This is a genomic window from Vogesella sp. (assembly GCF_046297735.1).
In the GTDB taxonomy this organism is placed as follows: Bacteria; Pseudomonadota; Gammaproteobacteria; order Burkholderiales; family Chromobacteriaceae; genus Vogesella; species Vogesella urethralis.
The window spans coordinates 1-57402 of the sequence record NZ_JBKBHK010000011.1 but is presented as its reverse complement, the minus strand read 5'-3'; the positions used below and the strand labels follow the sequence as shown (position 1 = coordinate 57402).

The following is a 57402-nucleotide window of genomic DNA, read 5'->3' as shown; positions in this document are numbered from 1 at the left end:
GATCCTGTTCTTCATTACCTTTGTCGTGCTGTCCTGCTCCAAGCTGCTGCTGCTGCAGCTGAAGAAGCAGGAAGGCCGCTCTTCCTGACCGGAGACTTGGCATGAGCACCAGTCAAGTGATCGGTACCGAGAAAGCGAGTAAGGCTATGTCCACCCCTACCCAACGCAACAATGCCATTTATGCCCGTCGCCGCGTGGTCAACGCTGCCAGCATGCTGACCGCGAGCCTGGCGATGGCTTTCGGCCTGTTCTGGCTGCTCTGGATTCTGTGGACCCTGATCCAGCACGGCCTATCCGGCCTGTCGTTTGAAATCTTTACCGAAATCACGCCGCCGCCAGGTTCCGCTGGCGGCTTGGCCAACGCCATTGTGGGCTCCCTGCAGATGACCTTCTTCGGCGTGCTGTTCGGCACCCCGATCGGCATTCTGGCCGGTGTCTATCTGGCTGAGTATGGCGAACGCGGCTGGCTGGCACCCGCTACCCGCTTCATCAACGATATCCTGCTGTCGGCGCCGTCGATCGTAATCGGCCTGTTCATCTACGAAGTGTATGTCATCACCGTCGGTCACTTCTCGGGCTGGGCTGGTTCCTTCGCGCTGGCTTTGCTGGTGATTCCGGTGGTAGTACGCACTACCGAGAACATGCTGCGCCTGGTACCCAACAGCCTGCGCGAGGCGGCGATTGCGCTGGGCGCCCCGCAGTGGAAAGTCATCATGTTTGTCACGCTGCGCGCGGCCAAGGCCGGCGTGGTTACCGGCATCCTGCTGGCCGTAGCGCGCATCTCTGGTGAAACTGCACCGCTGCTGTTTACTGCGCTGAACAACCAGTTCTGGAGCAATATGAACCAGCCGCTGGCCAACTTGCCGATCGTGATCTTCCAGTTCGCCATGAGCCCGTACGAAGACTGGCATGCGCTGGCCTGGGCAGGTGCGTTGCTGATTACCTTCAGCGTACTGACCCTGAATATCGTTGCCCGCTGGCTTGCCAGCAAGAACAACCAATCTCACTAAGGCTTGAGAATCATGACCTCCAACGCTATCAAGCTCCAGGTTAAAAACCTGAACTTCTACTACGGCAAGTTCCATGCGCTGAAGAACATCAATATGGACATTCCGGCCGGCCAGGTTACCGCCTTCATCGGCCCGTCCGGCTGCGGCAAGTCCACCCTGCTGCGTACCTTCAACCGCATGTTCGAGCTGTACCCGGGCATGCGCGCCGAAGGCGAGATCCTGCTGGACAACCAGAACCTGCTGGCCAAGAGCGTGGACGTGAACATGCTGCGCGCCAAGGTAGGCATGGTGTTCCAGAAGCCTACCCCGTTCCCGATGTCGATCTACGACAACATCACCTTTGGCGTGAAGCTGTACGAGAACCTGTCCAAAGCGGAAACCGACGACCGCGTGGAGTGGGCGCTGCGCAAGGCTGCGCTGTGGAACGAGGTAAAGGACAAGCTGAAGCAAAGCGGCAACTCGCTGTCTGGCGGCCAGCAACAGCGTCTGTGCATTGCCCGTGCCGTGGCTACCCGCCCGGAAGTGTTGCTGCTGGACGAGCCCACTTCGGCGCTGGACCCGATCTCCACCGGCCACATCGAAGAGCTGATTCACGAGCTGAAAGAGGACTACACCATCGCCATCGTCACCCACAACATGCAGCAGGCCGCACGCGTGTCGGACTACACCGCCTACATGTACCTGGGCGAGCTGATGGAGTTCGGTGAAACCGACGGCATTTTCACCGCGCCCAAGCGCAAGGAAACCGAAGACTACATCACCGGCAAGTTCGGCTAAGACACTGAATTAAAAAGCTTAATTGAACCGGCTTCCCCGCCAAGGGACAGCCGGTTTTTTGTTTTCCGGGCAAGCAAATTCAAGTGTCAAGACAACATCCCGCAACACGCAAAACCGTGCTTTTTTTACATCGACGTGTCAAAATTATGAACTTTATTTTTTATAGGTTTGTACCGTGGATCTGGAACACATCAACGGAATCGAAAAGGCTGCCAAGCGCAGCAATGCCGAGTTCCTGCGGCTGGGTATAGGCGTTCTTTTTGTCTTGGCAGTATTGTTTTACAGCTCAACCACGCCTCACGCCAGCGCCGTCCTGATTGTTGCAGCCGGCATCGGGGCCTACATGGCCATGAACATCGGCGCCAACGACGTCGCCAATAATGTCGGTCCGGCCGTCGGCTCCAAAGCACTGACGATGGGTGGTGCACTGCTGATAGCCGCTGTTTTTGAAGCAGCAGGCGCCATCATTGCAGGTGGTGAAGTCGTAGGTACCATCCGCAACGGCATCATCAACCCGGCATTGATAGCGGACCAGGCAACATTCATCTGGCTGATGATGGCCGCCCTGCTGGCCGCAGCCCTGTGGCTGAATATCGCTACTGCTGTCGGTGCGCCGGTTTCAACCACCCACTCCATCGTGGGCGCCATTCTGGGTGCAGGCGTTGCTGCCGGTGGTATGGGTATTGCTGATTGGGGCAAGGTCGCCACCATTGCTGCCAGCTGGGTCGTTTCCCCCCTGCTGGGTGCCGGCATTGCGGCAATGTTCTTGTACTTCATCAAACGCAATATCACTTACCAGAGTGACATGCTGGCAGCTGCACGCCGTATGGTACCTGTACTGGTAGCTTTGATGGCGTGGACATTCAGCAGCTACCTTATGCTCAAGGGCCTGAACCGCATTATCGAGATCAGTTTTGTCCATGCCATTCTGGGCGGTGCTGTCATTGGCGCTGTAACCTATGCGGTGCTGAAGCCGCTTGTCACGCGCAAAACCAGCCAACTGGACAACAACAAACAAGCCATCAACAGCTTCTTTACCCTACCACTGATTTTTGCTGCCGCACTGCTAAGCTTTGCGCATGGTTCCAATGATGTGGCCAACGCTATCGGCCCGCTGGCCGCTATTGTGGACGCACTTACCCATATGGGAAGTGGCGAGGTAGCGCAAAAAGCCAGTATTCCGCTCTGGGTAATGGGTATCGGCGCGCTTGGCATTTCCATTGGTCTGGCGCTTTATGGCCCGAAAGTGATTCGTACCGTGGGTAGCGAAATTACCGAACTGGATCAGATGCGGGCTTACTGCATTGCCATGTCGGCTACCCTGACTGTCATTGTTGCCAGCCAGCTCGGTCTGCCGGTTAGCTCTACACACATCGCGGTAGGCGGTGTATTTGGTGTGGGTTTCCTGCGGGAATACCTGAAAAACCGCTACGAGATGATGGTTCAGGAAATCAAGGCGCACCACCCAGAAGGTGATCAGGCAGCTATCGATGCCTTCCTTAGCAAGTTCAAAGAGGCAGATATCGATGAAAAAGGCGCCATGCTGAAAGACTTGAAAATTCGTGCCAAACAGCAACTGGACCCGGCCCACTTTTCCAAAATCGAACGCAAAAACCTGAAAAAGGTGTACCGCAAGGAGTTGGTCAAACGTGAGCAGATTCTGAAGATCGCTGCCGCGTGGGTCATCACGGTACCGGCGTCTGCCGTTATGGCTGCAGGCATTTTCTTTATGATTCGTGGCATCAGTATCTGATTCAGGCTCTGATTGCACGACTACCCAATGCCAGCCAGGCTCCCTGGCTGGCATTTTTACATCATGCTTTCAGGAAGTGCGCCCTGCCCGCCAGCCAGCGGTTAAGGTGCGCCTGCGCGTACTGCGGCCAACGTTGCAGCAGCTGCGGCGCCAGCTCGCGGGCGGCTTCCAGCAGCGCGATATCGGCTTCCAGATCGGCAAAACGCAGCATCGGCAGGCCGCTCTGGCGTGCGCCCAGAAACTCGCCGGGGCCACGGATGTTCAAGTCCTGGCGGGCAATCTCGAAACCGTCGGTGTGTTCGTAGATCACCTTCAGCCGCGCCTTGGCCAGCTCCGACAGCGGCGTCTCGAACAGCAGCACACAGGTGGACTTGGCGGCGCCGCGCCCTACCCGGCCGCGCAGCTGGTGCAGCTGGGCCAAGCCCATGCGCTCGGCGTGCTCGATCACCATCAGGCTGGCATTGGGTACGTCCACACCCACCTCGATGACGGTGGTCGCCACCAGCAGCTGCAGTTCGTTGCGGATGAACTTGCCCATCACCTCGGCCTTCTCCGCCGGCTTCATGCGGCCGTGCACCAGGCCGACACCCCACTGCGGCAAGTCCTGTTGTAGTACCACATGGGTATCCACCGCGGTCTGCAGCTGCAGGGTTTCCGACTCTTCGATCAGCGGGCATACCCAGTACACCTGGTTGCCCTCACGGCAGGCTTTATCCACAAAGCGCACCACCTCGTCGCGACGCTCGGCGCTGATCAGCTTGGTGACGATGGGGGTACGCCCCGGTGGCAGCTCGTCGATCACCGATACGTCCAGGTCGGCGTAGAAGCTCATCGCCAGCGTGCGCGGAATCGGGGTGGCAGACATCATCAGCTGGTGCGGCTCGGCGCCTTTCTGCTGCAACGCCAGCCGCTGCCCTACGCCGAAGCGGTGCTGCTCATCGACAATCACCAGACCCAGCTGCTCAAACGCCACGTCATCCTGAAACAGCGCATGCGTGCCCACCGCCAGCCGCGCTTCACCGCTGGCGATCTTGGCCGCCATCTCGCCGCGCGCCTTCTTGCGCAGGCTGCCGGATAGCCAGGCCACCTCGATGCCCAGCGGCGCCAGCCAGGCGGCCAACTTCACGTAATGCTGCTCGGCCAGGATCTCGGTGGGCGCCATCAGTGCCACCTGGAAACCGGCTTCGATAGCGGCGAGCGCGGCCATGGCGGCGACGATGGTTTTGCCGCTGCCCACGTCCCCCTGCAGCAGGCGGTTCATCGGGTGCGGCTGCGCCAGGTCGGCCACAATCTCGGCCAGTACCTTTTGCTGCGCGCCGGTCAGCGCAAACGGCAAGTTGGCCGCCAGCCGCGTGCGCAGGCTGCCATCCCCTTCGATAACCGGCGCACTTCCCTCGCGACGGGCGCGGTAGGCCAGCCGCATCGACAGCTGCTGCGCCAGCAGTTCGTCAAATTTCAGCCGCTGCCAGGCCGGCAAGTTGCCGTCGGTAAGCTGTGTAGCGGAATACTCCGGCCCAGGGCGGTGCAGCAGGTGCACGGCATCGGCCAACGGCATCAGCCCCAGGCGGCGGCGTACCTCGTCGGGCAGGGTTTCCGGTATGGCCTGCGCCTTCAGCTCGGCATGGATCAGCCGGCGCAGTACCGGCTGCGACAGGCCATTAACCGTGGGGTAGACCGGGGTCAGGCTATCGGCCAGCGGGTCGCCCTCGTGCACCTCGCGCAGCTTGGGGTGCACCATCTCGTCGCCAAAAAAGCCGCGCCGTACTTCACCCAGCGCGCGCACGCGACGGCCTTTGGCCAAGGCCTGCTGCGTATTGGGGTAAAAATGGATGAAGCGCAACACCAGTTTGCCGCTTTTGTCTTCGATCTGCGCCACCAGTTGGCGGCGCGGCCGGAACTGCACCTCGCAGTTGGTGACTTCGCCTTCCACCAGCACCGCCTGGCCATACGGCGCCTGCTGAATGGGGTAAAGATGGGTTTCGTCCTCGTAACGCAAAGGCAGGTGCAGCACCAGGTCAAAGCGACGGGTCAGGCCCAGCTTTTCCAGCTTCTTGGCGGTAGCGGCCGCCGCCACGATGGGCTGGCTGGCGATGTCGATGGTAGCGTTCATGCCGAGATTGTACCGAATGCAAAACGGGATGGCACAAGCCATCCCGCTTCGATAAACACGCCAGCCTTGTCAGCCCGTCACACTGCACGGGCTGGGCAGGCAAGGCTTACTGGCGTTCCCAAGTCTGGGTACGGCCCAGCAGCGCTACACCCAGAAAGCCGCGCACCTCGAGCTTCTTGCCGCCGTCGGTCAGCTTGGCTTTGGCGCTGTAGACCTTGCCCGATTTCGGGTCCAGGATCTTGCCACCTTCCCAGCCGTCACCGCCTTTTTTCAGGCCGGTAAGGATGGTCATGCCCACTACCGGTTTACCTTTCTGCGCACCTTCGCATTTGTCGCACACCGCATCCGGATTGGTGAACAGCTTGGTAATCTTGCCGGTCAGCTCGCCGTTGGCCGCTTCGGTAATTTCCACCAACGCCTTGGCCTGCTTGGTTTCGTCGTCAATAGTCTTCCAGGTACCGCCAGCACCATTGGCCAGCGCCAAGCTGCTGCACAGGGTCAGGGCGGTTATGGTGGCCAGTTTTGCAAATATCTTCATCAGTACTCCCTCGTCTTGTGTTTTGGGCGTCCGGCACCCCTCATGCCATCAAACGCCTGTTTCGAGCTACGGCTCTAGCCGTAGCGCAGAAAACTATCAGCGTGCTGCGATAGCGTCAATGGCCGGGCGGATACGCCCGGCTGGCAGCGGGCGTATCCGCAACGCCACCGCGACAAACCTGCATGAAAAAAGGCAGCTCGCGCTGCCTTCATTCTGGGAAAGGGTTGGCGCTAGGGCAAGGTAAATACCCCCTCGGCGACCGCTTGTACCTTGCCGCCTACCTGCACACTGCCGTTTGCGGCCACATCCAGATACAACACGTTGGGGCGCTGGATGGCTTCGCCCTGCTCGATGCGCCACGACAGCGGTGCCACACCGTTCAGCGCACACCAGCCACCCAGGTTGGCGCAGGCGCTGCCGGTGCCCAGGTCTTCGATGACGCTGCCCTGCTGCTCGAAGAACAGCCGCACCGTGGCCACCCCGTCGGCCTGGTACCACAGGTAGGCCACACTGCGGCCGGGGCGCAAGGTGGCGTGGCGGGTGAACAGGGCATGCACCGGCCGCGCGCGCAGCACCGCTTCACGGCTGGCCAGGCGGATCAGCAGCTGTTCGCTGCCGGCATTCACCCACACCGGCGCCAGCGCGATGTCTGCCTCGTCCAGCCCCAGCATGGCCGCCGCGTCGGCGCAGCCAACGTTGGCCGCACGCTGCGTCGCGGCCACGGCCGTCAGACGGAACACGCCATCGTTGAGCGTGATCGGTATCAGCCCGGCCTGCGTACGGAGCGTAAAGGCATTACCCGGCTGCCGCAGCGCGTGCAGCACCGCCGCGCTACCAATCGTGGGGTGGCCGGCAAATGGCAGCTCGAAGCTGGGGGTGAAAATGCGCAAGCTGGCCAGCGCGGCGTCGTCGCCCGGGTGGATGAAGACCGTCTCCGACAGGTTGAACTGGCGCGCGATCAGCTGCATGTCGGCGTCGGACAGGCCAGCGGCGTCGGTAAACACCGCCAGCGGGTTACCGCCGAAGCGGCTTTCGGCAAACACATTGACGATACGGTAGGAATAAGACTGGCTCATACGGGCTCCCTGGGGTTGGCGGAACAGGTTTTGCAGAACGCGATGACTGCGCGACCAAGCATGGCAGCAGGGCCCATCGCCACGGCCATTGGGCCACGACTGCGACCTGACAATAAAGCAGCGGCCAGTAAACAGATTGTTTTTGCAGTGCAGATAATGGTGACAGTTTGCAGCTTTTGGATACAGGATTCTGTCACCAATAAAAATTTGCTACACTGCGCCCCGCTGTTGCTTGTATGGCGGTACCCGTTTGATTGTTCTGCAGTTTTGAATCGTCTTGGAGGTTGGCCGCAAGCCAGCCGGCACGCCTGCAGGCATGCCAGATACCTATAACGACAGAACCGTGGAACCCCTATGCAGCAGAACCCTACTCTGATCCACCGCATCATGAACGGCAGCATCGTGCTGCAGATTCTGATCGGTTTGCTGGCCGGTATTGCCGTGGCCAGCGTCGCCCCCGATACCGCCAAGTCGCTGACCTTCCTGGGCAGCCTGTTCGTCAAAGGCCTGAAGGCCGTGGCCCCGGTGCTGGTTTTCGTACTGGTCGCCAGCGCCATTGCCAACAAAAAACACGGCGTACAAACCAAAATGCGCCCGGTACTCACCCTGTATCTGCTGGGTACCTTCCTGGCCGCACTCACGGGCGTACTGGCCAGCTTTGCCTTCCCCACCACGCTGCAGCTGGTCGCAGCCGCCACCGGCACCACCCCGCCCAGCGGTATTGGCCAGGTGCTGAATAACCTGGTGTTCCAGATTGTGGACAACCCGATCAACGCCATCGCTACCGGCAACTACATCGGTATCCTCACCTGGGCAGTAGCGCTGGGCATGGCCCTGCACCACGCCAGCGACAGCACCAAAACCCTGCTGAACGAGCTGGCAGAAGGCGTGTCGCGCATCGTCGGCGTCATCATCCGCTTTGCCCCGATCGGCGTATTCGGCCTGGTGGCCGAAGCGGTGGCCACCACCGGCCTGTCGGCACTGCTGGGCTACAGCAAGCTGCTGCTGGTACTGGTGGGCGCCATGCTGTTCATCGCGCTGGTGGTGAACCCGCTGATCGTCGGCCTCACCATCCGTCGCAACCCGTTCCCGCTGGTCTTCACCTGCCTGCGTGAAAGCGGTGTGACCGCCTTCTTTACCCGCAGCTCGGCGGCCAACATCCCGGTAAACATGAACCTGTGCAAGAAGCTGGGCCTGAATGAAGACACCTACGCCGTGTCCATCCCGCTGGGTGCCACCATCAATATGGCCGGCGCCGCCATCACCATCTCGGTGCTGAGCCTGGCTGCAGTGCATACGCTGGGTATTGCAGTCGACCTGCCCACAGCACTGCTGCTGTCGGTACTGGCATCGGTTGCTGCTTGCGGCGCGTCCGGCGTGGCCGGCGGCTCGCTGCTGCTGATCCCGATGGCGTGCAGCCTGTTCGGCATCAGCAACGACGTGGCCATGCAAGTGGTTGCCGTCGGCTTCATCATCGGCGTGGTACAGGATTCGGCGGAAACCGCGCTGAACAGCTCCACCGACGTGCTGTTCACCGCCGCCGCCTGCATCGCCAGCGGCGACGTGCACGAAGATGCGCCGCAACTGGCGCGCCAGAACGGCTGATCGTTTTTATTGGCCACACGGCCAGCAAGCCAAAGCCCGCTCGGATGAGCGGGCTTTTTTGTGGCGAGCGGGGTAAGCGGTGCCAGGTTGGCCGCATTTAATTTTGTCGTGCGACAACATGAAAGGTCTTGAATCCGCTTCGCGGATAATAATTACAGCCGGTTCCGCCCGGCTGACGGGAAGGGGGCGGATCGCTGCCCCCTTTCATCCCCCCTCGCCCCCGCGGTCCGCGAAACCCCGGTAAAAAGCCCACCGCAAGGCGCTGTCGAACTCGCCCTACGCTAACGGCTCCGGGCTCAAACAAATCGGCTGCTTAAAACCTTGCGGTGGGCCTTTTACCGGCGCTCCCCAAGGGAGCATGGGTCGCAGTACAAAGTTGGCCGCAGTAAAGCAAATGTTTACGGCCAAGCTTTTAAGACTACAAAAGCATTCAAGGCCCAAAGCACACAAACTAGTCAATTAATAGAACCGCACCGATGCCACCCTGCCCCGTTGGCGCGAGCCGGGCCAAACGGTTTGCCCCAGGTTTTAAGACGCCGATTTGTTTGAGTCCCGAGCCGTTAGCGAGGGACGAGTTCGGCGGCGCCTGGGGCGGGCCTTTTGGCACGGGGTTTCGAGCAGCCCCGGGTCGCCTTTTCTTTGGGTACTTTCTTTTGGCGACGCAAAAGAAAGTACCCCGCCGCCGCGCGGAAAGCGGCATGTTCATCTGCCGCGCAGCGGCACACAAAACAAAAGGTTGGCCGCAATACCGTGAAGGCATAAGGTTAGCCGCGACACCGCAGTGGCATTCGGCCAACGCTGCGGCGGCGCGGTAAACGTTGGGCTTCATTTCATTCAGCCCAACCTACGAGCTGGCATCGGTTGCTGCTTGCTGCGCGTCCGGCGTGGCCGGCGGCTCGCTGCTGCTGATCCCGATGGCGTGCAGCCTGTTCGGCATCAGCAACGACGTGGCCATGCAAGTGGCTGCCGTCGGCTTCATCATCGGCGTGGTACAGGATTCGGCCGAAACCGCGCTGAACAGCTCCACCGACGTGCTGTTCACCGCCGCCGCCTGCATCGCCGCCGGCGACGTGCACGAAGATGCGCCGCAACTGGCGCGCCAGAACGGCTGACCGTTTTTATTGGCCAGATGGCCAACAAGGCAAAGCCCGCTCGGATGAGCGGGCTTTTTTGTGGGCAAGGGGAGCAAGCGGCTTAAAGTTGGCCGCAATAACGTAAATGTTTGCGGCCAACTTTACGGGATGCATTCGGGTTTGGATCATAGCCCGGACAAGGCACAGCCGCATCCGGGGAGTCGTCTGGTGTGCGCGTTCGAGATAAAGGTCTTACCCCCGATGCGCCGCCGGCTTATCCGGCAACGTTGCAGCCAAACAAAAAGCGGCCCGCAGGCCGCTTTGCTTGTTGCTACCAGGTGGCAGCTTACTCGCCCAGCACCATCACGGCGTCGGCTTCTACCTGTACGCCTTTGGGCAGGCTGGCCACGCCGATGGCGGCGCGGGCCGGGAACGGCTGGCTGAAGTACTGGCCCATGATTTCGTTGAAGGTGCCAAAGTTGGACAGGTCGGTCAGGAAGGCATTCAGCTTCACGATCTGGTCCAGGCTGCCGCCGGCGGCTTCGCACACGGCTTGCAGGTTCTTGAACATCTGGTGGGTTTCAGCAGCAAAACCGCCTTCCACCACGGTCATGGTGGCCGGGTCCAGCGGAATCTGGCCGGACAGGTACACGGTGTTGCCAGCCTTGACGGCTTGCGAGTAGGCGCCGATTGCGGCCGGGGCTTTGTCGGTATGGATGATTTCTTTAGCCATCAGGCTTCTCCTTCTTCGTGCAGGAACAGGGTTAACAGTTCGTTCAGGAAGCGCTGGCCCTTCAGCGTGGGGCGGATGTGGGTGAGGTCCTGTTCGATCAGGCCCTCGGCCAGTGCTTGCTGCAATTGTGATTGGATACAGGATACCGGCAAACCGGTGCGCTCGGTGAACAGTCTGCTTTCAAAGCCGCCGGTAAGGCGCAGCAGGTTCATCATGAACTCGAACGGCAGGTCTTTGCGGCCAACCTTGTTACGGGTGTGCACCGGCTGGCCGTCGGCTACCGCCTGCATATAGGCAGCCGGCTGCTTGTAGCGCATCTCGCGCACGATGCCGTCGTGGGCGCTGATCTTGCCGTGGGCACCGGCGCCGATGCCGACGTAGTCGCCAAACTGCCAGTAGTTGACGTTGTGGCGCGCAAAGCGGCCGGGCTTGCCGAAGGCCGAGGTTTCGTAGTGCACGTAGCCGGCGGCCTCCAGCCGTGCCTCGATGGCTTCCTGCATGTCGGCCGACAGGTCGTCGTCCGGCAGGTTGGCCGGTAGCTGCACGGCAAACAGCGTGTTGGGCTCGATGGTGAGGTGGTAGGCCGAGATGTGGCTGACGCCGTAGGCGATGGCGGTATCGATGTCGGCCAGCGCTTGCGACAGCGTTTGCTGCGGCAGCGCGTACATCAGGTCCAGGTTGACGTTGTCGAAATGCGTCAGCGCGATCTCTACCGCGCGGTGCGCTTCGTCGCCGTCGTGGATGCGACCCAGCGCTTTCAGGTGGCCGGGGTCAAAGCTCTGGATACCGATGGACAGGCGATTGATGCCCGCCTCGCGGTAACCGGCAAAGCGTTCCAGCTCGAAAGTGCCGGGGTTGGCCTCCATGGTGATTTCGGCGTCCGGGTGGATGCGCGCGCGCGCGCGCAGGCCGGCCAATAGCGCGTCCATCGCCTGCGGGCTGAACAGGCTGGGGGTGCCGCCACCCATGAAGATGGTGGTGATGGGGCGGCCCCAGATGGCGGGCAGGCTTAGCTCGAAGTCGCGCAGCAGCGTGTCCACGTAGGCCATCTCGTCAAAGCCCTGCCCCACGCCGTTGCGGCCAACGTTGGCCGCGTCATGGATCGCAATGCTGCCGGCCTGCGGCTTGAACTCGTGCGAGTTGAAGTCGCAGTACGGGCACTTTTTCACGCACCAGGGGAAGTGGATGTACAGCGACAGCGGCGGCAGCTCTTTTAGCCCGCTTAGCCCGGAAAGCGATATCTTTGTCACCTGCACGTCGCGGCTCCTCGCTGTACGGTATGTACTATCTCGTCGCCGCGCGTTGGGTTTCGCGATCTCGCGTCCCGTGCGTTGCGGGCGTTTTTCAATGCAGACAGGTCAATCACGCTCATGCCAGTTGCGCCTGCAGCTTGGCCAGCAGCGCCTGCATAGCCTGGCCACGGTGGCTGATGGCGTTCTTGGCGTCGGCCGGCAGGTCGGCCACGGTGCAGCCGTGCGACGGCAGCCAGAAGTGCGGGTCGTAGCCAAAGCCGCCGTTGCCGGACGGGGTGTCCACCACCTCGCCGTACCAGGCGCCGTCTACCACTAGCGGCTGCGGGTCGTCGGCGTGGCGTACCAACACCAGCACGCAGTAGTAGTAGGCGCGACGGTTGTCTTTACCCTGCAGTTTTTCTACCAGTTTGGCGTTATTGCGCTCGTCCGATTTGGGCTCGCCGGCGTAGCGTGCCGACAGCACGCCGGGCTTGCCGCCCAGCGCTTCCACGCAGATGCCGCTGTCGTCGGCCAGCGCCGGCAGGCCGGTAACGTGGCTGGCGTGGCGGGCTTTTTCCAGCGCGTTTTCCAGGAAGGTGTAGTGCGGCTCGGGGCATTCGGGCACGTTCAGACGGCCCTGCGGGATGACCTCGATGCCCAGCGGGGCCAGCAGGGCGGCGAATTCCTTGAGCTTGCCGGCATTATTGCTGGCCAGTACCAGTTTATTAATCATGCTTTGCTCCGTGGCAGGTACCGCGGCCAACCTTGCTGCCGGCAGGGGTACTCGCCATAAAACCCAATAGCCCGGCAAGCCGGGCGCAGATTGATGCCCACCCTGCTTGCCAGGCAAACAAGGTGGGCTTGTAAACAGGAAGGCTGCGGACTCAGGTACGTATGCGGTGCGGCCCGGCTGTGCCGGGCCCGGTAACACCGGGATTGGCACCTTGGCAGCAGCCTGGGCCCGGCGAACCGGGCGTGGGATGACGTGGCTATCTTACAAGGACTGCGTGACAGTTCAACCGTGCGTGGCCAGCAGCGCGCGGATGAACAGGCTCTCGTCGGCGTCTTTCAGCTCTTTGGCGTCGGACAGCATGCGGCGCCATTGGCGGCCGCCGTGCTCGCCGTGGAACAGGCCCAGCACGTGGCGGGCGATGTGGCGCACGCTGCTGCCGTCCTGCAGACGGTCGGCCACGTAGGGCAGCAAGGCTTCCACTACCTTGCCGCGCGACGGCACGTCGTGGTTATCGCCATAGAACTGCGCATCCCAAGCCGCCATCAGATAGGGGTTGTGGTAGGCCTCGCGGCCCACCATCACGCCGTCTACATGCTGCAGGTGGCCGGCGATCTCGGCATTGGTCTTGATGCCGCCGTTGATCAGGATCTCCAGATCGGGGCGTTCCTGCTTCAGGCGGTACACGTAGTCGTATTTCAGCGGCGGAATCTCGCGGTTTTCCTTGGGGCTAAGGCCCTTCAGGATGGCGTTGCGCGCGTGCACGATGAAGGTGCGGCAACCGGCGTCGGCCACGGTATCCACAAACGCCCGCATCACGTCGTAGCTGTCCACATCATCGATACCGATACGGTGCTTGACGGTAACGTCGATATCCACCGCGTCGCGCATCGCCTTCACGCAGTCGGCCACCAGCTGCGGCTCGGCCATCAGGCAGGCACCAAACGCCCCCTTCTGCACCCGCTCCGACGGGCAGCCCACGTTCAGGTTCACTTCGTCGTAACCCCACTCCTGCGCCAGACGGGCGCAACGCGCCAGCTCGTCCGGCTCGCTGCCGCCCAGTTGCAGCGCGATCGGGTGCTCGGCCTCGTGGTAGCGCAGGTGGCGGCCAACGTCGCCGTACAGCAGCGCGCCAGTGGTGACCATCTCGGTGTACAGCCAGGTATGGCGGGTGATGAGACGGGCGAAGTAGCGGTAGTGACGATCGGTCCAGTCCAGCATCGGGGCAACGGACAGGGTACGCGGGGGCAAGGCTTTGGGTGCTGCGGTCATCAATAGGGCGGCGGAGCCGTAAGCATTTGAAAAGAGTGCGGATTATCCGGTGCGTACCGGGCAAGGTCAACCGCAGGTGGCTGGCAGTACTGCCGCCGAGCCGCAGCAGCAACATCTTGCTACAGGCTGGTCGGCGCAGGCAGCTTGCCGCCATGGAAAGCGCGGTGGATACTCTGGCGTTTTACTGCAGTTGCCCTAGCCCATGAAACATACCGTGCTTTTTGTCGAAGACGACGCCGAGCTGGCCGCCCTGATGCGCGACTTTCTGGCGCGCCACGATCTGGATGTGATCATCGAGCCGCGTGGGGATACCGCGCTGGAAGCGGTGGCACGGGTACAGCCAGCGCTGATCCTGCTGGACATCATGCTGCCGGGTAAGGATGGCCTGACGCTGTGCCGCGAGTTGCGGCCAACTTTTAGCGGCCCCATCGTGATGCTGACCTCGCTGGACAGCGACATGAACCATATTCTGGGCTTGGAGCTGGGTGCCAACGATTACATCCTGAAAAACACGCCACCAGCGGTAGTGGCAGCGCGGCTAAGGGCGCAATTGCGCCAGCATCAGCCAGCCGCTCACGCTGTGACAGCGCCTAACCCGCAACGCCTGGTGTTTGGCAAACTGTTTATTGACGAGCTTTGCCGGGAAGTGACGCTGGATGGCGAGCGTATTGCGCTGTCGACCGCCGACTTTGACCTGCTATGGCAACTGGCCAGCCACGCCGGCGAGGTGCAAGACCGCGATACCCTGCTGCGGGTGATGCGGGGCCTCAGCTACGACGGGCTGGACCGCAGCATCGACATCGCCGTGTCGCGGCTGCGCAAGAAGCTGGGCGACGACCCTGTAGCGCCGTTCCGCATCAAGACGGTACGCAACAAGGGCTACCTGTTCTCGCCGGCGGGCTGGTAAGCCATGCGCAAGCTGTTTATCCAGTTTTACCTGCTGCTGATTTTCAGCTTTCTGGTGGCCGTCTCGCTGGCCGGCATGGTGTACAAAGAGGTTGCCGAAAAAGCCGGCGACCGCGCCTTAGCCGACCTGCTGCAAACCACCCTGACCCTGATCGAACACACGCTGGACGACGTGCCACAGGCGCAATGGCCTCAAGAACTGGCCAAGCTGGATGATGAGCTAGACTTCTCGGTGTCGCTGCAAACCATCGCGCAGCTACCCCTGGACGCGGCCTCGCGCCAGGCACTGCTGGATGGCGACATTGTCATGCTGGAAGACGATCTGGTGTACTTGCAGCGCGTCAAGCAAAGCCAGTTCGTCCTGGTAGCTGGCCCGATGAACTACCTGGTCTTCCTGCATGAACTCAAGTGGCTGGACTATGCGCTGCTAGCCATGATCGGTCTGTCACTGGCGATACCGGTACTGCTATGGATGCGACCGCACTGGAACGAGCTGATGCAGCTGGAGCTGGCGGCCAAACAGCTACGCCAGGGCCAGTTCCAGGCACGCGTTGCGCTGCCGGCCGCTTCCGGCCTGCAACCGCTGGCCAGTGGCTTCAACCTGATGGCCGACAGCGTACAACGGCTACTCGAAAGCAAGCAGACCTTGATCAACGCCGTAGCACACGAACTGCGCACGCCGCTGGCAAGGCTACGCTACCGGCTGGCGCTGCTGGATATCGCGCCGGATAGCCCCGCGCAGCAGGGTATAGAGCGCGATCTGGACAGCGTGGGTTTGCTAATAGACGAGCTGCTGCTGCATGCCCGCTTGGGCCAGCCTGATCTGCCGCTACAAAGCGCGACCTTACCGGCCCAGCACTGGCTACAGCAGCGGCTGGACGAACTGCATGGCCATTACCCCGCGCTGCAATTACGTCTGTATGTCTACCACGAGCAACTGCACGCGGACGCCACGCTGCTGGCCCGGGCACTGGACAACTTGCTGCATAACGCTGCCCGCTACGGCGGTGGCGAGGTCGAGCTGACCTTTAGCGCCGGTAGCGGACTGCAGCAATTGAGCGTATCCGATAACGGCAATGGCATTCCTGCTACCGACCGCAACCGGGTACTGGAACCATTTGTGCGCTTGGACAGCAGCCAGGAACAGCGCGGACAGGGCTATGGCTTGGGGCTGGCCATCGTGAAACAGGTCATGCTGGCGCATCAAGGTAGCGTCGAGATCGATGATAGTGTGCTGGGCGGCGCCCGCTTTACCTTGTGCTGGCCGCAACAACAAAGCGATACAACGGCGAACAATCGCTAACAGACGACTGCATGGCAAAGTCCTACCATGCGCCCAGGCGTTGATTGCAACGCATGCAACCTCTTATCAAGGACTTCACCATGAAAAAACTGACCCTGCTTGCCGCTGGCCTGGCATTCTCTGTTGCTGCTGCTTCCGGCTTCGCTGCCGATGCCAAAAAACCGGCTGCGTCCGCCCCGGCAGTAGAGAAAAAGGTAGAGAAGAAAGCGGAAAAGAAAGCCGAGAAGAAAGTAGTAAAAGCCAAGAAAGTGGCTTCCGCAGCCAAGTAAGCACTGGCCAATGCAAAAAGGCACCCGTGGGTGCCTTTTTGCATTTAGTACAGCGGCTCAATCGGCCAGGGCCGCCTTTTGCAACTGTACCAGCTCGGCAATGCCTTTTTCCGCCAGCGCCATCAGTGCATTCATTTCCTCGCGGCTGAATGGCACACCTTCGGCCGTCCCCTGCACCTCGACAAAGCGGCCATCTCCGGTCATCACTACGTTCATGTCGGTTTCGCAGCCTGAGTCCTCGATGTAGTCAAGGTCCAGTACCGGCTCACCGTCAACAATCCCCACCGAAATGGCAGCCACATGGTCGCGCAGCGGGTTCGCGGTCAACTTGCCTGCCACGATCAAGCCGTTGATGGCATCGGCCAGCGCCACAAAAGCACCGGTAATGCTGGCGGTGCGGGTGCCGCCATCGGCCTGGATGACATCGCAGTCGATCAGGATTTGACGTTCGCCCAGTTTCTCCAGGTCCACAACGGCGCGCAGGCTGCGCCCGATCAGGCGCTGTATCTCCTGGGTACGACCAGATTGCTTGCCACTGGCCGCCTCACGACGCATGCGACTGCCGGTCGAGCGCGGCAGCATGCCGTACTCTGCCGTCACCCACCCCTGCCCTTTGCCCTTCAGGAAGCCCGGCACGCTTTCTTCTACACTTGCCGTACAGATCACCTTGGTATCGCCAAACTCGATCAATACCGCACCTTCGGCGTGCTTGGTGTAGTGGCGGGTCATTCTTACCGGACGCAGGGCGTCGGCTTCACGTCGGGATGGGCGCATAGGGTACTCGCTGAACGCAGAAAGCCGCATTCTAGCCTAAAGCAGCCCCACCGGCTTGGGGCGTGGGGCGCAGACCTTGCGCCAACTCGCTGTCCATCAAGGTGGATTGCCAGCTGAACTCGCTGACCTGCGAACCCAGGGTACTGGTATCGACAAAGCCATCACGCCCGAGGTGAAACTGCTCTTCTGGTAGCAAGGTAAGAGCGATAGCACTCAGGTTGTCGCTATGGCTACCTGCACGCTTCTCCGCCACGCTGAGCAACGCTGGCACTACCATGGGCGGAGTGCGGCCAACAAAAGCGCGAGCAATTTCAGCGTCGCGCAGCGGCCCCCAAACCCCGTCCGAACACAACAGCAGGGTATCACCACAGGCTATTGGTCTGGCCTCGGCTAGTTCGATATCCGGGTCGCCAATCGCCCCCAGACAGTTGTAAATACGGTTACGGGCCGGGTGATCATGCGCGTCGGCTTCGTTAAGAAAACCCGTGTCGATCAGGCGCTGGACATGGCTATGGTCGCGGGTACGCCATTGCACCTCGCCATCCTGCAGCTGATAACAACGCGAGTCGCCGGCGTGAGCAACCCAAACCTCGCCCTGCTGCACAATGGCCACCACCAGCGTGGTGCTGGGCACTTCGCTCATGCGGTGGCGGATGGCGTGATCAAGAATGGCTTGATGCGCCTCGTGCCCGGCATTGATCAGAAAACGACGCGGGTACTGCAGCGGCGCCTTGCAAGCTTTCTTGAACAGTTCGCTAAACACGTCGACGGCAATCTGGGCGGCAACCTCACCATGCGCATGGCCACCCATACCGTCGGCCAGCACCAGCAGTACCGCGTGCTGGCTACATACTACGCCCACGCGGTCTTCGTTATAGGGGCGCGCCCCTACCCGGGTGTCTACTGCCAGCGCAAACTTCATGCTCGTTTCCCCATCATGCGTCGCAGCCAGGCAGACACCCCGCGCGGAGGCGCCGGCGTGACGTAATGCGTACTACGTAAGCGCTTTTGCATTTCACTGAGACTGGCCAGTCGTGTCAGCGGGTCAAGAGACAGGCAATCGTCGACCAGCGCCAGCAATTCGGGTGAGTAATAACGGGCAAACGCCTTACTGGCCGGCACGATCTTGTCCTGCTTCAGACGCTGGTCGGCAGCTTGCAGCTTGTCGCCACCCATCGCCACATACAGGCAGGCCCCCAGCCCGTAAATGTCGGTCCAGGGACCGAGTTTGCCCTGCGCATCGTATTGCTCTGGCGCGGCATAGCCTGGCGTGAACATGCTGCCCAGGTGCTGGGCACGACCCAGTGTCTGACGTGCCGCGCCAAAATCCAGTAATACAGGGGTACCGTTGCGGCGCAGGTAAATGTTGGCCGGCTTGATGTCCAGATGCAGCAACTGCTGCAAATGCACTTCTCGGAGGCCGCCAATCAATTCGGCAAATAGCCGGCGCAGCCTAGGCTCGGCAATGCCATGCGGCGACAACTCGATCTCCTTGGCCAGCGGCCGTCCTTCGGTATAGTCCATCACCATGTAGACAGTCTGATTGGCGCGGAAGAAGTTACTCACCCGCACGATATTGGGGTGCTGGATGCCTGCGAGAATGCGGGCCTCTTCAAAAAAGCACTTCAGGCCCAACTTGAAGGCATCGCGATCGAGCTCGTTAACCACGGTAACGTCGTGCATATCGCGGCGGGCACTCATTGCCAACGGCAGGTATTCCTTGATTGCATACTTGCGGTCGTACTGGTCCAGCGCCAGATAGACCTCACTGAAGCCGCCAGAGCTGAGGCTGCGAACGACGGTGTATTGCTCCAACCGGGTACCGGCGGGCAAGGCGCGCTTGGATTGCTTGGTGTCCATTGTTATAGTGTGGCGGCCTCTGGATCAGGGTTGAGGATCCGGGGCCTGTTGCCAGTATTCCATTTTTTAGGAGCCCCCCATGATTTTAAGCATGACAGGCTTTGCCTCTACCACCCGCGAGTTTCCGGGTGGCCTGTTGTCTATCGAACTGCGCGCTGTCAACCACCGCTATCTTGACGTACAGATGCGTCTGCCGGAAGAGCTGCGCGTCATCGAGCCGCAAATGCGCGAACTGATCGCCGGCAAGGTAACACGCGGCAAGGTGGAATGCCGCATCGGCTTAAACCAGACCGACAGCGATACCCCGCAGCTCGAACTGAACCGCGATACCGTGCAGCGCCTGCTGGCAGTCAGCGCCGAAGTGCGCGAACTGGCGCCGCACATCCGCGAGCTGGGCATGGGCGAACTGCTGCGTTGGCCCGGCGTACTGAAGTCCAACTCGCTGCCGCCGGAAGCGCTACAACAACTGTGCCTGAACGGCTTGCAGACCGTACTGGGCGACTTCCGCGACACCCGTGCCCGCGAAGGCAGCAAACTGGCGCAGGTACTGCAAGAGCGCATTGCCGGCATGGAAGCCATCATCACCGACATCAAACCGCGCCTGCCCGTCATTCTGGAAGCCTACCGCAGCAAACTGGCCACCCGCCTGCAAGAAGCACTGGGCAATGTCGACGACGACCGCATCAAGCAGGAATTCGCGCTGTTTGCCCAGAAAATCGATGTGGATGAAGAGCTGGAACGCCTCACCACCCACCTGGCCGAAGTACGTCGCATCCTGAAAACCGGTGGTCAGGTTGGCAAGCGCTTGGACTTCCTGATGCAGGAACTTAACCGAGAAGCCAATACATTAGGCTCCAAATCGGTATCCACTGACACTACCCAGGCGTCGGTTGAACTGAAAGTGCTGATCGAACAGATGCGCGAGCAAATCCAGAACGTCGAATAGCAACGCTCAGGACGAGATCGGCTGCTGCTAATGTTCAAAAGGTCATTTAGCCTCAGCTAAGCTGCCTTGAAGTCGGTGAATTAGCACAGGAGCGGCATCTGCCGCTCCTGTGTTTTTGGTGCCATAACCACAAGAATCACCGGTCACCGACATAAAATCATCGTCACAATAGCAAAGGCAACATACTCTCTAGGCTAGTATAACCACAGGATGACAACCCCTGAGCCATGGCACGCATATACAATTGATCGTGTTCAAAAACTCGCTCCAGTGTCTGAACGACGTGAATCATGTCATCCAGATTCGCTTTACCCTCTCGCGATGACAGGACGGCACTAAAGCTACGTACCCATAAATACGATACCACCAGCGATGAAAAAGCTTGCATGGCAGACATACCAGGCCCAAGTGGAAAAGTGCGGACTAATGCCAGATTGATCAGGTAGTTTCTTAGCACATAGTCCAGATCTTGCTGCTTGATCTTATCGTCCCACTCACTCATTACCTGAGGATATGCAGCTAGGAAGCCTTCTTTTTCTTCACCGAGCACCGCATTCATGCGGGTCAGCAAATCCGCCCATCTCAGGTTAGACGAGGCCTTTTTAACCGTCAGCGGCAGGCTAGCCAAAAAGTAAAATAGTTTGGCTTGATACTCCCTATTGGCCTTTACCACCGAAAAATCATGCAAGATGCCATCAGGCTGTTCAAGAGATATTTTGATGGCCTCGATCAAAGCAGCCGACTCGGTTCGAGAAGAAAGCAGCTCTGGCTGCTCCTCTATCCGCTGGCACACAACACCACATATCGCCAAAGCCTGCCACAGCGAGAGGCTGCTTTCCGATAGCAGGGTGAGACAAAAATAGTGGATATCCTGCGCGATCTCCTGCCTGACTTTAGAGAGACTCGCCGGCGCACTCGGCATCAATTCATGTCTAACGGAAGACGGCAAGGTTATAAAAGACATCGCACCAGGCGTGCTTAACGCCAATCTTGCAGCCTCAGGACAAGACAGCGAGGCCACCTGATGTAGCGCACCATTCAAACTACTGATTTTCCTTGGATAAATATGACAGGTATTGGAAAGCGCAGACTCTCCCAAGCGCTTTTGAATGACACAAAGTCTATCCTTATCCAGCATCGGACAATCAGATGATCCCTCCACCGCAACAATTTTGCCAAATGATGAAGAATCAGTTGCAGAACGCATCCGCTGAACATGCTTGTCAAACAGTGGCTTTAGCTGCAGATCTTTCGCATTCTTGTAAGTAGAAAAAGTTCGCTTATCCAGATGAATCTGCCAGGTGGTCGTGCAACATGTATCCGAACAAAGTGGGCCGACACACGAAAATTCTGCGAGATACGCTGGTGCCAGAAATTGTGTCTGTATTTTTTTATGCATTTTTCTTTCTCTCACAGAAGAACCAGCAGTCATAGATCATCATCGCATTTTTGCGAGGAATGAATCAAAACCCGATAAACTCACGACCAACAAGACTACTGCCGCGCTAACAACGTATTGATAACCATGTGACAAGTTTCCAATTTTACGTTGGCTTGAAAATTACTTGACAACAATGCGGCCAACTGCATTTTTACCTCATCATCACTTGGATTATGCTGCAAAATCTTAGCCATCAGAACGGCAGCATCGTCGACCGCACCACTAGCTTGATACATTTGCGCCATATTCCGCATGGTAATACCGATAGAGTCCTCCTTAGCCACTGCCTGAGAAATAAGGTTCAACGCCACTGTGACATTACCCTCAGAAAATGCGATGGCAGCAAGATCATTATAAGGCTGCCAGCAAGGAGTGCCTTTTGAAACTAGATCCTGCAAAATCTGCTTTGCAGCTGATTGATTACCGCTTTGAAAAAAAGCCTCAGCCTCTTGGTAAGACTGCAAATCTGTATTGAGCGCTACATTACTTTGCGAAAGAGGCAATAGGGGCAGATCACGACCTTCAATCTCAGCTTCAAGCAAATCCACAACCATTACAGCACTTTGACCAAAATGACTAAAGTGATGATCACGAAGTATTGTTGCCTGCTCTCTGGCGAATAAAGGATCAACAATGATTGACTGAACAATCTTTCTCAACTCAGATTTAGTTGTCTTACGCACGTTATCAAAGGGGACACACGCAAATCGAGGAGGCATTCGATCCGGAATAAGCCAATCGGTCACAGCCACGCTTGGAACACCATGCAAAGCCGCCTCAATCAGGACACTGGACTCATCCGAGACCAGCAAGTCTGCCACGCCAATGCAGTACATGATGCTTACATTCGGATCAACAATATGAATATTGTCTGCCAGCCCCTCATGTAGCTGATTCATGCGGCGTATATTATCCAGTACTTGTGGGTAGGCTTCTGACCATGGCGCTTGCTTTAGCAACAGATTGACTGGCAGATCTCTTAGCCGCTGCACGAAATCATCTTGCTTCCCATTGTTTTCCCATGATGGCGCGTACAGGATGGTATGGGGATGCTTTAACCCAAGTTGTGCTCGGAGCTCTTCAGACTTTTTAGCAAACACATCACGGTTACGATAAATCAAATCCGCTTTAGGCCAGCCGACATTGAAAATACCGAGTCGGGGATGCGCGTGCGGCTTACTCGCTTGGGCAAGCCAACGCTCAGCCCAAGCGTTTCCTGGTAAAAAGCCGAAGTCGAAGTGATGCCACGGTTCGTAATCCCAAAAGTCAGGCCATATATCATGTCGCTGAGCCAAATCGTGAAGCATAATGGCAGACAAATCGGCATTCGGCTTGCAAGCATGCTGACAGTAAACACCAATTTGCACTTTTTCTGTCAAATCCGTACTGAATCGCACAGGAAAACCGCGTGCTTTAGCTTCATCTGCGATTGGCGCAACTGTTTGCCACTCACAACCATCTGTATGAAAAAAAGTAATAACAGGACGATGTATCATTGTACTTGAGTGCCGAAATTATTTTCTAGTCATGAAACAGTTAAAGCGGAACTGGTTCTGAGCATAACCATTAATCGACTGATCGCTAATTTCGCAAGAAAAGCCATTCTTTTCGGCCATACTGTAGAACCACTCCCGCTGATAGTATCTGTGAGCAAGGTCTTTATAGCGAATCTCGTACTCTTGCTCAGACAAACAGTCCCGGCGCGCGCGCTCGGATGCGACCTGACGAGCTGCATCTGGCACTTCAAGTATGGCAAGCGATGTTCTGGCCTTATTCATCATCGCAAACAGTACAGCTTCAGCATAAGCTTCTGTCGGGAAATAATGAAAAACACTATTTGCAAGGACATGATCGACCTGCTCAGCAACAGGCATGTGCAATGCCTCCGCATGGAGAAAAACACCATCAGGTATGGCCTCTTGGGCAATACGCACCAGGTTCTCAGCGTAATCAATACCAGAGACTGTCGCACCTAGCTCCCGTAAAACATACAGGAACGCACCGGCACCACATCCCACCTCGAACACCTGCTTGCCAGGCGACAACCCCAAACGATCAGCGACGCTGCAGACATAACTACGCCATGCGTCAGCCTTGATCCGACCAGCACCGCTATCAAAGCCATCAACATCGATCAGGGCTTGCAAAAAGTCGGCATTTGTCTGGTCAAGGGTGAACTTACGCCGCTGCCAAACCGCTAACCAAGCTGCTACATCAGGCTGATTCATGGGCACTCCCTGGCTTTTATACTGGGGTAAACCTGCAAAATAGCACGCTCCAAATGTGATTTAGTATCGATTTCGGACCATGCCAAATCCTCTATTTTCAGGCACTGCATAGGCAGCACGGCAGAGGCAGCAACCAAAGCACTTTCATACTCCAGATGCTTTGTCTGTTTGAAAACATCAAGCGAGTAATCCATCATGTGCGAAAAAAATGCCATTGAGACACGACTGATACCGACCAACTCACCAACAGGTTCAGAGGATAGCAAGCATCTATTTTTTGACAAATTTTTCAAGAAACCTTGATCAGCTTCAACATAAACTTCGTCCTGCGAGCTGGTTGCACCAGAAACCAGAACCACATCCGGACTAGACGCGTTAGCGAGGTGTTCCAGCGCTTTCCTGTCGTAAATGAGATCCGACTCTAGAAGCAAAAAGTCCTCATTGATGCTATGTGCAGCGCAGGCAAGTGAAAACATACTGCCAGACTGAGCATAAGATGGATTGTGAACCAAATCGATAACGCCTGGATATTGCTTGGCCAATGACTGGTAAAATGGTGCCAAATGGCCCGAAACCACAATAACCTTACTGATACCGGCCGCTATCAATTTATCTATAGAAATTTTTACTATGGGGCCATCACCTAGGTCAATGAAACCCTTAGGGTGTAATTTGCCTTGATCTCCGAAACGCTCCCCTCGACCTGCGGCCAGAATCACTGCCAAGCGTGGTAGCATAAGCTTTAGCACTCCATTACTTTGTCGAACTGCACCAGCAATTGCTGCATTTCAAAATCTGAAATTGTCCCCATGACGGCAATACGAAAGACTTTACCCCCCAACTGGCCCTGCCCTGCATAAATGGTAAAGCCTGCTCTTTTTAACTCATCATGCAGAAAGTCATAGCCAATGCCATCCGGTAATGTATAAGTCTTTAAGATGCAACTACTGTCTGTTGGCATCAGTAGCGGCTGTATGTCATAGGTAGCCAGGTGGGCAGATATCATTTCGCTTCGATGTTGGTAGGTCTGTCTTCTGGCTTGCCAACCACCCAGTTGATGAAATTCATCCAGTGCGGCCTCTAACGCCATGAAGCCCTGGACTGCCTGAGTGAAAGGTGACCAACCGTGACGCTGCTCACGGTAATACATCTGCAAATCAAGATACAGGGTTGTGGCGGCCGTTTTCTGTTGCTGTAATACCTGCTCGTGCGCAATGACAAAAGCCACACCGGGAATGCTGTGCAAACATTTGTTTGCTGTTGCAGCGACTGCGAGTGGCTGCCAGTTTGCAAAATCAATCCACTCAGCGCCGAAACTACTCACCGCGTCGATCATCAATTTGGTGCCGAAACGCAGACACATAGCTGCGATGGCAGACAAATCATTCAATCTTCCGGTAGTGGTCTCGTGATGAACAACAGCAACGTGGGTTATACCGCCATGAGCAAGCCGCGTCTCTAACTGAAGAAGACACAAAGGACTACGCCAGTCATTCATCAATGCCTCAACCGGCTTGTTCTGCCTTTGCAACATGGCAACCATGCGTTCGCCATATACCCCATTGCACAGCACCAGCGTTTTACCATCGAATGGAGAAAAAGTGGACAGCATGGCCTCGACAGCACCACTGCCAGAAGCTGTAAGCAATACTGCCTGATATTGAGCCTGACATACCGGATAAACCGCTTCCAGTTTTTGACAGATTCGTTTTGTCATGGCAGCAAATTCAGGCTCTCTATGACATAGGTCATCGCCATGGAGGGCATTACGTACAGACGGGGAAAGGGTAACCGGACCGGGGTTAAGAAGTATCATTTCTTTAGGACAAATTTGACAAATAATCACGTAACCGCTGCGTTACCTCAACAGGACCGATAGCCGGCCTGGGTAAATCAGCAGCAACCCCGGGTAAAATCCTTACTCGCGCAAAAGAAGGACCGTATTTTTGCGTTTGTAGTGCGGTGAGCAGGTCTTCTGCAGTAAAAACGGTGTGTACAGTCGGATAACCGCAAGCAGTGGCAACACCTTCAAGATCGACACTGCCACTAACGGTAAGCTGACCACCAGTCGATTCGTGAAGACCATTATCAAGCAGGACATGCACAAGATTCGAAGGGGCCATAAAGCCAATAGTGGCCAGTGCCCCCATACGCATGAGTAAAGCGCCATCACCATCCAGTACGATGATTCTCAGGTCCGGTCTGGCCATCGCCAAACCAAGGGCGACACTGGATGCGCAGCCCATGGCGCCCACCAGATACAACTGGTTGGGAAGATCTGCTAGCGCGTACAACTCCCGGCCGGTATAGCCCGTTGTGGCCAACAAGATGGTAGACCGGTCTGCCTGTTCTTGTATAAGCCGCAGAACGTCACCCCGCTTTAGCTGTGCTGCGCCGGTTTTCAATTCGTACTGGCTAGCACTAAGACGCGGCTCATGGAGTTTACTGCTGACAGGCCATGGCGCCACGCTGCCTTTACGCATAAGGAGACAATAAGGACGGTTTTCCGCCTGCATCCAGCTTAATGCGCGAGACAGACAGGGGGCAACCTGCGCGAGCTCTGTGGGAAAGTACTCCCAAGGTATCTGCATCGCATCAAGCAGCGATGTTGTGATTTCACCCATCAACTCGTGCTGCGGTTCATCCACCGCGCCGCCAGGTTCACCACGCATGGTGACAATCAACAGCACCGGGATGCGATGAGTATGCGTCAGCGATGTCAAAGGGTTAACCGCATTGCCCAAGCCCGAGTTCTGGCACATAACAACGGCGTACGCACCACCCAACTGGTAGCCGGCGGCAATGGCAAGCGCATCGCCCTCATTGCTGGCCGGAACATACGCCACATCGTCAGCAGCAATCACGTAGTTGATGAATGGCTGCAGGTAGGAGCATGGCACGCCGGTCCATAGCGACAAACCTTGGCCCAGGGCGGCATTGACAAACACACTGGCATCAAGCATCAGAAACTCCCTGCCGCGATCAGATCATCAAGACTATCAATATCCAGCCAGTGCCCCGTCGTATAAACCACCCGGACAGGGAAGCCTTGCGCTACGAGGATGTTAAGAAAAGCGGGTAGGGTACCGTGGCGACGGAACTGCACATCTTGACTCAGCAGACTGTCTAACAACTGTGTGATTTGGGATAGCTTGTTTGAACTGATATACAAGAAACCCATCCATTCACCATGAATTTCTTTATTCTCAAGTGCCGAGAGTTCACCTATCTGGCTGAGCATGACTGGCCGTGCGTAATGCTGACGTGAGTAGGGGTGAGAGTTAATGACAAAGTCGGCAACACGGTGCAAATTGGCACTTTCACGCCACTGGGTATCGACCATAATGACCAAGTCGTCTTTGGCATCAACCAGGATATTTGGCACATACTTACGGAACAGCACATCTCCATAAGAAACGATAACGCCATTTTCTTTGGCTGCCAGCTGCGATAAGCCCAACTGCAAGGAAACCAATTCGCCACACTGGTCATACTCCTGATTATCAACATACTGCAAGTTTGGTAAATCGAACGCCTCTGCCGCATAACCACGCACGACCGTGACATCCTTGATGCCTGCCTGGTTATACGCCGAAACGATATGGCTCAAAATGGGCTGACCAGCTACTTTTACCATTGCTTTGGGCTTATCCAGAGTCAACTCACCCAACTCGACACCTCTGGAAGCCGCCAAAACCAGTGCTGCCGGTTTGGATACGGCGCTAGGCAGGTATCGTTTCTCAGCCACCTCTAGTGCACCGGCACCCTGCAGGCGGAAAATCTCAGAGACACTCGCAACCTCGCTCTCCACCCGGATGAGACACTGCTCCTGATAGAGACGTTGTGCGGTATGCTGCATGGCTTGAACTGCCGATCTGAGCATGTGATTTGCCCAGATGACCATAGCGATCTTGTTCAAACGGAATACTTCAGTCGGCGTGGAATAGTATTTGGTAGGCACAATCACAACCGGCGCCCGGTTGGCCCACTCTTTGGTAAAAGACAGGATTTCATCCGGCGTGGCCAACGCGCTGTGAATCAAAATCGCATCGGCGCCTGCAGCATGGTAGGCTTCGGCACGCCTTATTGCCTCATCCAGGCCCCAGCCGGCAATAAACGCTTCTACGCGCGCAACAATCGAAAAACTATCATCTTTCTGTGCATCTTTGCCGGCCTTGATTTTGCCTGCAAACTCATCAATATCCGCTAGCGGCTGCCGCTTGCCTGAGATGAAGCTATTGGTTTTGGGAAACAGTTTGTCTTCCAGACATACGGCAGCAATATCGCGTTGCTCTAGCTTTCTTACCAGACGTTGCACGTTGTTGAAATTGCCATAACCAGTATCGCCATCAAGCATGATCGGAACAGTGGTAGCGTCCGACATGAACTCAAGCATGTCCAGAACCTGGGTCCAACTGGCTTCATTGTTATCACGAACGCCGAACTGTGCCGAGATGCTCAAGCCACTTCCCCAAATGCCTTTAAAGCCGGCTTCTTCCGCAATTTTGGCACTTAAACCATTATGCGCCTCGCAGATGAAAGACAGATCATCAGATTGCAACAACTGCTTGAATTGGATGGTTTTTTTCATACCACACCTGTGTGTTTGGATAGGGCTGACGACCGCTATAAAGTATTAACCGCCATGCATTCAGCAATAAAATACACTATAAGTTGTACGTATAAAAAAACTCAATCATTTCATGCATTATCGGCCCAGATCAGCCGCGCGATGGCGGAGGAATCCAGCTCGCCCTCGCCGCCGGCCACCAGTTCACCGATCAGCCCGGCAACGCGTTCGGCCTCGGGCAGACGAATCCCCAGCTCTTGCGCGGTTTGCAGCACGATGCCCATGTCTTTCTGGTGCAGTTTGGCCTTGAAACCGGGCGCGTAGTTGTCATCGATCATGCGCTGACCGTGGACATCCAGCACCTTGCTACCGGCAAAGCCGCCCAGCAGCGCCTGGCGTACAGGTGCCGGGTCCACGCCGCACGCGCGCGCCAGCTTCATCACTTCGGCGACGGCAGCGATGCCCACGCCGACGGCAATCTGGTTGCAAGCCTTGGCAACCTGGCCGGCGCCGCTGTCTCCGATATGGGTGATGGTTTTGCCCATCGCGGCCAACACCGGCTGTACCTTGGCCAGCGCGGCCGCATCGCCCCCCACCATGATGGTGAGCGTGCCGTTGACGGCGCCAACTTCACCACCCGACACCGGGCAGTCCAGGAAGGTGATGCCACGCGCGGCAAGGTTGGCCGCAATGTCGCGGGCGCCGATGGGCGAGATGGTGCTCATGTCGATACAGATCAGTCCGGCACGGGCGGTGCTGGCCACGCCGTCCTCGCCCAACAGCAGCGCGGCGACATCCGCGGTATCGGACACATTGGTGATCAGCACGTCTACCTGGGTGGCCAACTCGGCCACGCTGGGTGCCCAGTGTGCACCGGCGTCAATCAGGCTGGCCGCCGACTCCGGCCGGCGGGCCCAGACCGTCACATCAAAACCGGCACGCAACAGGTTGCTGACACACGGGCGTCCCATGATGCCCAGACCGATGTATCCCACTCTCATTGTTTGGCTCCATTGTTTGCCGAAACGGCAACGGGGGGGGGCCGGCGCATGGCCAGCCATTGTTCAAAGTCCAGCTTTTCGCCTTTGGCGTGCTGCTCCAGGAAATAGACAAAGGCCAGCACTTCGGCCACGGCTCGGTACAGCTCGGGCGGGATGTGGCTGTCCAGATCCACCTGCATCAGCAGGTTGACCAACTCGGGGGAGTCGTGCACGAAAACGCCGGCGTCCTTGGCGTGTTCGATGATGCGCTCGGCCATCTGGCCATAGCCTTTAGCCACCACGGTTGGGGCGCTGGCACCATCTTTATACTTGAGGGCGACCGCAGAGCGGCGACCATCAGCCCGAACTGGTTTCATGTCTTACCTGCAGGCTGGCCAACGCCAGACCGGCTGCTTCCATGGCGCCAGCCAGTTGCTGACGATGTTGTTCGATCAGGGCTGCAGCTGCCGTGTTGTCGGTATCAAAGGTAAGTTGTACCTGGTTGCCAACCAGACGCAAACGGGCGGCCATACCGCCCAGCGCCGGCAGGCTCATGGCGAGACTGGTATGCCAGACGCGCATCTCTTGCTGACCGTTGCCCTCCCACTCTCCGGCCTGCTCAGGCTGAATCTGCCACTGCACCAGTTGCCCTGGCCAGGCCTGGCCGGTGTACATGAACTGGCGTTGTTCCAGTGTATCGAGCTGACGTTGCACCAGATGGCCGGTTTCGGGCGTGACGGCACTCTTGCCAGCGCCGGCATCGGCGTTAGCCAGCGTGGTAGCCAGCCGTGCCTGAGGCTCCTGCTTCAGCTCGTCCAATGACAGACGGCCATCAACCCACGCTTTCTGGTGGGCCTCATAAAAAACGCCACTCTTTTCGACTGTGGCCTTGAGATGAGTTTCGTGCTCGGGAGCTGGCTGCGCCGGATCAGGCAACAAGGCAGCTTGGCTGGCCTGGGCACGCAATGCTGCAGGCATAGCGGCCAACCCTGCCGCCAAGCGATTGGCAATAACGTCGGCCAATGCCTTGCCTTCTGTTTGCAGTGTTGGCTGCATGGCGGTAGCGAGTGACGCCATGGTAGCGGCATTACCCTGCGAACCATTGCCGCTTGCCAGCAAACTGCTCAGATAGCGGGAAGCCGTGCTGAAGGATACTGCCGCGGACGAGTCACTGCTGCTAGCTTGCGGTAGGTTGACCTGGGTAAAGCTCAACAGCGGCTCGGTAGCACGCACACGCAGGAGCAGCGGGTCTGCACGCAGCGCCTGGCCATCGCCGGGCGCCTTCAGAATGAAGGCTGCGTTTTTGACCAGCACCGCAGCACTGCCGTCGGGCAAGCGCTCTGCTACCCTGGCCATCACCCATTCGCCACGCTGGAAGGCGGGTAGCTTTCCCTGCGGCTGAGTAAGCGTTTCCAGCTCTACACCCTCGTTGCCTGCGGCCAACTGCAGAGCTTGGGCGAGTGCTTGTGACTGTCGGGTAGTGGCAGTACCGGTAGGGGAAAGGGTGGCGTTGAGATCGTCGGCATCCAGCAACAAGAATGCCAGCGGCTGGGTGGTGGCGACGCTGAGCTTTAGTGCTTCGCCCTGAATTGTGGCCCCTTGCGGCACTGTGAGCACGAATGGCGCACCCTTGATCTGGGCAGCGATGCGGCCATCAGGTAAACGCTCGCTGATCTTGGCCAGTATGGTCTCGCCACTTTGCAACGCCGGCATACGTGCCGGGGTGCTGCTAGCCTCCAGCAACAAACGCCCTTGTTCACGCCCCAGTTTGAGTGCTTGTGCCGGGCTAAGCGGATTGCCGGCCAGCTCGGACGTACTGCTTTGCAGCCCTGGCAAACCCTGGGGAAGCGGAGAAATCATGCAGTAGGACTATTGCGATACAGAGAAAGAATCAACTCGGCTTCACTACGCGAAATACCGCAGCGTTCTGCCACTTCGACTGTCGAAAAACCGCGTTTGAAAAGCTCGATAGCTTGGTTGTAAGGGCTGGCCCCCTCACTGCTGGCCAAGGGCTGCTGGCGAACCGTAGGGCGCGTACTAGGGAGTGGGCTGGTAGCAGGCGCCTGCTGGGCGACATCCTGCAAACTGCGCTGCAACACGCTGATCTGGCGTTGCAGATGGTCGAAGGTAGTGGCCTCCACACGGCGTTCGGACTCTATCATGTCGATACGCCGCCACAGCCAGAAAATGATGCCTGATTGCAGCACCACGATCAGAAACAACAGCCAATCGGTAGTATTCATTGCCAGCTCCGGAATCGGTCAGCGTCGGGCAGCAGTGAGCTTACCGGTAGGTACTGGAAAGTTTGTTCTGCTGGCGGGCGCTATGCAACAACTCGGAAAGCTCCTGATGGCGAGCGGCCACCAGCGCTTCCATCTGCTGATTACACTGCAGCGTCTCTTGTACTATGGCACGGGTTTGTTCGCCAATCAGCCCCATCTGCTGATTTTCACGCCACTGATCGAACAGTGCGTCCCGCTGCGGCAGCAATTGCAACCATTCGTCCCATTGCTCGCTCTGCGCCAAAGTGAATAGCTGCCTGGTGAGGGCAGCATACTGCAATAGCGGCGGCGCTACCGAATCATGCATTTACACCTGCCCTACCCGGCTGCCCGCACCTTGCATTTTGTCCAGCTGGCGCCAAGCACCCAGCAGTTCATCCAGCAGGACGATGACTTCTTCAAGGATTTGGGCATCGTTTTTCATGTTAGCTACGCCGAGACGGTGCTTCATGTAGATATAGAGCTCACGCAGGTTACCGCTGACCTCACCCCCTTTTTCAAGATTCAGCACATTATCCAGGCCATTGATGATTTCCATGCCCTTGCCGATCAGGCGGCCTTTTTCGATAAAGTTGTTCTTGGCAATCTCGGCTTGTGCCTTGCGCAGTGCGGAAATGGCACCTTCGTATAACATCACGATCAGCCCGATCGGGCTGGCACCATATACCGATGCTTCCAGCGCATCCTGCTGATAGGCCTTGTTGAGCTGCTGCAACGCTAGTCGATTCATTTTTTCACCTGCACCCATCATTCAATATCAACCCAGCATCGATGCCATGTAGCTGCTTTGGTTCTTCATTTTGGCCAACGCCGCATCCAGTGCAGAAAACTGCGTTAGGTAGCGCTTCTGCATCATGTCCAGACGCGCCTGGATTTGGTCTTGCTTCTGCTTCTCGTAATTCACTTGTTGATTAAGGCTATCGGTACGTACCTGCACCATACCATCCGGCCCCAGCATCTTGTTCAGTTTGGTATTCAGTCTTTCCGCGTAGCCGTCAGTATTGTTGTTACTGAACAGTTTATATACCGCCGTTGCATCTTTGTTCAGCGCCTTTTTGAACTCTTCGCTATCCAGCTTCAGAGTGCCATCCTTCTGCAAGGAAATACCTGCCTGCGACAGATAACCGAGACCGGAGCCCAGGGTAACACCTGAGATCGCAACTGACATCTCGGCGGTCAGGTCTTGCATGATCATGCGGGCACCATTGTCCAGCCTTACTGCCGTGCCAATCACCTTACCGTTGGCATCGGTCACCTGGTTGCTGCTTTGCTTGTACATGCTGTCGACCTGGCTTTTGATTTTGTTGAAACCATCAACAAAAGCCTGCACATTCTTGATCACCGCTTCGTCATCACGAGCAACGGTTACTGTAGCCGTACCGGTCTTGAACAAGTTTAGTTCCAAACCGGTCAAGGCCTCGGTTACCTTGTTGGATGAAGCGGTAATGGCGACACCATTTACCGTAAACTGGGCATCACTCGGTGCAGCGGTGCGTTTGGCAAGGTTGGCCGCAGCACTGCTAGTACGGTCAAAATCCAGAAAACCCAAGCCTAAGGCACTGCCACCGCTCACCGAAAACGAGCCTTCCGTACCCGCCTTTTTACTGCTGAGCGCCAGTTTGAAACCATCGGCACCACTATTGACCACAGAAGCAGTCACATCACCACCTTTGGCATTGATAGCGTCACTAATGGATTGCAAAGACGCATTCGCACCGATGGTGACATTAAGGGTGCTACCCGAGCCAAACGCAATGGTGAGATTACCGCCAGCAGCATTGCCCAAACTTTGCGTATTGGACGTGATCTTGCCGCTGCTACCATCGTAGCTCGTCAGCGCCAGTGTTTGCGCCGCAGCAAGCGAGGTCACATTCACCACATAGGTGCCAGCTGCAGCTGTAGCACCTGCCGTGCCTTTCAGGGTACTGGCATCACTACTGTCAGTCTTATTGGCATTGAGCGCCGAACCGGAAATCAAGCCACGCAACGACGTCTGAAATTCGGACAGGGTAGACTTCAACTTACCTAGCGAGGAAATCTGGTTATTGTAGGTGTTGATCCTGTTCTTACTGGAGTTCAACGGCGCCTGCTCCAGCGAAATCAGCTGGGATACCAAACCCTGAACATCGAAGTTGCTGCCTGCGGTGGTGATGGCCATGATCTACTCCCGAGGCTAAGCCTCGTCTTGCAGCAGAATGCTGCGAAAGTCCTCGATTGCCTTGGCAATGCGGATAACCTCAGGCGACGGAATCTGCCTGATTACTTCCTTGCTGCTTTTATCTACAACTTTGACGATCTGCATCTGGGTATCATCGTCTACCGTGAACTGCAAATCACCCTTGTACAGTTTTACTGTCTCGTTAAGCTTCTTGATGGCATCGGCCAAGTCAGACTGGCTGAACGCTTGTTGGTCAACTTTGTTCTTGGCCTGTTCCTTAGCCTCGGCTTCTTTAACGCCAGTAACGGCCTTCAGTGTCTCTGGCTTGGTCGTGGCGGCTGCCTCGCCGTCTTTAGACAACTGCTGTGGTAACTCTGCCTGCTGCCTGGCGGTCATACCCAGAGGCTGCAACACCCCGGTAACGGATCCGATTTGCATGATAAGCACCTCTTAAAAAGGACTCCCCTCTACAGCATAATCCAGCCCGTAGAGGGGAAACCACTTTTCTCACCTTAACGCAGCAGCGACAGGGCAGCCTGCGGAACGGTGTTGGCTTGGCCCAGAATGGCGGTGCCAGCCTGTTGCAGGATCTGGTTACGAGTCAACTGCGCAGTCTCTGCAGCAAAGTCGGCATCGACAATACGGCTACGCGACGCGCTGAGGTTTTCTACGTAGGCTTGGGTATTGGCAATCACCGCTTCGAAACGGTTCTGGATGGCACCGAAGGTGGCGCGAGTATTGGTCACCGTCTTGATCGCTTCATCCATAGCCTTAATGGCGGCAGATGCTGCACCCGAGGTGGTCACTTTCACTGCACCGGTCGCAGTAAGAGTGCCCGAGTAGCCTTTGATGCCCGACAGCTCGACACCAGTTGCAACCACCTGGTTATCCTTAGAGCCAGAAGCCCCAACTTGGAACGTAATGCCTTTGTTACCCGTCAACAGCTTGGTGCCGTTGAAGTTGGTGGTCTGGATGATGCGCGATACTTCCTGCGTCAGCTGGTCCACTTCTTTCTGCAGCTGGGAACGGTTGTCATCAGAAATCGATCCGTTAGCCGACTGTACCGCAATCTCACGGATACGCTGCAGGTTATTACCTACCTGGCCCAAGGCACTCTCAGCCGTCTGGGCTACCGAAATGCCATCGTAGGCATTACGGATACCCTGGCTGTTACCACGTATTTGCGAAGTGAGACCTTCCGAGACGGCCAGACCGGCAGCATCATCCTTGGCAGAGTTAACGCGCAAGCCGGACGATAGCTTTTGCAGGGAAGAAGCCAGTGACGAATTCGACTGGTTCAGGTTGCGCTGCGCATTGAGCGAGGCAATGTTGCTGTTTACGATGATAGGCATTTTAAACTCCGTTATTATGGCGACTTGGCTCGGGAGCGGACTCCCCGGGTTTTGATACCAATCGCTCTAACGCTCTATCGTCAGTTCTTTAGTGCTCTTGAGGCCTTTTTTTTAAATTTCGCAAAAAAATTCCAAAAAAAAATCCCCGGCCGCCAGGCCGGGGACAGAGGTACCAAATCGGTTGGTGTCTATCGTTGTTAACTAATCTTAACCACGCAGCAGCGAGAGGGCTGCTTGCGGCACCTGGTTGGCCTGCCCCAGGATGGAAGTACCCGCCTGTTGCAGAATCTGGTTGCGAGTGAGCTGTGCAGTTTCTGCAGCAAAATCGGCATCCATGATGCGGCTACGGGAAGCCGACAGGTTTTCAACGAAAGCCTGGGTGTTGGCAATCACGGCCTCGAAACGGTTCTGGATCGCACCGAAGGTGGCGCGGGTATTGGTCACCGTCTTGATCGCCGCATCCATATCCTTGATGGCAGCAGAAGCAGCACCCGACGTTGTTACCTTAACGGCACCAGTAGCAGTAAGGGTAGCCGAGTAACCTTTGATGCCGGACAGCTCGACGCCAGTTGCAACCACCTGGTTATCTTTGGAACCAGAGGCACCCACCTGGAAAGTGATGCCTTTATTAGTTGTGAGCAGCTTGGTACCGTTAAAATTGGTAGTCTGAATGATGCGGGATACTTCTTGCGTCAGCTGATCCACTTCCTTCTGCAGCTGAGAGCGGTTGTCATCAGAGATCGCACCGTTAGCGGACTGCACTGCAATTTCACGAATGCGTTGCAGGTTGTTACCTACTTGGCCCAAGGCGGCTTCAGCCGTTTGCGCTACGGAGATACCGTCGTAGGCGTTGCGTACCCCCTGATTGTTACCACGAATCTGCGAGGTCAAGCCCTCGGCAACCGCCAAGCCAGCGGCATCATCTTTACCGCTATTGACACGCAGGCCAGACGACAGCTTCTGCAAGGAGTTGGCCAACGAATTGTTGGACATGTTCAGGTTACGCTGAGCATTCAGGGAAGCAATGTTGCTATTAACGATGATTGGCATTTTGGCACCTCGATAATCTTGTCTGACTTTAATGTAAGGACGCTGGTCAGTTGGCTGACTCTTCACGTGCTTGCTTATATGCACTTATCGGAGACCTGCCCAAATACTTTAGCGCCCTATCACAAAAATTATGATCAACTGCCACCAAACATCGTTACCAAGCAATAAGGCCAGCCGGCTTGTTGTACAAGCTGGCTGGCCTGGCTGGGGATCATGCTGCGCTTGACATGGCAGCATGGCTAGGCAAAGGGGCTTGGCTAGCAGTCATCATGCCTTGTTACCGCGTTATCTAGACAATGCCGCCTGCCAATCTTCCAGATGATCCTCCAGCCAGTAGTCTGCATCGACCCAAGCACGCAAAGCAGCACCCTGCTGCGCAGACCACTCAGGGTTGGCGATATGGTGCCGGATAGCCTCAATCCAGGCTTGCGGGTCAGCGCCGACTAATGTCACCGGCGCATTGCTATTCCGGTAAGGGTAAACATCACTGCATACAACGGGCCAAGCCATCACACCATACTCGAGCAACCGCAAATTGCTCTTGGCCTCGTTAAACGGATTATCTTCCAGAGGTGCAATGGCAAGATCCAGATTCAGCGACGCCATTTTCTGCGGGTATTGCTCGAACACCACGCCCTTATGCCGCTCGTGCGCAAAGTCGCCTTCCGGCCACATGCCCATGAACACCCACTCCACCTCATTGGCAAGCGTCTCGAAAACCGTCTGCAACATCGCCAAATCACCCGCGTGCTGCTGTGCGCCAACCCAACCGACACGCGGCTTGCGGCCAACCCCTCGCACAGAGTGAACCTCACCCCATGTATGGCGCGACAAACGGTTTGGAATAACGCGAATATCGGCAATCATGCTCTCGCAGAACGCACGCAACGGCTCAGTACTGACAATCAGGCGATCGCACAGCGCCAGCGCCTTGCGCAAGCGCGGCTTGGCGTCGCGGAAGTTGCTGCGGAAGGCATAGTAAAGATCGCTGGTTTTCGGCATGGCGGATAACAAATCATCCAGGCACGCTACGCGCAGTACCCCTGGCAATAACTCTGCCGTTGCCTGCAGACACTCCAGATGCGTATCGGTAATCGGGTTCTGCAACATCAAGGTGTCCAGACCAAGTCGCGACATCTGCACGATAGTGGGCAGCCGCACGCTACGATCATGGGTGAGAACGTACTCTGCATGAAGCTTGCCGGCTTGAGATAAGGCTTCGAAAGGCTGGATAAGCCGATAAATGCCGCTACCACCTTCAACCGGAATGCCCAGCAGGCGGCTGCGCAGGTGCAGGTTTCGGTCCCACAGCAACGGCACAGCCCTTTCCAGATCCGCCGATGGGCCATCAAACGCAAGGTGCGGACTCAGGGATGGGTCATGACTCAGCTGGGGCAACCATCTTTTCAAGAACGTTTTGCGCTCAGCCAACGCACGAATAGTATCCTGCAACTGCTGCACAATCTTGGCATTACTTTCAGCCTTGATGCTAACGCCATGATGATGTACCAGCGTGGCAAATGGCGTATACAACACAGCCTTGCCTGTTTGTTTTACCTTCAGGCAAAAATCCACATCATTAAACAGCACAGCCAGTTCGTCTTCATCAAAGCCACCAACAGACTGGTAGGTTTGCTTCGATACAAGCAAGCAAGCGGCAGTTACCGCTGCATAATTTTGCTCGACCCACAGCCGATTCATATAACCCGGATCCAGGCCATCAGCACCAACAAAGGGATGGTGGGCGGCAGAATCGAACATTCCCCGAGCATGAAAGCCAATGCCTGCGTGCTGTACTTTACCGGTTTCAGGGTAAACGAGACGGCAACCGACAACACCGACTTCAGGACGCATCGCGTGCATCATCATGCGATCCAGCCATTCCGGTTGCACCACTTCGGTGTCGTTGTTCAACAACAGGATGTAGTCACCACGCGCCTCGGCAACCGCCATATTGCACTGGGCAGAGAAATTGAAAGGTTGGTCATAATAAAGAACCCGGCAGCGGTCTTGCGGCAAGCGCTGTTGTAGCTGCTGGTAAAACTCGTGGGTATCCGGGTCTTCACTGCGATTATCGACGATCAATAGTTCCCAGTTAGGCCATAGTGTTTTCTCGATCAGCGTATCAACGCAAGGGTCGAGAAACTCCAGCTTGTCCTTGGTAGGGATAATGATGGAAACAAGCGGCTTTTCCTCATGCAGATACTCAACCCGCAGAGTTCCCTCCAGCCTGGCCGGCAAGACATTGGCAGCAACCCCCAGAGTCTGGAAGAATTGTTGCAGGATGGCCTGACGCACCATTTCATCTTCCGCTGTGCTGACTTTCGCATAAGGTAGCGTCAGCAACATTTTCTCTATGTGTCTGATTGCACCTTTGCCATACGTACCGTACAGCTTCAGCAAAGCGTCGTAGGTCTGCCATGCCCCCCAGCTGGCAAAGCCTCCCAGCATCATCAACTGCGGAATGCGCATCCAGACGCCGGTACCGATATAGTCCATAGCGAACAAATAGTCGGGGTCGAAACCCGGCTTAAACCAGGGGTCATCACGCGAGCCGTCGATCTGATAGTGGTCATGATCGGTATACAACGCGACGGCATCGGGCCAAAGGTTGGTATAGTCGGCAATCGAAAGCAGATACTCACCAGGGAAGGTTGCCCCTGCTGGCAAAATAGCCACCCAGTCACTAGGCAGCATGGAAAGCACGCCATTGCATGCCTCGGCCAATGCAGCAGCATCATCCAGGTTATCTACTTGCAACCAGCCCAAATAGTCGGTCTGTTCAAACACCACGCTGGGCACCGGCCAATCTGCAATGACGACCAAACGCCAGTTCTTATAAAGCTGCGACTGCAGGTGTTCAATACTCTCCTGCAACTCTGCCTTGCGATCAGCAGGTGCAATCATCAACAAGGTCAAATGCGGCTGCAGCTGCCAGTCTCTAGTCATGCGCTCAGCCCATACTTCGGCATCGACCTCGCGTGGCTTATGCTGAACCAACCACGACGCATAGTCAGTAAAGCGTTCAGCTGCAGTGCGGCCAAATGCAGCAGCCTGGCCACCTAACACCTGTGGTGATACGAAAGGCAACAACTTCGGCTTGGGGCTAATCGTGAAGCGCTCGGCAACCCGATACCAATCCCCCATCGAGCACTGGCCGTTGGCAAACACGTCGGCCCAAACATGACTATGCAGCTGTTTTACTTTCTTTAGAATTGCCGGGTCGAATTGCAAAGCAAGTTGCGCATAAAGATTCTGTATGCGCTGATAAAAACCATTACCTGGAAACGCAGAAGTACAAATCGCATCCTCGACAAGAAACAGCATGCTGCGCAAGAAAACCACTTCCAACTCTATAGCATCATCATTAACCGACCATTCGCGATCGATATAATGCAAGCAACCCATACCATCGACAATGATATTACTTGGAATGGCGTCCATCCATTGTGCAGGCAACAAACCGTCCTGCGCTTGGTTTTCGAGGAAAATGCGATAGCGTTGCAGATGAAGCAGAAAGCTTTCCACGTCAGATGACATAACAGCTCTGCGCAGCAGAACACCAAGATTGCGCCCAACCACGTATGGTTCGTCGACGAAATCATGCAGGATCATGCCAGATTGGGCTGCAGCACTACCTGTCGACAATGGGTACTTGCGCACGGCTATCGTATCGTTATCGGAAACAATGAATTCCGTGACGCAATTCAGATCGGCACGCCGATTATCAGTATATTTTTGCGCCAGAACATCCGGCTTCTGATGTTTTACAACACCAGATTTCGTAGCGAATATCAAGAATGAGTTTGCAAGATCACCGAGCACGCCCTCTTCAAAGAGCGCTTCGTATGCCAAATTAATGCTAAAATTTTCTTTACCCTGCCCGGTATGATCGCGATTCTCCAAACCAAACAGGATATCATCGACCCGAAGTCTGCCCTGTTGCATCCCACGATCAGAAACAATCACCTCGGGCAATTTATAGTCAGGGAACGCATAATTGAAAGCAGAAACACCAAACCCTGCACTCTCAAGCCGTCTTACCAACTCTTGCTTGCCATAGGTCGTTGCCTCGCCCGAGCGGTACTGGCCTTCTACGCCATAGTACGGGACACCATGGTGATCCTCCCCCATACCGGCAAGATACTTGACACCAAGCTTGTTCTCGATGGCAATAACCAGCGTCCCATCGGGTTTCAATGCACTCGCTGCCATTTTCAGGCATTCGATGAAAGGATCTTTACCACCAAGATAAACAGGCGAGTACTCAAGTACACCTATCAGGGTAACGAGATCGTACTGCTGCTCAAATGCGATATTTTGAAAGTTGGAGTGAAAAACACGCGTGTCGGCATGCTCGTGTACCCGCCTTGCTGCGGTACGGGCGCGCCGGAAAGAACCTTCTACAGCATCGACACTGCAACCGGTCTCGGACAGGGCTTTTGTAATCGCGCCACAACCGCAACCCAATTCCAGTACTTTAGTCCCAGGGCCGACGCCTTTGAGCATTTTCAGCCAGTTGGTTCTGCGTGGGGAAAAGTGATACTCAGTGGGCCAGTTATTAATCGCCGCGACCAACTCGACAGAAGAAACACTTAGATCCGAAGCACGGTTGATGACATTAAAAATTTCGTCTTCCACCGCATCGCCATCAGAATAGGCAATGCCACGGCCAATTTGCGGCAACCATACACCCGTTTCTTCATCCAGCTGAAAATCAGCCATTGCCACTTTTACTTCCATGACACCCCCAAGCATTAAAATAAATGCATATGCAAAATGCCTGTATCCAGCAATTGGAACGGCAATTTAATATTAATCAGCCAGAATAATCAGCAGCATTACGCAAAAATCAAACAGCTGCCATGCCCTGAACATCACTCACAAAAAGCCTGCAATAAACACTGCAGCCTTTCTACAGATTCATCAATCGCCGTCATATCAAAGTCAATCAAGGCAGACTGAGCACTTGCTGCCCTATTTGTCACAAGACCAATCGCAGCGTAAGGCACATCCAGCTCCCGGGACAAAGCAGCTTCAGGCATCCCCGTCATTCCCACCATGTCAGCACCCATTATCGCCAAGGCTCTTACTTCAGCGGCAGTCTCAAGCCTTGGACCTTGCGTGCAAGCATACACCCCTCCAGCAGACAACTTTACTTGTGCGCGCCCGCTGGCCTGAATCAGCTTTTCACGTAACACCGGATCATAAGGCTGCGAGAAGTCTGCATGCTTTAACTGGACGCCTGCACCTTCGTGATAGGTATGCTTGCGGCCCCAAGTGTGATCAATCAGGTCGTCCGGCAATACCAGTTGGCCCGGGGTCAAGTCCGGGCGGATACCACCTACACTGGCGATGGCGACGATCTGACGTACGCCCAGGCTGTGCAGCGCCCAGATATTGGCGCGGTAATTGATTTCATGCGGCGCGATGGAGTTGCCATAACCGTGACGGGCCAGAAACACCACCGTCCGGGCACCGATCAGTCCGAACGTCAGCGCGCAGGACGGGTCGCCGTAAGGCGTACGCACGATCTGGCGATGGGTAATCTGCAGCACAGGGAGTTGGGAAAGACGGGAGCCTCCAATAATGGCAAGCATGACATGCTCCTTCTTGTTATGACTGACTTCCATTTTAATCCGCAGGCATGAAAAAAGCCCACAACATTTATCGTGTGGGCTTTAAAGCTGACGCTATCGATGCTTACTTCAGCGCATGTATGGCCGGCAGGTTACGCCAGGCGCCGCGTACGTCCATGCCATAGCCGAACACGTAGCGGTCCGGCACGTCCAGGCCGACGAAGTCGGACTTGATCGGTTTTTCCTTGCTGATCAGCTTGTTGGCAAACACGCCGCTGTAGAAGGCCTTGGCACCCATGCCCAGCACCTTGTCGCGAATGGCGGCCATGGTATGGCCTTCGTCCAGGATGTCATCCAGTACCAGTACCACGCGATCGCGCACGTCTTCCTTCGGTGCGGTTTTCCACACCAGCTCGCCGCCTTGGGTCTTGTCGCCGTAGCGCGATACGTGCACGTAATCGAAATCCAGCGGGAACAGCAGACGCGGCAGCAGCTGGCCGGTAAATACCACGGCACCGCCCATCACGGACAGCACCAGCGGGTAGGTTTCGCCCAGCTCGGCGGTGATTTCGGCCGCCATGCGGTCGACGGCAGCGCTGACTTCTTCTGCGCTAAACAGGATGTCGGAGCTGTTCAGGATGCCACGGGCTTCTGCAACGTTAGGCATGGTTTTTCCTTTCAAAAAAGCAAACGCCGCCTTTATGAGCAAGGCGGCGCCGGATGTCAATACGGGGTTAACCGCGTGGCAGCGAACTCAGGTAGGCGGCGAACTCACCACCTACTTCATGGTGCCTCAGGCCGTATTCTACCGTAGCTTTGAGGTAACCGAGCTTGGAACCGCAATCGTAACGCTTGCCTTCGAACGGCAGCGCCAGTACCGGCTCTTCTTTCAGCAGCGCGGCAATGCCGTCGGTCAGCTGGATCTCGCCACCGGCACCGGGAACGGTATTCAGCAGTTTGTCAAAAATACGCGGGGTAAGGATGTAGCGGCCCACTACCGCCAGGGTGGACGGCGCCACGTCCGGGTGCGGTTTTTCCACGATGCTGGACACTTTGGCGTGACCGCGCTCATCACTGGCCACCTCGACGATGCCGTAAGAACCGGTCTCTTCGCGCGCCACGGTTTCCACACCCAGCACCGAGCTGTGGGTTTCGTTGAACAGGCGCACCATCTGCTCCATAGCACCGTGCTGGCCGCCGTCGATCAGGTCGTCTGCCAGAATCACCGCAAATGGCTCGTCGCCTACCACCGGTTTGGCGCACAGCACGGCGTGGCCCAGGCCCAGCGCTTCGGCCTGGCGGATGTAAATGCAGCTGACGTTGGCCGGCAGGATGTCCTGTACCAGCTCCAGCAGCTTTTTCTTGTTGCGGTTTTCCAGTTCGGTTTCCAGCTCATAGGCCTTGTCGAAGTGGTCTTCGATGCTGCGCTTGTTACGGCCGGTAATGAAGATCAGCTCGGTAATGCCGGCCGCCACGGCTTCTTCTACTGCGTACTGGATCAGCGGCTTATCCACCACCGGCAGCATTTCCTTGGGGCTGGCCTTGGTGGCGGGCAGGAAACGGGTACCCATACCGGCTACCGGGAAAACAGCTTTGGTAATTTTCTGCATGTTATCGCCTTCGATAGGAAAAGATTGGTGGTTAGTTATGACATTGACGCGATTCTAGCACTATTAGATAGCCACCGGTTACAACCGCCGTAGCGCCTGCGCTACGTTCAGCCCCACCGCCGCCCAGTCGCCTGCCTGCGGCTGACACCATAAGCGCACGCTGTCGTACCACGGCGAGCCCTCGCTTTGGTACAGAAAGAATGGCGCCCTTTCCGCCCGCATCATCACCCATACCGGTTTGCCCAGTGCCGCTGCCAGATGCAAGGCCGCGGTATCGGCCGTGATCAGTAAATCCAGCTGGGTAGCCATTGCCGCCGTGTCGGCAAAATCCTGCAACGGCAACGCTTGTACCCAGTCCGTCAGTAGCGGGTCCACCGTACCCGGCTGCAGGGCGTAAAAGTCCACACCCGCCACTTCGCGCAACGGCAACAGCGCCGCTGGCGGCACCGAGCGTCCCTGCCGCGCCAGCTCGGCAATGCCGCCCCCTTGCGGTACGGCCTGCCATACCAGCCCCACCTTCAGGCGGCCGGTGTGCGGCAACATTTGCGTGGGCGTCGCCAGCACGCTGCGCAGGTAAGGCTGCCGCGGCAGCGTGGTCAGGTCGATGCCAAGCACGCCGGGTAGCGACATCAACGGCAGTTGCCAGTCAAACGCCGGCAGCGTGCCGGACAAGGGCAGTACGGTGACGCCCTCCAGCTGCGCCAGCAAGCGCAACAGGCTGTCCTGCACTGCCAGCACGATGTGCGCACCCGGGTTGGCCGCACGCAACAGCGGAACAAAACGCACCATCTGCAAGGTATCGCCCAACCCCTGCTCGGCCCACAGCAGCAAGGTGTTGCCAGCCAGCGGCTGCCCCTGCCAGCGCTGCGCCGGCCAGCGTGGTTGCAGCAGCCCTTGCCAGCGCGCCTCGTAGTACGGCCAGGCCTCGGCGTAACGCCCCTGCATCAGCAACGCCACCGCCAGGTTAAAGCGGCACACGGCGGGGGCGGCCGGCAGCGCCAGCGCCCGGCGCAGCGCGTGCTCGGCCTGCTGTGGCTGCAACGCGGCAATACAGGCCATGGCCAGATTGTTGAGCCGCGCCGGGCTATCGCCGGCTACGGCCAGCGCCTGTTGCTGGCAGTGCATGGCCTGCGCGTAGTCGGCCTGGTAGTAACAGATGGTCCCCAGATTGCTCCAGGCGTCGGCGTGGCCCGGCTCTTGCGCCAGCACCTCGCGCAGCAGCGCCTCGGCCAGCGCCAGCTCGCCCAGCTCTTTCAGCAGCACGGCCAGGTTCACCTTCACGCTGCTGGCCTGCGGCTGCAGCGCCGACGCTTGCAGGTAGTCTTCCAGCGCCAGGTCCAGCTGCCGCAGCGCCATGCGGGTGTTACCGCGATTCAGCCAGGCCTGCCAATCTTGCGGGTTGGCCTGCAGGCAGGCATCGAAACAGGCAATCGCCTGCTGCAGCTGCCCAGCCGCCATCAGGCGATTGCCACTCTCGAAGACGTCCTCGCTCATGTTGCGGGCTGCTCCAGCAGCGCCAACATGCCGGCTTCGTCCAGCACGGTGATACCCAACTCCAGCGCCTTGTCGAGCTTGCTGCCGGCTTCGGCGCCGGCCACCACGTAGTGGGTTTTCTTCGACACGCTGCCGCTCACCTTGCCACCCGCCGCCTCCAGCAGCGCTTTGGCCTGATCGCGGCCCAGTGTGGGCAAGGTACCAGTCAGCACGAAGGTCTTGCCAGCAACCGCCTCGTTCAGGCTGGCCGCCGCCTCGGCCGGTGTGGCCGCCAGCAGCGCATCGCGGTAGGCGGCCAGCTGTTGCAGCGCCGCACGGTTGGCTGGCACGTCCAGCCAGTCGGCCAACGCATTCACCACTTCTGCCGGCAAGGCCAATTCGATGACAGCCACGCGCGGCGTGCCCGCCAGCGCGGCAATATCGGGCTGCAAGGCAGCCAGCTGCTGGGCACGCACCTCGGTCAGCCGCGGCACGCCCAGGCGGGCATACAGGTTGGCCGCAATCAGTTTGTCGTGCAGCTGGGCGCGCGGCGCGTGTTCGTCAGCGGGCACCACGCCGGCGGCCAGCAGCGCGTCGATAACGGCTTCGTTCTGCGCCTCGGCAAAGAACTCGGCAATGGCGTCCGCCACCACGCCGCCGATGTCAGGCAGCGCCGCCAGCACCGCACGCGGGGCCTGACGGATGTGCGCCAGCGAACCCAGCCAGTCGGCCAGTGTCTTGGCGGTGGACTCGCCCACGTGGCGGATGCCCAGCGCAAACAGGAAGCGCGCCAGCGGCGGCGTCTTGCTGGCGGCGATGGCATCGATCAGGTTTTCGGCCCATTTGGTAGCGACCTTACCGGCCTTTACCGGCAGCAGCCTCTCGCCTGCTACGCCGGTGAAGGGCAGCGTTGCAACGTGCTCGCTCCCTCGCTGTACCACTTGTACTATCTCGGTCGCTGTGCGCGCTGCGCCTTGCGCTTCACCAGCTCGCGACGGCGAGGCCACCTCTTTCTCCGGCGTAATGCCTTCCTGCTCGTCGGCGCGGCGCTTCATCTCCAGCAAATCGGCCAGCGTCAGCCGGTACAGGTCGGCCACGCTGCGCACGTAATCGAACTCCACCAGCTTGTCGATATAGCGCTCGCCCAGGCCGTCGATGTCCATCATGCGGCGGCCTGCAAAATGCTGGATCGCCTGCGTACGCTGCGCCTTGCACACCAGCCCGCCGCTACAGCGGGCGATGGCTTCGCCCTCCTCGCGCACCACGTGGCTGCCGCACACTGGGCACTGGCTGGGCAGGCGGTACGCGTCGTACATCGGCTCTTCGCTGCTGCTGAACAGGTCGCCGCCCAAGGTTGGCCGCATCGGGCGCTTGTCTGCGACTACCGCCACCACTTCGGGGATCACGTCGCCAGCGCGACGCACGATGACGGTATCGCCCACGCGCACGTCCTTGCGGCGCACTTCGTCCTCGTTGTGCAGCGTGGCGTTGGTGACGGTCACGCCGCCGACAAACACCGGCTGCAAGCGCGCTACCGGGGTGATGGCGCCGGTGCGGCCAACCTGTTCCTCGATGGCCTCCACCACGGTCAGCGCTTCTTCGGCGGGGAATTTATGCGCAATGGCCCAGCGCGGCGCGCGCGACACGAAGCCCAGCCGATCCTGCTGCGCTCGGCTATTGAGCTTGTACACCACGCCGTCGATCTCGAACGGCAGGCCGGCACGGCGCGCCAGCACGCTTTCGTAGTAGGCGGCCAACCCGTCAGCGCCGTGCACCACCGGCCGCAGGTCGGCTTGCACCACCGGAAAACCCAGCGCGGCCAGCCAGTCCATCTCGGCGTCGTGCGTGGCCGGCCAGTCGACACCGTCTACCTGGGCAATGGCGTAGGCAAAGAACGACAGCCGGCGCTGCGCGGTAATGCGCGAATCCAGCTGCCGCAGGCTGCCGGCGGCCGCGTTGCGCGGGTTGGCAAACGGCTTGTCGCCGCGTTCGCGCTGGGTCTCGTTCAGGCGCTCGAAATCGCGCTTTAACATCAGCACCTCGCCGCGCACCTCCAGCAGCGACGGGATATGCTCGCCGTGCAGACGCAGCGGAATGGCACGCACGGTGCGGATATTGGCGGTAACGTTTTCGCCGCTGCTGCCGTCGCCACGGGTGGCGGCTTGCACCAGCGCGCCGTCGCGGTACAGCAGGCTGATGGCCAGGCCGTCGAACTTGGGCTCGGTGGCGTAGGCCAGCTTGGCCGCCGCCAGGTCGCGCCCCACCCGCTCGTCAAACGCGATCAGCTCGGCGTGACGCACGGCAAAGTCGTCGGCCTGCATGTCGGAAAACGCGTTGGACAGCGACAGCATCGGCACTGCGTGCACCACGCTATCGAAAGCCGGCAGCACCTCGCCGCCCACGCGCTGCGTGGGCGAAGCTGGCGTTTTCAATGCCGGATAGTCGGCCTCCAGCTGCTGCAGTTCGCGGAACAGGCGGTCGTACTCGGCGTCCGGCACCGTGGGCGCGTCCAGTACGTAATATTCGTGGTTGTAACGTTCCAGCAGTTGCGCCAGCTCGGTGGCGCGGGACGTAATGGCGGCGGGAATGGCAGTCATGGCTCACCCGGAAAAGCAGCGCGCCGGCTAGGCCGGCGCGGGATTAAACGAAGCACTACCACGGTGGGCAGTGGTAAACCGCATCAGGCAAACAGACGCAGGGCCGCCACGCTACCCGGGGCGATGCCACGATCGTCCATATTGCCGTAGATGCGCGTCAGCTGGTCGCGAATCTGCGCCAGGCCCTGGTCGCTGAGGGCGCGGCGGTTGTCGTCCACCAGTTGGCCGCCAAACTCCTGCGCCAGTTGCTTGGCAAACTGCACGGCACGGTCGAACACCGCCACACCGCCGGCCACACGCGGCACGTCGAACATCAGCGTCAGCGCCGGGAACTGTTTGTCCAGCAAGGTGTGCAGGGTAAACGGGGTCTGGTCTGCCGAAGCCAGCGAGAACAGCGTGTTGCCGGAATCGGCCAGATAGTGGAACTGGCCATCCGGCTCCAGTTGCAGGCCGGCGGCTTCCACCACGCTGCGCAGGCGGGCGCCGGAAATCGGCTTGCCCGGCACGATATTGATGCCGATCAGCACGTCCACGTCGACGCAGAAGCGGTCCAGCTCGCGCGCCGACACCAACTTCTGCTGGCGCTGCGGGAAACTGACCTGAGCACCGAGTTTCTCGGCGTAGTGGCTGACTTGCTGGCAGAAACTGGCCAGCTCCTGCTCGGTCACCGCGCCACCGCGATCCACCAGCTGCAGGCCGAAGTTCACTTGCTTGTAACGGGTGCCGGGCACGATTTCGGCCGGCTTCCACAGCCCGCGCTCGGTACGCAAAATGGCCTGCACGCGTTTGGCCACATTGAAGCGCGGCAGCTGCGTCAGCGGCTGCGGCTGGGCAAACGCCACCTCGGCGATGAAATCCAGCGACGGGTCCAGCAGCGATACCACCAGCGCCTGGTGATCGGCGGCGTCCAGCTCCGGCATCTCCTCTACCGGGGCCTCGGCCACCGGCTGCGGCTCGGGCTGGCGTACCAGCGGCGGCGGCGGCACGTCGTTCAGGTAGGCAGGGGTGCTGTCTTCCTCGTCGTCCAGCAGCACCGGTTCCAGCCGCTCCTGCTTGCCGTCACGGACATTGTTCTTGGGTACGTCCAGCAGCACGTCGGCATGATGGCGCGCAAAGGCCTGGCGGGTCTTCTTGCGGAAGCGCCATTCCTGGTAAAAATTGAAGCCGAATACCAGGGCGATGACCAGGGCACTCAACAACAAGATTCCGATTTTCATTTCGCTCATCGAGCTTTTTCCACTGCTGCAGCCATTATCTGAACCGGTATTATAACAAAGCCCTGCCGGGCAACGGCGCGGGAATCAGTACGTCATGTAGCCTTTTGTTCAATTTTCGTCAAGCGCAAAGCGTACCGGCAGCGTTAATTGTGCTGCCACCGGCTGGCCGTTTTCGATAGCCGGCTGGAAACGCCAGCGCTGCACCGCGGCCCTGGCCGCCTTGTCCAGCCGCGCAAAACCGCTGCTGCGCAGCACGTTCACTTCCCCCAAGCGGCCACTGGCGTCTACCGCCAGTTGCAGCATCACCACCCCCTGCTCGCCGCGCTCGCGCGATAACGGCGGGTAGTCCGGGTCAGGCATCTGCAGCACGCGGATGGCACGATCTGCCTGCTGCGACGGTGCCGCACTGCGTTCGCTCCCTTCCCGCGCGCTGGTCGCACTACCCCCAGCAGCCGTCGCTGTCGCGGCTACCGCCGGTGCCGGCGTGACGCTGGCGTGCCCAGGCAGCGGGTTGGCCGCAGGGTTAGCTACGGCTTGCGGTACGTTAGCGGCCGCAACGGGCGTCTGTGCTTGCGCAGGGGCCGCCACACTCTTACTCGGTAGCGCCGCAGGCGCCGGTGCACGTGGCGGCGCTTTGCTCGCCCGGTGGGCCGGCGCGACAGCAGGTGCGCTGTGTGCCGGCTCATCCGCCGGTGCCAGCAACTGCACGGTCAACGCGGTCGGCTGCGGCGCCACGCTGCCCTGCTGCATCAGCAGTAGCACCAGCAAGGCGCCGTGCAGGGTCAGCGAAGCCAGCAGCGCCCGGCGCATGCAACTACGCCGTTTCGCGCATTTTCAGCGCTTCCACGATGTCCACCGCCACGATACGGCTGCAACCTTGCTCCTGCATGGTCACCCCCACCAGCTGTTCGGCCATTTCCATGGTCAGCCGGTTGTGGCTGATGTACAGGAACTGCGTATGCGCCGCCATCTGCTTTACCAGGTCGCAGAAGCGGCTGGTATTGGCGTCGTCCAGCGGCGCGTCCACTTCGTCCAGCAGGCAGAACGGCGCCGGGTTCAGGCTGAACAGCGAGAACACCAGGCTCATCGCAGTCAGCGCTTTTTCGCCACCGGACAGCAAGTGGATGGTGCTGTTCTTCTTGCCCGGCGGTTGCGCAATGATCTGGATACCGGCCGACAGCAAATCTTCGCCGGTCAGCACCAGCTCGGCGCGCCCCCCGCCAAACAGCGTGGGGAAAAACTCGCTCATCTTGGCGTTGACCGCGTCGTAGGTGGTTTGCAGCATGTCGCGGGTTTCGCCGTCGATGCGGGCGATGGCTTCCTCCAGCGTGGCCATCGCCTGCATCAGGTCGTCGGTCTGGCTGGCCAGGTAGTCGCCGCGCTTGCGTGCCTCTTCCAGCTCTTGCAGCGCCGCCAGGTTGACCGCGCCCAGGCCATCGATGGCACGCGCCAGACGGGCGATTTCGGCGGCCAGCGCGTTCGGTTTCACCGCGTCGGTCAGGTGCGGCAACAGCTCGGCTTCGTCCGCGCCGGCGGTCTTGAGTTCCTCGTCGAAGCGCTCCAGGTTGAGGCGCGCTTCCTGGTGCTTCAGCAGCCAGTCGGAGCGTGCTTCGCGCAGCGCCGGTAGCGCGGCGCTGATTTCCTGCTGCTTTTGCGTGTACTGGCGCAGCGTTTCGGTGAGCGCATTCAGTTGATCGCGGCTGGCCGACAGTTGCTGCTCGCGCTGTTCGCGCAGCGCCAACGCTTCTTGCAACACGTCGTCCGGCGCGGCCTCTTCGACGGTTTCGGCTTCCATCGCCAGCGTTTCTTGCCGCTCTTGCAGCTGCAGCTCGCGCTCGGCCAGCTCGCGGGCGCGGCGGGCCAGCTCGGCCACTTTTTGCTCGGCGGTATGTTGCGCCAGCTTGATTTCGTGCAGTTGGCGCTCGGCGTCGCGGGTCTTGTTGCGCGCCAGTTCGAGGCCGGTTTCGGCGTTAAGGCGTGCCAGGCGCGCGTCTTCCAGCTGCTCGCCCAGCTCTTCCAGCTGCATGGCGCTTTCTTCGGCCAGCAGTTCGCTATCGGCGATGGTGTCCTGCGCGGTGTTGCGCTCGTCCTGCAGGCGCTGCTGTTCGGCGTGGATGGCCGACAAACGCGCTGCGCCCTGGCGCGCGGCTTGGTCCAGCTTGACGTGTTCCAGCGTGGCGGCGTTCAGCTCGGCCTCCAACCGCGAGACAGCGCCCTTCTGGGCGCGGATGGCCTCGGCCAGCATGCCCAACAGCGACACCACGCTGTCGCGGCGGCGTTGGGTGTCGTGCTGCTGCGGTTGCAATGCGGCCAACCTGTCGGCGGCGGCATCGCGGGCGGCCTTGCGCGCCATCATGCCGTCGCCGCCTTGCGCGGCGTGGAAGTGCACGGCGTGGCGGCTGACGCGATGGCCCTGCGGCGTGACCCAGCACTCGCCGGCAGCCAGCTCGCCACGGCGGGCGATGGCGTCGTCGAGGTTGGCCGCGCAGTAGACACCAGCCAGCCAGTCGGCCAGTGCGCCGGCAAAAGCGGCATCGACGGTGAGCTGCTGCAGCAAGGCCGGGCGCGGGCCAGCGGCAGGGGCGGCAACACCCGCAGCGTCCACCAGCGCCAGCGGTGCCGGCGGCTCGGCGCCGTGCAGGCTGCCGGCGCGGGCGGCCAGACGTTCACCCAGCACCACTTCCACCGCCTGTCGCCACTGTTCGTCTACCTGCAGGCTTTGCCACAGCGCCGGCGCGTCGGCCAGTTGCTGGCTGGCCAGCCAGCCGGCCAATTGTTCGCCGGCCGCTTCGCGCGCCAGTACCGCGTCCAGCGCGGCCATCTCGGCCTCGGCGCGGGCGGCGTCGGCGTGCAGCGCGTTGAGGGTTTTATCCAGCTGTTCGCGCTCGGCCGACAAATCGGCCTGCTTGGCTTCGTCGGCGGCCAACCTGGCGCGTACCGCGTCCAAGGCGCTACGCGCCTTGTCGACGTCGGCGCGGGCGGCGTCCAGCGTGGCCTGCTCCGGCAGGTTGAGGTCGTGCAGTTCGCGTTGCAGCGCGCCTTCGCGCACCGCCAGTTGTTCGAGGCTGCGGCGCAGGTGCTCGCCTTGCTGGCGGGCAAGGTCGCGTTCGCGGGTGAGGTTGGCCAGCTGGGCGGTGATTTGCGCCAGGTGCTGGTCGGCCACGCGGAAGGCGGCTTCGGCCGATGGCAGGCTGTCGGCGCCGTCTTCCAGCCCCATCTGGGCTTCCTCCAGCCGCATCTGCGCTTCTTCACGGCGCGGCAGCCAGTCGTCCAGCTCGTATTCGACCTGGGCCTTGTTCTCGGCCAGCTGCTGCCGCTCCTGGCTGGCGGCGGCCAACTCGCGCTCCAGCCGCTCGCGGCTTTGCAGGCGGTGGCGTTGCTGCTCTTCCAGCCGCGCCAGCGTGGCGTTGGCGTCAAACAGTGCCTGCTGCGCCTCGTGCACGGCGTCGCTGGCGGCGTAGTGCGCCTCGCGCACGGTTTCCAGCTCGGTGTCGAGGTGGGTGTGCGCGGCCTCCAGCGCGGTTTCTTCGGTTTCGATGCGCGCCAGCTCGCTGCGGGCGGTGGCTTCCTGCCGCGCCGCTTCTTCGCGTCGCGCCAGCGCCAGCAGGTTCTGCTTGAAGGTCAGCGCGCCGCGCATGTCCTGGTAGTTGGCCGCCACCTCGGCTTGCTCGGTCAGGCGCTCTACCTGGCGGCCCAGCTCCAGCTTCAGGTCTTCGATGCGGGTGAGGTTGTCGCGGGTGTCGGCCAGGCGGTTTTCGGTTTCGCGGCGGCGTTCCTTGTACTTGGACACGCCGGCGGCTTCTTCCAGATAAGCGCGCAGTTCTTCCGGGCGCGCTTCGATGATGCGCGAGATCATGCCCTGCTCGATCACCGCATAGCCGCGGGCGCCGACACCGGTACCCAGGAACAGGTCGGTAATGTCGCGGCGGCGCACCTGCTGGTTGTTGATGTAGTAGCTGGATTCGCCCTGCCGCGTCAGCACGCGCTTAATGGCCACCTCGCTGTACTGGCCCCAGGGGCCGGTGAGCTGCGCGTCGGCATTATCGAAAACCAGCTCGACCGAGGCGCGCGACACCGGCTTGCGGGTGCTGGAGCCGTTGAAGATGACGTCCTGCATCGACTCGCCGCGCAGCTGCTTGGCGCTGGACTCGCCCAGCACCCAGCGCACGGCGTCGATCACATTGGATTTGCCGCAGCCATTGGGGCCGATCACGGCCACCAGCTGGCCGGGTACGGCAATGCTGGTGGGGTCGACAAAGGATTTGAAGCCGGCAAGCTTAATATGGGTAAGGCGCAAGGACGTATCCGCAAACGATAGAATCAACCGCACATTTTACCCGCCGCCGGCAACACTGCGCCAAGGCATTCGTACAGTGCACACAAAGAAACTGCGGCCAACCTTTGCCGGGCATGACATTGGTTGCCATAATGCCGCTATGGAAACGCTCTCTCTTGCCCATCACTTCCTGATTGCCATGCCCGACATGGCCGACCCGCTGTTTGCCAAAAGCATCGTCTACATCTGCGAGCACGGCGAACACGGCGCCATGGGGGTGATCATCAACAAGCCTTCCGGCATCCTGCTGGCGCAGCTGCTGGAGCAGATCGACCTGCCGCTGGCCGACGACAACGCCAACACCACGCCGGTATTTTTTGGCGGGCCGGTACAGCCAGACCGCGGCTTCGTGCTGCACAAGCCGATCGGCAACTGGCAGTCCACGCTCACCGTCACCGACGATCTGGCGCTGAGTACCTCCAAGGACATCCTGGCCGCCGTGGCCGATGGCCGCGGCCCGGACAAGCTGCAGATCTGCCTCGGCTACGCCGGCTGGGAAAAAGGCCAGCTGGAGGAGGAAATCGCCGCCAACAGCTGGCTGACCGTGGCCGCCGAAGACTGGATCATCTTCGACACCCCGGTGGAAGACCGCTACCACTGTGCCATCAAGCTGCTGGGCTTCGACCCGACGCTGCTGTCCAGCGTATCCGGCCATGCATAAGGGCACGGTGCTGGGCTTCGATTTCGGCGAGAAGCGTATCGGCGTGGCGCTGGGCGAACCGGCGCTGGGCATCGCCACCCCGCTGCAAACCATCCACAGCGAAGTCAACGACGTACGCTTTACCGCCATCGCCAAACTGATCGACGAATGGCAGGTCAGCGGCTTTGTGGTGGGCCTGCCCATGCACATGGACGGCCAGGAACACGCCGTCAGCGCGCTGTGCCGCAAGTTTGCGCAGCGCCTGAAAGGCCGCTACGGCCTGCCGGTGTGGCTGGTGGACGAGCGGCTGACCTCGGTGATCGCCGAAGGCCTGCTGGAAGACGCCGGCGTCTACGGCCGCCGCCAGAAAGAGATGCTGGACCAGGTGGCGGCGCAAGCCATCCTGATGGGCTGGTTCGAGCAACCCGGCGAGCCGATTGCCTGATGCCCATCGCCGCCCTGCTGATCGACATCGACGACACCCTGCTCGACGACGTCCACGCCACCCGTCACGGCGTGGCCGCCCTGCTGGCCGCGCATGCGCTGCCCTACACGCTGGACGAGGCCTGCCAGCGCTGGCACAGCCTTACCCAGCAGCACTGGGCCCGCTTCGAACACGGCGAATGCAGCATCATCGAGCAACGCCACGCTCGTCTGCGCGGCCTGTTCCAGCGCGAGCTGAGCGACGACGAAGCTAACCGCGCCTTCGAGCCCTACATTGCCGGCTATCGCGGCAACTGGAAGGCCTTTGACGACGTGGCGCCCTTCGTGGCCGCCACCGCCCACCTGCCACGCGTGCTGGTCAGCAACGGGCATCTGGACATCCAGCAACGCAAGCTGGCCGTTACCGGGCTGGACGCGCACTTTCCGCACCTGCTGACACCGCAGAACTGCGGCCACGCTAAACCCGACGCCGCCATCTTCGACGCTGCCGCCCGCCTGGCCGGCGTACCGCTGCAGCAGTGCCTGGTGATCGGCGATGACCCGGTACGCGATATCGGCGCCGCCCAGGCCTTGGGCATGCCGTTTTTTCACGTAGATCGCGGCCGTACCGATGGTGGTTTGCTGGCGTGCTTGCAGCTACTGGGCTAAGGTTGGCCGCAAGCCATGAAAAAAGGCAGCCAAGGCTGCCTTTTTCGTGATCATCGCGCTCAATCGCGGCGAATGCCTTTTTTCTTTTCTTCCCGCTCCAGGCGGGCATTTTCCTTCTGCGCCGCGCGCAGTACTTCGTTTTCCTTGGCGGCTTTTTCCCAGGCCTGCCACTCTTCCGGGCGCTCCAGCGAAATACGACCGGTAGTGCCGGCACGGAAGTCGGTGAGTACGATCTCGGCGGCCTTCTGGATATTGATACGGCCACCCGGCAACACCGCACCACGCTTCTTGCCGATCAGTTCCAGTACCTGCCAGTCCTGCAGACCGTCGATGTCGCCGATCTTGTAGCGTTCGTCCAGCTGGGCGGCGTAGTGCTTCATCAGGATCAGCAGCAGCTCCAGCGAGACTTCTTCTTCATCCAACGCATTGCGGCCAACGGCGCCACTGGCCGCCAAGTTGTAGCCGCCTTGCGGCACAATGATCTTGGGCCACAGCATGCCGGGGGTGTCGAACAGCTCGATATCGTCGGCCAGCATGATGCGCTGCTGGCCCTTGGTAATGCCCGGTTCGTTACCGGTCTTGGCGATGCGGCGGCCGGTAATGCTGTTGATCAGCGTGGATTTGCCCACGTTGGGAATGCCGCAAATCACCACGCGCAGTGGCTTGTCCACACTGTTACGGCCCGGCGCCAGCTCGCGGCAAGCCGCTACGAGCTTCTGCGCCGGCGCGCTGTCGGAGGCGTCCAGCCCGATGGCACGGGTGCCAGGCTGGCTACGGTACCAGTTCAGCCATTGCTCGGTTACCCGCGGATCGGCCAGATCCTGCTTGTTCAGCACCTTCAGCGCCGGCTTGCCACGCGCCAGGCGGGCAATCATCGGGTTGGCGCTGGAGCCAGGCAGGCGCGCGTCCAGCATTTCGATCACCACGTCGATACTGCCAAGGCGCTCTTCCAGCTCCTTCTTGGCTTTGTTCATGTGACCGGGGAACCATTGAATGGCCATGGATTATCGCTTTCGTAGGGGGTCTAGCAAAGAAGACAGACCGTTGTGGTCCAGCTCGTGCATCAGCGCCAACAGGCGGCCGATTTCACCAGGCGGGAAGCCTTCACGGGCAAACCAGTTCAGGTAATGGCCCGGCAGGTCGGCGATCAGGCGGCCTTTGTACTTGCCAAAAGGCATGGCGCGCGTCACCAGCAGCTGAAGGGATTGGGCGTCCATCTTCTTTTAAATCAAAGGGAAGGCGCGCATTGTGCCAAATTTTGCCCCGCCACGCACGGGATTCGCGCTACTGCGGCAACGGGCGGCCATCATTAAAGGCCAGGAAACCGCGCACTATGCGGTACACGTACCAGCACCACACCAAAGCACCGGTGACAAAACCCAAGCCGAACAACAGCACCAGCGGGTAAGAAACGATAACGCCAAGCAATGCCCACCAAAAAGTGCGGATCTGCCAGCTAAAATGGCTTTCCCAGAGCGTATCGCGGGCATCCTCACGCTTCACGTAATTGATGATGACGCCGACAATAGCACCGGGAATGCCGAACAGGTTGACTACCTGCAGAATGTACACTGCCATGGTAAGGTTACGGATGGTGTCATCACGCCGCGGCAGGCGCTCGATAGAACCGTCTTGCATCACATCTCCTTTACGAAATTCGGACCAAGCCTCGCTTGCAGGCCAAATCCAGTGCCAGCAACCAGTGCTTCAGCGTAGCACGCAGCGCTAAAGACCTAGGCACCAGCGCCTGTGCATCTGGCAGACGCACATCAGCTGCACCATGACATACAGTATCAGCGCAGCGGCCTCGCAGGGCAAAAGAACGCAGCTGCAACAGCTCCAGATCAAGAAAACGAGACAGCCAAGCCAGCTTCTGATTAATCTGATCCATCAGTTCCAACTCAGACAGGCTCAATGCCAGATGATTCAAGCGGAAAACCACCACGCGTGCGGTCAGCCAGTCCGCACGACACGGGCTAGCCCCTGCCGCCAACAAGTAGGCCAAGGTACGTACTTCAGGAAACAAAGACTCAAGTACCAGTGGCTGCTGGCCAGTTATGGGAATCAGCGCCATCAGCTCGGCAGCCGGGCGATGCGAACCAAACTCTACATCAGCCACGATCTGCAAGGCATGACCGGGGAAACCGCAGGGCAAGTGTTCGATCCAGGGCAGGGTGTTTTCCATGATAAGGCTCCTTGGATGCCGTAACCGAAAACCATGCCCTATAAAAGCAATGCCGCCAGTTACGGCGGCATTGGTAGAATTCGTGTTGGGCAGATTTTAGTCTGCGAGTTTCCCTGGTGCCGCCAGATGAGTGCGGTAACCATAATAATAAGCGCGGGAAGCTTGCAGGAATGTCTGTGCCATAGTGCTATCGATAATGCCCTGCCCCACCAGCCACGTCAAGCAGTAATCAGCGTTGGCCGCATCGATGCGGCCAACGCTGGCCTCCAGTCGGCGATACCAATCAATGTAGCCCGGCATAAGCCGCAGGCGCATCCGGGGGCCGGCCGCAGGCCGGCATGGGGTGGGTTGCGAGGTGGCCGAGTTTGGACGGTAAGTGGCGACGATGGTGTATCGAGTGAGTGATTAGCCCAGACGGGAGCGATGTTGCAGCCAAGGTTGGCCGCCAGGGGAACATCGGGGGACGTCGGGGACATCGCACGCGTCGATTGGGCACGGCAATGCGCGCTCGCACTTTCGCCGCCCCAATGCACAAAGCCCAGCTCGTTTGAGCTGGGCTTTGTCTTAAGGGAGTCTGGCGGTGTCCTACTTTCACACGGGTATCCGCACTATCATCGGCGCTGAGGCGTTTCACGGTCCTGTTCG

General features: G+C 58.8%; 52 protein-coding genes and 1 pseudogene (1 of these 53 only partly in view). 13 read left to right on the top strand and 40 right to left on the bottom strand.

What is annotated here, in order from left to right:
- From pstC to ACK4FZ_RS13290, 4 genes are all read left to right on the top strand, one after another.
- Positions 1-88 carry the 3' end of a phosphate ABC transporter permease subunit PstC gene (pstC, locus tag ACK4FZ_RS13305; protein ID WP_409821643.1) on the top strand. 875 nt of this gene lie to the left of the window's left edge, so only the last 88 of its 963 coding nucleotides appear in the window; its start codon lies beyond the left edge, outside the window; its stop codon occupies positions 86-88.
- Positions 89-146: 58 nt separating this feature from the next.
- Positions 147-1010, top strand: coding sequence for a phosphate ABC transporter permease PstA (pstA, locus tag ACK4FZ_RS13300; RefSeq protein ID WP_409821713.1), 864 nt, complete (start codon positions 147-149; stop codon positions 1008-1010).
- Positions 1011-1022: 12 nt separating this feature from the next.
- Positions 1023-1787, top strand: a complete 765-nt coding sequence (pstB, locus tag ACK4FZ_RS13295) for a phosphate ABC transporter ATP-binding protein PstB (RefSeq protein WP_409821642.1) — start codon at positions 1023-1025, stop codon at positions 1785-1787.
- Between the two features lie 175 nt (positions 1788-1962).
- Positions 1963-3540: an inorganic phosphate transporter gene (locus ACK4FZ_RS13290; RefSeq protein WP_409821640.1), complete on the top strand. Its 1578-nt coding sequence runs from the start codon at positions 1963-1965 to the stop codon at positions 3538-3540.
- Positions 3541-3601: 61 nt separating this feature from the next.
- On the opposite strand, the gene recG is transcribed toward ACK4FZ_RS13290, so the two are convergent.
- The 3 genes from recG to ACK4FZ_RS13275 form a co-directional block, all read right to left on the bottom strand.
- Complete coding sequence (recG, locus tag ACK4FZ_RS13285) at positions 3602-5650, bottom strand: ATP-dependent DNA helicase RecG (protein WP_409821638.1); 2049 nt, start codon at positions 5648-5650, stop codon at positions 3602-3604.
- A 106-nt stretch (positions 5651-5756) separates the two neighbouring features.
- A complete protein-coding gene (locus ACK4FZ_RS13280) occupies positions 5757-6188 on the bottom strand; it encodes a DUF2147 domain-containing protein (RefSeq protein ID WP_409821636.1) in 432 nt (143 codons plus the stop codon).
- 230 nt (positions 6189-6418) lie between these two features.
- Complete coding sequence (locus tag ACK4FZ_RS13275; RefSeq protein ID WP_409821634.1) at positions 6419-7264, bottom strand: PhzF family phenazine biosynthesis protein; 846 nt, start codon at positions 7262-7264, stop codon at positions 6419-6421.
- A gap of 354 nt (positions 7265-7618) precedes the next feature.
- Here ACK4FZ_RS13275 and sstT point away from each other — a divergent pair, with 354 nt between their 5' ends.
- Together sstT and ACK4FZ_RS13265 are read left to right on the top strand one after the other, a co-directional pair.
- Complete coding sequence (gene sstT, locus ACK4FZ_RS13270) at positions 7619-8869, top strand: serine/threonine transporter SstT (RefSeq protein ID WP_409821633.1); 1251 nt, start codon at positions 7619-7621, stop codon at positions 8867-8869.
- 851 nt (positions 8870-9720) lie between these two features.
- A pseudogene (locus ACK4FZ_RS13265) lies at positions 9721-9981 on the top strand (serine/threonine transporter SstT); the annotation flags it as partial.
- A 307-nt stretch (positions 9982-10288) separates the two neighbouring features.
- Here the strand turns inward: ACK4FZ_RS13265 and ACK4FZ_RS13260 are convergent.
- The 4 genes from ACK4FZ_RS13260 to dusA all read right to left on the bottom strand — a co-directional run bounded on the left by ACK4FZ_RS13260 (position 10289) and on the right by dusA (position 13909).
- Positions 10289-10675 (bottom strand): RidA family protein, encoded by a 387-nt coding sequence (locus tag ACK4FZ_RS13260; RefSeq protein WP_017509644.1) that lies wholly within the window; start codon positions 10673-10675, stop codon positions 10289-10291.
- Positions 10675-11925 carry a radical SAM family heme chaperone HemW gene (hemW, locus tag ACK4FZ_RS13255; RefSeq protein WP_409821711.1) on the bottom strand — a complete coding sequence of 417 codons (1251 nt, stop codon included), beginning with the start codon at positions 11923-11925 and terminating at the stop codon, positions 10675-10677. The genes ACK4FZ_RS13260 and hemW overlap by 1 nt, the downstream gene beginning before the upstream one ends.
- 118 nt (positions 11926-12043) lie before the next feature.
- On the bottom strand, positions 12044-12640 hold the full coding sequence (gene rdgB, locus ACK4FZ_RS13250) for an RdgB/HAM1 family non-canonical purine NTP pyrophosphatase (RefSeq protein ID WP_026108092.1): 597 nt from the start codon (positions 12638-12640) through the stop codon (positions 12044-12046).
- A gap of 282 nt (positions 12641-12922) precedes the next feature.
- Positions 12923-13909 (bottom strand): tRNA dihydrouridine(20/20a) synthase DusA, encoded by a 987-nt coding sequence (gene dusA / locus ACK4FZ_RS13245; protein ID WP_409821631.1) that lies wholly within the window; start codon positions 13907-13909, stop codon positions 12923-12925.
- A gap of 214 nt (positions 13910-14123) precedes the next feature.
- Between dusA and rstA the strand changes: the two genes are divergently transcribed.
- The 3 genes from rstA to ACK4FZ_RS13230 all read left to right on the top strand — a co-directional run bounded on the left by rstA (position 14124) and on the right by ACK4FZ_RS13230 (position 16387).
- Entirely contained in the window at positions 14124-14816 is a 693-nt protein-coding gene (rstA, locus tag ACK4FZ_RS13240; RefSeq protein WP_409821629.1) for a two-component system response regulator RstA, read from the top strand.
- Positions 14817-14819: 3 nt separating this feature from the next.
- Complete coding sequence (rstB, locus tag ACK4FZ_RS13235; protein ID WP_409821627.1) at positions 14820-16118, top strand: two-component system sensor histidine kinase RstB; 1299 nt, start codon at positions 14820-14822, stop codon at positions 16116-16118.
- An 80-nt stretch (positions 16119-16198) separates the two neighbouring features.
- Positions 16199-16387 carry a hypothetical protein gene (locus ACK4FZ_RS13230; protein ID WP_409821625.1) on the top strand — a complete coding sequence of 63 codons (189 nt, stop codon included), beginning with the start codon at positions 16199-16201 and terminating at the stop codon, positions 16385-16387.
- A gap of 57 nt (positions 16388-16444) precedes the next feature.
- Here ACK4FZ_RS13230 and rph read toward each other — a convergent pair whose 3' ends face one another.
- Genes rph through ACK4FZ_RS13215 form a run of 3 tightly spaced genes read right to left on the bottom strand, consistent with a single transcriptional unit; the run spans position 16445 to position 18994 of the window.
- Complete coding sequence (rph, locus tag ACK4FZ_RS13225) at positions 16445-17161, bottom strand: ribonuclease PH (protein ID WP_409821623.1); 717 nt, start codon at positions 17159-17161, stop codon at positions 16445-16447.
- 31 nt (positions 17162-17192) lie between these two features.
- Positions 17193-18083, bottom strand: a complete 891-nt coding sequence (locus tag ACK4FZ_RS13220; RefSeq protein ID WP_409821621.1) for a PP2C family protein-serine/threonine phosphatase — start codon at positions 18081-18083, stop codon at positions 17193-17195.
- The gene (locus tag ACK4FZ_RS13215; protein ID WP_409821619.1) at positions 18080-18994 is read right to left on the bottom strand and encodes a serine/threonine protein kinase; all 915 of its coding nucleotides are present in this window, start codon (positions 18992-18994) and stop codon (positions 18080-18082) included. Before ACK4FZ_RS13215 ends, ACK4FZ_RS13220 begins: the two co-directional genes overlap by 4 nt.
- A 106-nt stretch (positions 18995-19100) precedes the next feature.
- Here ACK4FZ_RS13215 and ACK4FZ_RS13210 point away from each other — a divergent pair, with 106 nt between their 5' ends.
- Positions 19101-19967, top strand: a complete 867-nt coding sequence (locus ACK4FZ_RS13210; RefSeq protein WP_409821617.1) for a YicC/YloC family endoribonuclease — start codon at positions 19101-19103, stop codon at positions 19965-19967.
- A 163-nt stretch (positions 19968-20130) separates the two neighbouring features.
- Here the strand turns inward: ACK4FZ_RS13210 and fliB are convergent, their stop codons facing one another.
- From fliB to smc, 26 genes are all read right to left on the bottom strand, one after another.
- Entirely contained in the window at positions 20131-21399 is a 1269-nt protein-coding gene (gene fliB / locus ACK4FZ_RS13205; RefSeq protein ID WP_409821615.1) for a flagellin lysine-N-methylase, read from the bottom strand.
- Between the two features lie 62 nt (positions 21400-21461).
- The gene (locus ACK4FZ_RS13200) at positions 21462-22904 is read right to left on the bottom strand and encodes a hypothetical protein (protein ID WP_409821613.1); all 1443 of its coding nucleotides are present in this window, start codon (positions 22902-22904) and stop codon (positions 21462-21464) included.
- A gap of 18 nt (positions 22905-22922) precedes the next feature.
- A complete protein-coding gene (locus ACK4FZ_RS13195) occupies positions 22923-23636 on the bottom strand; it encodes a class I SAM-dependent methyltransferase (RefSeq protein ID WP_409821611.1) in 714 nt (237 codons plus the stop codon).
- A complete protein-coding gene (locus ACK4FZ_RS13190) occupies positions 23633-24373 on the bottom strand; it encodes an NTP transferase domain-containing protein (protein WP_409821609.1) in 741 nt (246 codons plus the stop codon). The genes ACK4FZ_RS13195 and ACK4FZ_RS13190 overlap by 4 nt, the downstream gene beginning before the upstream one ends.
- 5 nt (positions 24374-24378) lie before the next feature.
- A complete protein-coding gene (locus ACK4FZ_RS13185) occupies positions 24379-25353 on the bottom strand; it encodes an aminotransferase class V-fold PLP-dependent enzyme (RefSeq protein WP_409821607.1) in 975 nt (324 codons plus the stop codon).
- 103 nt (positions 25354-25456) lie between these two features.
- Positions 25457-26599 carry a phosphonopyruvate decarboxylase gene (aepY, locus tag ACK4FZ_RS13180; RefSeq protein ID WP_409821605.1) on the bottom strand — a complete coding sequence of 381 codons (1143 nt, stop codon included), beginning with the start codon at positions 26597-26599 and terminating at the stop codon, positions 25457-25459.
- On the bottom strand, positions 26599-28227 hold the full coding sequence (aepX, locus tag ACK4FZ_RS13175) for a phosphoenolpyruvate mutase (protein WP_409821603.1): 1629 nt from the start codon (positions 28225-28227) through the stop codon (positions 26599-26601). The genes aepY and aepX overlap by 1 nt, the downstream gene beginning before the upstream one ends.
- A gap of 110 nt (positions 28228-28337) precedes the next feature.
- Entirely contained in the window at positions 28338-29207 is an 870-nt protein-coding gene (locus tag ACK4FZ_RS13170; protein ID WP_409821601.1) for an NAD(P)-dependent oxidoreductase, read from the bottom strand.
- A complete protein-coding gene (locus tag ACK4FZ_RS13165; RefSeq protein ID WP_409821599.1) occupies positions 29204-29563 on the bottom strand; it encodes an EscU/YscU/HrcU family type III secretion system export apparatus switch protein in 360 nt (119 codons plus the stop codon). The genes ACK4FZ_RS13170 and ACK4FZ_RS13165 overlap by 4 nt, the downstream gene beginning before the upstream one ends.
- Positions 29544-31046 (bottom strand): flagellar hook-length control protein FliK, encoded by a 1503-nt coding sequence (locus tag ACK4FZ_RS13160; RefSeq protein ID WP_409821597.1) that lies wholly within the window; start codon positions 31044-31046, stop codon positions 29544-29546. Before ACK4FZ_RS13160 ends, ACK4FZ_RS13165 begins: the two co-directional genes overlap by 20 nt.
- Positions 31043-31429 (bottom strand): DUF2802 domain-containing protein, encoded by a 387-nt coding sequence (locus ACK4FZ_RS13155; RefSeq protein WP_144374136.1) that lies wholly within the window; start codon positions 31427-31429, stop codon positions 31043-31045. Before ACK4FZ_RS13155 ends, ACK4FZ_RS13160 begins: the two co-directional genes overlap by 4 nt.
- A gap of 40 nt (positions 31430-31469) precedes the next feature.
- Positions 31470-31775, bottom strand: coding sequence for a flagellar protein FliT (locus ACK4FZ_RS13150; protein ID WP_409821596.1), 306 nt, complete (start codon positions 31773-31775; stop codon positions 31470-31472).
- The gene (fliS, locus tag ACK4FZ_RS13145; protein WP_409821594.1) at positions 31776-32219 is read right to left on the bottom strand and encodes a flagellar export chaperone FliS; all 444 of its coding nucleotides are present in this window, start codon (positions 32217-32219) and stop codon (positions 31776-31778) included. It lies immediately after the preceding gene.
- A gap of 6 nt (positions 32220-32225) precedes the next feature.
- Positions 32226-33626 carry a flagellar filament capping protein FliD gene (fliD, locus tag ACK4FZ_RS13140; protein ID WP_409821592.1) on the bottom strand — a complete coding sequence of 467 codons (1401 nt, stop codon included), beginning with the start codon at positions 33624-33626 and terminating at the stop codon, positions 32226-32228.
- Positions 33627-33641: 15 nt separating this feature from the next.
- A complete protein-coding gene (locus ACK4FZ_RS13135; protein ID WP_409821590.1) occupies positions 33642-34064 on the bottom strand; it encodes a flagellar protein FlaG in 423 nt (140 codons plus the stop codon).
- A gap of 74 nt (positions 34065-34138) precedes the next feature.
- Positions 34139-34978, bottom strand: a complete 840-nt coding sequence (locus ACK4FZ_RS13130) for a flagellin (protein WP_409821588.1) — start codon at positions 34976-34978, stop codon at positions 34139-34141.
- Positions 34979-35185: 207 nt separating this feature from the next.
- The gene (locus ACK4FZ_RS13125; protein WP_409821586.1) at positions 35186-36028 is read right to left on the bottom strand and encodes a flagellin; all 843 of its coding nucleotides are present in this window, start codon (positions 36026-36028) and stop codon (positions 35186-35188) included.
- A 285-nt stretch (positions 36029-36313) separates the two neighbouring features.
- Positions 36314-40771, bottom strand: a complete 4458-nt coding sequence (locus ACK4FZ_RS13120; protein ID WP_409821584.1) for a glycosyltransferase — start codon at positions 40769-40771, stop codon at positions 36314-36316.
- Between the two features lie 134 nt (positions 40772-40905).
- The gene (locus ACK4FZ_RS13115; RefSeq protein ID WP_409821582.1) at positions 40906-41661 is read right to left on the bottom strand and encodes an S-methyl-5'-thioinosine phosphorylase; all 756 of its coding nucleotides are present in this window, start codon (positions 41659-41661) and stop codon (positions 40906-40908) included.
- A 70-nt stretch (positions 41662-41731) separates the two neighbouring features.
- Complete coding sequence (locus ACK4FZ_RS13110; RefSeq protein ID WP_144374059.1) at positions 41732-42274, bottom strand: hypoxanthine-guanine phosphoribosyltransferase; 543 nt, start codon at positions 42272-42274, stop codon at positions 41732-41734.
- A 67-nt stretch (positions 42275-42341) separates the two neighbouring features.
- Positions 42342-43217, bottom strand: a complete 876-nt coding sequence (galU, locus tag ACK4FZ_RS13105; RefSeq protein ID WP_144374060.1) for a UTP--glucose-1-phosphate uridylyltransferase GalU — start codon at positions 43215-43217, stop codon at positions 42342-42344.
- Between the two features lie 78 nt (positions 43218-43295).
- Positions 43296-44711 carry a tetratricopeptide repeat protein gene (locus tag ACK4FZ_RS13100; RefSeq protein WP_409821580.1) on the bottom strand — a complete coding sequence of 472 codons (1416 nt, stop codon included), beginning with the start codon at positions 44709-44711 and terminating at the stop codon, positions 43296-43298.
- On the bottom strand, positions 44708-47287 hold the full coding sequence (gene ligA / locus ACK4FZ_RS13095) for an NAD-dependent DNA ligase LigA (RefSeq protein ID WP_409821578.1): 2580 nt from the start codon (positions 47285-47287) through the stop codon (positions 44708-44710). The genes ACK4FZ_RS13100 and ligA overlap by 4 nt, the downstream gene beginning before the upstream one ends.
- 83 nt (positions 47288-47370) lie before the next feature.
- On the bottom strand, positions 47371-48504 hold the full coding sequence (locus ACK4FZ_RS13090) for a cell division protein ZipA C-terminal FtsZ-binding domain-containing protein (protein WP_409821576.1): 1134 nt from the start codon (positions 48502-48504) through the stop codon (positions 47371-47373).
- A 108-nt stretch (positions 48505-48612) separates the two neighbouring features.
- A complete protein-coding gene (locus tag ACK4FZ_RS13085; protein ID WP_409821574.1) occupies positions 48613-49314 on the bottom strand; it encodes an energy transducer TonB in 702 nt (233 codons plus the stop codon).
- 4 nt (positions 49315-49318) lie between these two features.
- The gene (smc, locus tag ACK4FZ_RS13080) at positions 49319-52801 is read right to left on the bottom strand and encodes a chromosome segregation protein SMC (protein ID WP_409821572.1); all 3483 of its coding nucleotides are present in this window, start codon (positions 52799-52801) and stop codon (positions 49319-49321) included.
- Positions 52802-52940: 139 nt separating this feature from the next.
- Between smc and ACK4FZ_RS13075 the strand changes: the two genes are divergently transcribed.
- From ACK4FZ_RS13075 to ACK4FZ_RS13065, 3 genes are read left to right on the top strand one after another with little or no spacing between them, the layout of a single operon-like run.
- A complete protein-coding gene (locus ACK4FZ_RS13075) occupies positions 52941-53501 on the top strand; it encodes a YqgE/AlgH family protein (RefSeq protein ID WP_144374066.1) in 561 nt (186 codons plus the stop codon).
- On the top strand, positions 53494-53925 hold the full coding sequence (ruvX, locus tag ACK4FZ_RS13070; RefSeq protein ID WP_409821570.1) for a Holliday junction resolvase RuvX: 432 nt from the start codon (positions 53494-53496) through the stop codon (positions 53923-53925). The genes ACK4FZ_RS13075 and ruvX overlap by 8 nt, the downstream gene beginning before the upstream one ends.
- Entirely contained in the window at positions 53925-54572 is a 648-nt protein-coding gene (locus tag ACK4FZ_RS13065) for an HAD family hydrolase (protein WP_409821568.1), read from the top strand. Before ruvX ends, ACK4FZ_RS13065 begins: the two co-directional genes overlap by 1 nt.
- 59 nt (positions 54573-54631) lie before the next feature.
- Here the strand turns inward: ACK4FZ_RS13065 and ylqF are convergent, their stop codons facing one another.
- The 4 genes from ylqF to ACK4FZ_RS13045 all read right to left on the bottom strand — a co-directional run bounded on the left by ylqF (position 54632) and on the right by ACK4FZ_RS13045 (position 56757).
- Positions 54632-55573 (bottom strand): ribosome biogenesis GTPase YlqF, encoded by a 942-nt coding sequence (gene ylqF / locus ACK4FZ_RS13060; protein WP_409821566.1) that lies wholly within the window; start codon positions 55571-55573, stop codon positions 54632-54634.
- Positions 55574-55576: 3 nt separating this feature from the next.
- A complete protein-coding gene (locus tag ACK4FZ_RS13055; protein ID WP_144374071.1) occupies positions 55577-55789 on the bottom strand; it encodes a DUF3820 family protein in 213 nt (70 codons plus the stop codon).
- Between the two features lie 67 nt (positions 55790-55856).
- Complete coding sequence (locus ACK4FZ_RS13050; protein ID WP_409821563.1) at positions 55857-56210, bottom strand: DUF4870 family protein; 354 nt, start codon at positions 56208-56210, stop codon at positions 55857-55859.
- Positions 56211-56220: 10 nt separating this feature from the next.
- Entirely contained in the window at positions 56221-56757 is a 537-nt protein-coding gene (locus ACK4FZ_RS13045; protein ID WP_409821562.1) for a hypothetical protein, read from the bottom strand.
- Positions 56758-57402: the final 645 nt, after the last annotated feature.

Coding starts and splice junctions, on each gene's coding strand:
- pstA (WP_409821713.1), top strand. CDS start 147: ATGTCCACCCCTACCCAACGCAACAATGCCATTTATGCCCGTCGCCGC.
- pstB (WP_409821642.1), top strand. CDS start 1,023: ATGACCTCCAACGCTATCAAGCTCCAGGTTAAAAACCTGAACTTCTAC.
- recG (WP_409821638.1), bottom strand. CDS start 5,650: ATGAACGCTACCATCGACATCGCCAGCCAGCCCATCGTGGCGGCGGCC.
- ACK4FZ_RS13280 (WP_409821636.1), bottom strand. CDS start 6,188: ATGAAGATATTTGCAAAACTGGCCACCATAACCGCCCTGACCCTGTGC.
- ACK4FZ_RS13275 (WP_409821634.1), bottom strand. CDS start 7,264: ATGAGCCAGTCTTATTCCTACCGTATCGTCAATGTGTTTGCCGAAAGC.
- sstT (WP_409821633.1), top strand. CDS start 7,619: ATGCAGCAGAACCCTACTCTGATCCACCGCATCATGAACGGCAGCATC.
- ACK4FZ_RS13260 (WP_017509644.1), bottom strand. CDS start 10,675: ATGGCTAAAGAAATCATCCATACCGACAAAGCCCCGGCCGCAATCGGC.
- rdgB (WP_026108092.1), bottom strand. CDS start 12,640: ATGATTAATAAACTGGTACTGGCCAGCAATAATGCCGGCAAGCTCAAG.
- dusA (WP_409821631.1), bottom strand. CDS start 13,909: ATGACCGCAGCACCCAAAGCCTTGCCCCCGCGTACCCTGTCCGTTGCC.
- rstB (WP_409821627.1), top strand. CDS start 14,820: ATGCGCAAGCTGTTTATCCAGTTTTACCTGCTGCTGATTTTCAGCTTT.
- ACK4FZ_RS13230 (WP_409821625.1), top strand. CDS start 16,199: ATGAAAAAACTGACCCTGCTTGCCGCTGGCCTGGCATTCTCTGTTGCT.
- rph (WP_409821623.1), bottom strand. CDS start 17,161: ATGCGCCCATCCCGACGTGAAGCCGACGCCCTGCGTCCGGTAAGAATG.
- ACK4FZ_RS13220 (WP_409821621.1), bottom strand. CDS start 18,083: ATGAAGTTTGCGCTGGCAGTAGACACCCGGGTAGGGGCGCGCCCCTAT.
- ACK4FZ_RS13210 (WP_409821617.1), top strand. CDS start 19,101: ATGATTTTAAGCATGACAGGCTTTGCCTCTACCACCCGCGAGTTTCCG.
- fliB (WP_409821615.1), bottom strand. CDS start 21,399: ATGACTGCTGGTTCTTCTGTGAGAGAAAGAAAAATGCATAAAAAAATA.
- ACK4FZ_RS13200 (WP_409821613.1), bottom strand. CDS start 22,904: ATGATACATCGTCCTGTTATTACTTTTTTTCATACAGATGGTTGTGAG.
- ACK4FZ_RS13195 (WP_409821611.1), bottom strand. CDS start 23,636: ATGAATCAGCCTGATGTAGCAGCTTGGTTAGCGGTTTGGCAGCGGCGT.
- ACK4FZ_RS13190 (WP_409821609.1), bottom strand. CDS start 24,373: ATGCTACCACGCTTGGCAGTGATTCTGGCCGCAGGTCGAGGGGAGCGT.
- ACK4FZ_RS13185 (WP_409821607.1), bottom strand. CDS start 25,353: ATGACAAAACGAATCTGTCAAAAACTGGAAGCGGTTTATCCGGTATGT.
- aepY (WP_409821605.1), bottom strand. CDS start 26,599: ATGCTTGATGCCAGTGTGTTTGTCAATGCCGCCCTGGGCCAAGGTTTG.
- aepX (WP_409821603.1), bottom strand. CDS start 28,227: ATGAAAAAAACCATCCAATTCAAGCAGTTGTTGCAATCTGATGATCTG.
- ACK4FZ_RS13170 (WP_409821601.1), bottom strand. CDS start 29,207: ATGAGAGTGGGATACATCGGTCTGGGCATCATGGGACGCCCGTGTGTC.
- ACK4FZ_RS13165 (WP_409821599.1), bottom strand. CDS start 29,563: ATGAAACCAGTTCGGGCTGATGGTCGCCGCTCTGCGGTCGCCCTCAAG.
- ACK4FZ_RS13160 (WP_409821597.1), bottom strand. CDS start 31,046: ATGATTTCTCCGCTTCCCCAGGGTTTGCCAGGGCTGCAAAGCAGTACG.
- ACK4FZ_RS13155 (WP_144374136.1), bottom strand. CDS start 31,429: ATGAATACTACCGATTGGCTGTTGTTTCTGATCGTGGTGCTGCAATCA.
- ACK4FZ_RS13150 (WP_409821596.1), bottom strand. CDS start 31,775: ATGCATGATTCGGTAGCGCCGCCGCTATTGCAGTATGCTGCCCTCACC.
- fliS (WP_409821594.1), bottom strand. CDS start 32,219: ATGATGGGTGCAGGTGAAAAAATGAATCGACTAGCGTTGCAGCAGCTC.
- fliD (WP_409821592.1), bottom strand. CDS start 33,626: ATGGCCATCACCACCGCAGGCAGCAACTTCGATGTTCAGGGTTTGGTA.
- ACK4FZ_RS13135 (WP_409821590.1), bottom strand. CDS start 34,064: ATGCAAATCGGATCCGTTACCGGGGTGTTGCAGCCTCTGGGTATGACC.
- ACK4FZ_RS13130 (WP_409821588.1), bottom strand. CDS start 34,978: ATGCCTATCATCGTAAACAGCAACATTGCCTCGCTCAATGCGCAGCGC.
- ACK4FZ_RS13125 (WP_409821586.1), bottom strand. CDS start 36,028: ATGCCAATCATCGTTAATAGCAACATTGCTTCCCTGAATGCTCAGCGT.
- ACK4FZ_RS13120 (WP_409821584.1), bottom strand. CDS start 40,771: ATGGAAGTAAAAGTGGCAATGGCTGATTTTCAGCTGGATGAAGAAACG.
- ACK4FZ_RS13115 (WP_409821582.1), bottom strand. CDS start 41,661: ATGGAAGTCAGTCATAACAAGAAGGAGCATGTCATGCTTGCCATTATT.
- ACK4FZ_RS13110 (WP_144374059.1), bottom strand. CDS start 42,274: ATGCCTAACGTTGCAGAAGCCCGTGGCATCCTGAACAGCTCCGACATC.
- galU (WP_144374060.1), bottom strand. CDS start 43,217: ATGCAGAAAATTACCAAAGCTGTTTTCCCGGTAGCCGGTATGGGTACC.
- ACK4FZ_RS13100 (WP_409821580.1), bottom strand. CDS start 44,711: ATGAGCGAGGACGTCTTCGAGAGTGGCAATCGCCTGATGGCGGCTGGG.
- ligA (WP_409821578.1), bottom strand. CDS start 47,287: ATGACTGCCATTCCCGCCGCCATTACGTCCCGCGCCACCGAGCTGGCG.
- ACK4FZ_RS13090 (WP_409821576.1), bottom strand. CDS start 48,504: ATGAAAATCGGAATCTTGTTGTTGAGTGCCCTGGTCATCGCCCTGGTA.
- ACK4FZ_RS13085 (WP_409821574.1), bottom strand. CDS start 49,314: ATGCGCCGGGCGCTGCTGGCTTCGCTGACCCTGCACGGCGCCTTGCTG.
- ACK4FZ_RS13075 (WP_144374066.1), top strand. CDS start 52,941: ATGGAAACGCTCTCTCTTGCCCATCACTTCCTGATTGCCATGCCCGAC.
- ruvX (WP_409821570.1), top strand. CDS start 53,494: ATGCATAAGGGCACGGTGCTGGGCTTCGATTTCGGCGAGAAGCGTATC.
- ACK4FZ_RS13065 (WP_409821568.1), top strand. CDS start 53,925: ATGCCCATCGCCGCCCTGCTGATCGACATCGACGACACCCTGCTCGAC.
- ylqF (WP_409821566.1), bottom strand. CDS start 55,573: ATGGCCATTCAATGGTTCCCCGGTCACATGAACAAAGCCAAGAAGGAG.
- ACK4FZ_RS13055 (WP_144374071.1), bottom strand. CDS start 55,789: ATGGACGCCCAATCCCTTCAGCTGCTGGTGACGCGCGCCATGCCTTTT.
- ACK4FZ_RS13050 (WP_409821563.1), bottom strand. CDS start 56,210: ATGCAAGACGGTTCTATCGAGCGCCTGCCGCGGCGTGATGACACCATC.
- ACK4FZ_RS13045 (WP_409821562.1), bottom strand. CDS start 56,757: ATGGAAAACACCCTGCCCTGGATCGAACACTTGCCCTGCGGTTTCCCC.